General features: G+C 40.8%; 36 protein-coding genes and 1 pseudogene (1 of these 37 only partly in view). 6 read left to right on the top strand and 31 right to left on the bottom strand.

Translation table 11 applies throughout. The annotated features are described in order from the left end of the window. Positions 1-13 precede the first annotated feature (13 nt). From ACVHUV_RS00275 to ACVHUV_RS00290, 4 genes are all read left to right on the top strand, one after another. The gene (locus tag ACVHUV_RS00275) at positions 14-373 is read left to right on the top strand and encodes a hypothetical protein (RefSeq protein ID WP_462085713.1); all 360 of its coding nucleotides are present in this window, start codon (positions 14-16) and stop codon (positions 371-373) included. A 54-nt stretch (positions 374-427) separates the two neighbouring features. Continuing rightward, the gene (locus ACVHUV_RS00280; RefSeq protein ID WP_462085714.1) at positions 428-847 is read left to right on the top strand and encodes a hypothetical protein; all 420 of its coding nucleotides are present in this window, start codon (positions 428-430) and stop codon (positions 845-847) included. A gap of 455 nt (positions 848-1,302) precedes the next feature. Next, positions 1,303-2,829: a YifB family Mg chelatase-like AAA ATPase gene (locus ACVHUV_RS00285; protein WP_462086954.1), complete on the top strand. Its 1,527-nt coding sequence runs from the start codon at positions 1,303-1,305 to the stop codon at positions 2,827-2,829. Continuing rightward, complete coding sequence (locus ACVHUV_RS00290; protein ID WP_462085715.1) at positions 2,830-3,402, top strand: transposase; 573 nt, start codon at positions 2,830-2,832, stop codon at positions 3,400-3,402. A 166-nt stretch (positions 3,403-3,568) separates the two neighbouring features. Here ACVHUV_RS00290 and ACVHUV_RS00295 read toward each other — a convergent pair whose 3' ends face one another. After that, positions 3,569-7,963 (bottom strand): S8 family serine peptidase, encoded by a 4,395-nt coding sequence (locus ACVHUV_RS00295; protein ID WP_462085716.1) that lies wholly within the window; start codon positions 7,961-7,963, stop codon positions 3,569-3,571. 486 nt (positions 7,964-8,449) lie between these two features. Between ACVHUV_RS00295 and ACVHUV_RS00300 the strand changes: the two genes are divergently transcribed. Both ACVHUV_RS00300 and ACVHUV_RS00305 read left to right on the top strand, forming a co-directional pair. Further along, positions 8,450-8,809 carry a hypothetical protein gene (locus tag ACVHUV_RS00300; RefSeq protein WP_462085717.1) on the top strand — a complete coding sequence of 120 codons (360 nt, stop codon included), beginning with the start codon at positions 8,450-8,452 and terminating at the stop codon, positions 8,807-8,809. 54 nt (positions 8,810-8,863) lie between these two features. Further along, entirely contained in the window at positions 8,864-9,163 is a 300-nt protein-coding gene (locus ACVHUV_RS00305; RefSeq protein ID WP_462085718.1) for a hypothetical protein, read from the top strand. 72 nt (positions 9,164-9,235) lie between these two features. On the opposite strand, the gene ACVHUV_RS00310 is transcribed toward ACVHUV_RS00305, so the two are convergent. The 30 genes and pseudogenes from ACVHUV_RS00310 to ACVHUV_RS00455 form a co-directional block, all read right to left on the bottom strand. Next, positions 9,236-10,486: an O-antigen ligase family protein gene (locus ACVHUV_RS00310; protein WP_462085719.1), complete on the bottom strand. Its 1,251-nt coding sequence runs from the start codon at positions 10,484-10,486 to the stop codon at positions 9,236-9,238. A 944-nt stretch (positions 10,487-11,430) separates the two neighbouring features. After that, complete coding sequence (locus tag ACVHUV_RS00315; RefSeq protein ID WP_462085720.1) at positions 11,431-12,048, bottom strand: glycosyltransferase; 618 nt, start codon at positions 12,046-12,048, stop codon at positions 11,431-11,433. Next, positions 11,954-12,670, bottom strand: a complete 717-nt coding sequence (locus ACVHUV_RS00320) for a glycosyltransferase family protein (RefSeq protein ID WP_462085721.1) — start codon at positions 12,668-12,670, stop codon at positions 11,954-11,956. Before ACVHUV_RS00320 ends, ACVHUV_RS00315 begins: the two co-directional genes overlap by 95 nt. Positions 12,671-12,688: 18 nt before the next feature. Next, the gene (locus tag ACVHUV_RS00325; RefSeq protein WP_462085722.1) at positions 12,689-13,438 is read right to left on the bottom strand and encodes a GNAT family N-acetyltransferase; all 750 of its coding nucleotides are present in this window, start codon (positions 13,436-13,438) and stop codon (positions 12,689-12,691) included. 15 nt (positions 13,439-13,453) lie between these two features. Then, positions 13,454-14,053, bottom strand: a complete 600-nt coding sequence (locus ACVHUV_RS00330; protein ID WP_462085723.1) for a sugar transferase — start codon at positions 14,051-14,053, stop codon at positions 13,454-13,456. Positions 14,054-14,072: 19 nt separating this feature from the next. Continuing rightward, positions 14,073-15,263 carry a DegT/DnrJ/EryC1/StrS family aminotransferase gene (locus ACVHUV_RS00335; protein ID WP_462085724.1) on the bottom strand — a complete coding sequence of 397 codons (1,191 nt, stop codon included), beginning with the start codon at positions 15,261-15,263 and terminating at the stop codon, positions 14,073-14,075. Positions 15,264-15,295: 32 nt separating this feature from the next. Next, positions 15,296-16,003, bottom strand: a complete 708-nt coding sequence (locus ACVHUV_RS00340; RefSeq protein WP_462085725.1) for a DapH/DapD/GlmU-related protein — start codon at positions 16,001-16,003, stop codon at positions 15,296-15,298. 56 nt (positions 16,004-16,059) lie between these two features. Further along, the gene (gene wecB / locus ACVHUV_RS00345; RefSeq protein ID WP_462085726.1) at positions 16,060-17,133 is read right to left on the bottom strand and encodes a non-hydrolyzing UDP-N-acetylglucosamine 2-epimerase; all 1,074 of its coding nucleotides are present in this window, start codon (positions 17,131-17,133) and stop codon (positions 16,060-16,062) included. Next, positions 17,130-18,239, bottom strand: coding sequence for a DegT/DnrJ/EryC1/StrS family aminotransferase (locus ACVHUV_RS00350; RefSeq protein WP_462085727.1), 1,110 nt, complete (start codon positions 18,237-18,239; stop codon positions 17,130-17,132). The genes wecB and ACVHUV_RS00350 overlap by 4 nt, the downstream gene beginning before the upstream one ends. Positions 18,240-18,241: 2 nt before the next feature. Then, positions 18,242-19,354, bottom strand: coding sequence for a glycosyltransferase family 4 protein (locus ACVHUV_RS00355; protein ID WP_462085728.1), 1,113 nt, complete (start codon positions 19,352-19,354; stop codon positions 18,242-18,244). Between the two features lie 33 nt (positions 19,355-19,387). Further along, positions 19,388-20,500 carry an N-acetyl sugar amidotransferase gene (locus tag ACVHUV_RS00360; protein ID WP_462085729.1) on the bottom strand — a complete coding sequence of 371 codons (1,113 nt, stop codon included), beginning with the start codon at positions 20,498-20,500 and terminating at the stop codon, positions 19,388-19,390. A gap of 186 nt (positions 20,501-20,686) precedes the next feature. Further along, positions 20,687-21,952, bottom strand: coding sequence for a lipopolysaccharide biosynthesis protein (locus ACVHUV_RS00365; protein WP_462085730.1), 1,266 nt, complete (start codon positions 21,950-21,952; stop codon positions 20,687-20,689). A 33-nt stretch (positions 21,953-21,985) separates the two neighbouring features. Continuing rightward, entirely contained in the window at positions 21,986-23,308 is a 1,323-nt protein-coding gene (locus ACVHUV_RS00370; RefSeq protein WP_462085731.1) for a nucleotide sugar dehydrogenase, read from the bottom strand. 13 nt (positions 23,309-23,321) lie between these two features. Continuing rightward, positions 23,322-24,335 carry a Gfo/Idh/MocA family protein gene (locus ACVHUV_RS00375; RefSeq protein WP_462085732.1) on the bottom strand — a complete coding sequence of 338 codons (1,014 nt, stop codon included), beginning with the start codon at positions 24,333-24,335 and terminating at the stop codon, positions 23,322-23,324. Positions 24,336-24,361: 26 nt separating this feature from the next. Continuing rightward, positions 24,362-25,991: pseudogene (locus tag ACVHUV_RS00380) on the bottom strand (polysaccharide biosynthesis protein); the annotation flags it as partial. Positions 25,992-26,095: 104 nt separating this feature from the next. Continuing rightward, positions 26,096-27,925, bottom strand: coding sequence for a polysaccharide biosynthesis protein (locus ACVHUV_RS00385; protein WP_462086955.1), 1,830 nt, complete (start codon positions 27,923-27,925; stop codon positions 26,096-26,098). A 176-nt stretch (positions 27,926-28,101) separates the two neighbouring features. Next, positions 28,102-28,875, bottom strand: a complete 774-nt coding sequence (locus tag ACVHUV_RS00390) for a tyrosine-protein phosphatase (RefSeq protein WP_462085733.1) — start codon at positions 28,873-28,875, stop codon at positions 28,102-28,104. A 49-nt stretch (positions 28,876-28,924) separates the two neighbouring features. Continuing rightward, complete coding sequence (locus ACVHUV_RS00395) at positions 28,925-29,632, bottom strand: CpsD/CapB family tyrosine-protein kinase (protein WP_462085734.1); 708 nt, start codon at positions 29,630-29,632, stop codon at positions 28,925-28,927. Next, positions 29,622-30,365, bottom strand: coding sequence for a YveK family protein (locus ACVHUV_RS00400; RefSeq protein ID WP_462085735.1), 744 nt, complete (start codon positions 30,363-30,365; stop codon positions 29,622-29,624). The genes ACVHUV_RS00395 and ACVHUV_RS00400 overlap by 11 nt, the downstream gene beginning before the upstream one ends. A 140-nt stretch (positions 30,366-30,505) precedes the next feature. Beyond that, the gene (locus ACVHUV_RS00405; protein ID WP_462085736.1) at positions 30,506-31,279 is read right to left on the bottom strand and encodes a hypothetical protein; all 774 of its coding nucleotides are present in this window, start codon (positions 31,277-31,279) and stop codon (positions 30,506-30,508) included. A 235-nt stretch (positions 31,280-31,514) separates the two neighbouring features. After that, the gene (locus tag ACVHUV_RS00410; RefSeq protein ID WP_462085737.1) at positions 31,515-34,268 is read right to left on the bottom strand and encodes a phosphodiester glycosidase family protein; all 2,754 of its coding nucleotides are present in this window, start codon (positions 34,266-34,268) and stop codon (positions 31,515-31,517) included. Between the two features lie 903 nt (positions 34,269-35,171). Then, on the bottom strand, positions 35,172-35,810 hold the full coding sequence (locus ACVHUV_RS00415; protein ID WP_462085738.1) for an S-layer homology domain-containing protein: 639 nt from the start codon (positions 35,808-35,810) through the stop codon (positions 35,172-35,174). Between the two features lie 130 nt (positions 35,811-35,940). Then, on the bottom strand, positions 35,941-37,398 hold the full coding sequence (locus ACVHUV_RS00420) for an O-antigen ligase family protein (protein WP_462085739.1): 1,458 nt from the start codon (positions 37,396-37,398) through the stop codon (positions 35,941-35,943). Between the two features lie 600 nt (positions 37,399-37,998). Continuing rightward, positions 37,999-39,708 (bottom strand): DUF4855 domain-containing protein, encoded by a 1,710-nt coding sequence (locus tag ACVHUV_RS00425; protein ID WP_462085740.1) that lies wholly within the window; start codon positions 39,706-39,708, stop codon positions 37,999-38,001. A gap of 78 nt (positions 39,709-39,786) precedes the next feature. Beyond that, positions 39,787-41,235: an S-layer homology domain-containing protein gene (locus tag ACVHUV_RS00430; protein ID WP_462085741.1), complete on the bottom strand. Its 1,449-nt coding sequence runs from the start codon at positions 41,233-41,235 to the stop codon at positions 39,787-39,789. Positions 41,236-41,399: 164 nt separating this feature from the next. Beyond that, on the bottom strand, positions 41,400-43,259 hold the full coding sequence (locus ACVHUV_RS00435) for an S-layer homology domain-containing protein (protein ID WP_462085742.1): 1,860 nt from the start codon (positions 43,257-43,259) through the stop codon (positions 41,400-41,402). A gap of 417 nt (positions 43,260-43,676) precedes the next feature. Further along, positions 43,677-48,281 (bottom strand): S8 family serine peptidase, encoded by a 4,605-nt coding sequence (locus tag ACVHUV_RS00440; RefSeq protein WP_462085743.1) that lies wholly within the window; start codon positions 48,279-48,281, stop codon positions 43,677-43,679. A gap of 415 nt (positions 48,282-48,696) precedes the next feature. After that, entirely contained in the window at positions 48,697-53,052 is a 4,356-nt protein-coding gene (locus ACVHUV_RS00445; RefSeq protein ID WP_462085744.1) for an endonuclease, read from the bottom strand. A 60-nt stretch (positions 53,053-53,112) separates the two neighbouring features. Continuing rightward, positions 53,113-55,845 carry a 5'-nucleotidase C-terminal domain-containing protein gene (locus ACVHUV_RS00450; RefSeq protein WP_462085745.1) on the bottom strand — a complete coding sequence of 911 codons (2,733 nt, stop codon included), beginning with the start codon at positions 55,843-55,845 and terminating at the stop codon, positions 53,113-53,115. A 629-nt stretch (positions 55,846-56,474) separates the two neighbouring features. Beyond that, positions 56,475-57,671, bottom strand: the end of a protein-coding gene (locus tag ACVHUV_RS00455; RefSeq protein ID WP_462085746.1) for an S-layer homology domain-containing protein. Its footprint extends 1,647 nt past the window's final position; the window shows 1,197 of its 2,844 coding nt (coding positions 1,648-2,844); its start codon lies off the right edge, out of view; it ends in the stop codon at positions 56,475-56,477.

A 57,671-nucleotide genomic window follows, 5' to 3' on the forward strand; every position in this document is an offset into this window, starting at 1 on the left:
GGGGAAGATGAAAATGAATCAAGGTTGGATTAACATGCCGAGTTCACTGATTGACGAGCCGGTGTGGAGAGAGACAACACCCGAAGAGAAAACGACGTATATTACCTTGCTAGTGTATGTGAATGAGCGCGAAGAGGAAGGGGTTTGGAAAAATGAAACGATGACCGTTAAACCAGGACAGCTGCTCACAACTTTACGAGCATTTGCTAGACAAGTCGACTACTCAATGACGAGCCAAAAGTTGAAGCATGCTTTAGAAACACTCGCTCGCTTAGACGTTTTAAAGTATGAAATACATGGACAAGACTTGCTCATTACCGCTTTGGAGTGGAACCGGTTTGACGGAGGCGAAGCATCAAGGAGACAACGCTAAGCTTATGGTCTTCTGCAAGTACGGTGAAATATAAAAATACGAGGAGTGTGTATGATGAAAAACAAATATTATGGACATTTTAAGTTCGAGAGTCATAGGGAGTTAATGAAAGCATCCTTCCATCATAGAAATTACCACGAAGGCGTTTTGTCGAAAGAAGACCTCGACGTAATTGAATGGATTGTGATGCACAATTTAGGATACTGTGCACCAGATGTGAGGGAGCAAGCGCATACACTATTCAAGCTGCCTTTCGCCACGATCGATCGTTCACTTGAAAAACTGATCACGCTCGGCATTATTGAACGGATTGAAACAGAACGTGACGGTACATCAATCACGCTCTATCCATTGCTGCCTTTCAATCAAGAGGTTGACAATGACTGGATACCAGAAAAAGGCAAAACATATATCCTCATCGATGCGGATTCCATGCATTTGCTTAATCGGACAGAAAATCATGTAACGCAGTAAACAACTCGTAAGACAATAGGATGATAAGGTGATCCGTTCATCTTAATCAAAACGCCTGAACGTCTCACCAATGTTCAAGGCGTTTTTGTATGAAACGTTCTAGGCTTATTGATGTTCAGTAAGCGACTGACGTGATAATTCGTTCGCTTGAATCATTTTCCATGCGGTGTTATCACGCCGAGCATATTGCGGTACGTATTTATATTTTATGGATATGCAATTGTAGTGAATGAATTGATTTCAGCCATGCAAAGGCATCCATCCAACAAGCCAAAATTCAATTTTTCACCTTTTTCTCAATTACCCCCTTCATTCTTCGCTATTCCTATGCTCTATTCTCAATTAAAATCTATTAATGCAGCTTATGAAACAATTCCGTGAATTGTCAGCCTTGTGAACGAGAGCTACACTAGAAGAAAAGGATTGAGGAGGGGGTACCGATCGCTTCAGTGATTATGAGTGTCGGGTTGCAAGGGATGAAAGGCCACAAGGTGGCGGTGGAGGCAAATGTGCGAGTGGAGAAGGAACAATGTGTGATCATCGGTTTGCCGGATGCTTCCATTAAAGAGTCGAAGGAGCGCGTGCTCAGTTGCTTGCATGCGTTAAATGTAGATATTGAAATGAAGAAGATTACCATTCATTTGTCACCTGCGGATATCCGTAAAAGCGGAACAGGTTTTGACTGCGCGATGTTACTTGCTGTCATGCAAGAAGTGTTGAAGAAGCCATTGCCGATTGATGCATCTACTTGTGTCATCGCTGCACTCTCATTGAACTGTGAATTAGTCCCGTTCCACGGCATGATTCCAGCAATCCAACAAGCAATTGCGCTTGGTTTCAAACGAGTTATAGTGCCGCCAATCGATCTATCGTTCTTAAAACATCTTGATCGAGATGTAGACATCGTACCGTTACGAAACATGGATGCATTGATCGCCCACTTGAACGGGCAGCCCTCGTTTGACTTGGATCCGCAAGAAGTTGTTATCGAAACGGCTACTGCAACAACGGTAGAAACGGCGACAACGGACTTCGCTTCCATTCGTGGGCATGAACAAGCGAAACGCGCACTTGAAATTTCCGCTGCTGGCGGACATCACTTGTTACTCACTGGACCGCCTGGTTGCGGTAAAAGTATGCTATCGGATGCATTTCATACGATTTTACCGGATTTGGTACACGATGAAATAATCGAACTTTATAGCATCTATCATTTAGCGCAGGAAAACCGGGGCATGTCAGTTCGTCCACCTTACCGTCATCCTCACCACTCCGCTTCGTCGATTTCATTAATTGGTGGCGGAACATTCCCTAGACCAGGTGAAATCTCACTCGCCCATCGTGGCGTATTGTTTTTAGATGAACTCGGTGAATTCTCAAGGAAAACATTGGACATGCTTCGACAACCAATGGAAACCGGCCAAGTGACGATCAATCGCGTCAAACAATCCGTAACGTATCCGTCGAATTTCATTTTAATCGCCGCAACAAACCCTTGTCCTTGCGGCTATGCCGGCTCGAATGAACGGTACTGTACATGTTCACCGAAACAAATCATGAACTACCAGCTAAAAGCATCAGGCCCGTTACTGGACCGCCTTGACTTCGTGCTTTCGCTCCAAAGTGTCGGACTGCAAGCGACAGGCAAAGCGGAGACTTCATCAAGTATCCGAAAGCGCACAACAAAAGCACGTGAACTGCAACGCGCTCGTTACGGCAACGAGTGGCTGAATGGCTTTGTTCCGTTCCAACTGTTTGACGAAACATGCGGACTGACTACGGACCAAAAACAAACGATTCAACACATCTGTTTTGAACAAAAGTGGAGCAACCGTACACAAATGAAACTATTACGAATCGCTCGCACAATCGCAGATCTATCGGGAAGCGAACACATTTCAGAAGAAGCGTTACAGGAAGCGATTCAATGGAAAACAATCGCCTCCAATTTAAACACCTCAATGCGAATGGAGGGGCGTTAAATGACGCGAAGAAAACGCAACTGGCGCCCAAACGCCTACTACCACGTCGTCATGCGTGGTAACAACCGTGAAAAGATCTTCGCAACCGACGAGGACCAACTGAACCTGAGGCGAGCAATTGAACACACATACACCAAATACCCCTTCACCTTACTCGCCTACTGCATCATGACGAATCATTACCACCTGCTCATCCGCTCAGAAACCAACCTGAGCAAAGTGATGGCGTCCGTCAATCGCAAGTATAGCGACTACTACGCAAAACGCTACGGACATGTAGGCAGGATTTACGAAAAGCGATATTACGCATCACACGTCGACGGCCCAGAAGCCTTGCTCATCGTCAGCAGCTACATCCATCGCAACCCAATTGACACAGCCATTCCAATGGTGCAAAATCTAGCAGACTATCCATACAGCTCATTTCCCTTTTACGTGAACGAAACAAAACAACCCCCACCCTTTCTCAACACAGACCTACTCCCAACATTACTACCCAACCCGTTCGCAAAAACCAAACAAGCCTATTGCCAATGCTGTCTCATTTACAAACACGTTGTGGAGGAAGGGTGATTGTAATTTTTGTCGGTGCCTGTGCCGGAAACATTCATGTTAATTCAGCCAATTCGTATGAATATGCAACAGAAATATACAAACCCATCAACTACAACAACTCAGTTCTATGTATATGCAATTGTAGTGAATTGACTGAATTCAACCTTGCACAGGCACCTGGTTTTTAACCTATTGTCGTTAAAATAACAGTAAGTTGTTTGAAAGTACCTACTAGTAACGAAACTTTATCCGGCAACACTTTTAGCGTTTCAGTAGGTTGTGGATCGACGGAATCTGTTACAATGACATTCACATTCGCTTCCAAGCCTTCATACGTGATCTTAATAGATGTGTTCCCTTTGGCTACTGCGGTAACAAGTCCATTCACAACACTAATGACCTCATTATCAAACCCACTATACGTAGAAAGATTTGTCACATCTATTTCTGTTATTTGATCTCCTTCTCTCGTAATTTCTTTTACAGTCAGTTGGCTAGAATCCCCTTGTTTTAATTTGAGAGATGTTGTACTTAGTACGAGCTCTCTGGCTGGTTCTTCTACTGTTTTTTGCACAGTGACTGCAACTACAGCTGTATCTTCACCATACGCAATTGAAATTTCTGTTTGACCCTCTGCTATTGCAGTAACAAGCCCATCAGTAACAGCAATAACATCACTATCGTATCCACTGTATTCAGCTAAATTCGTTACATCTTCTTCAGTTACTTCTTCTCCTTGAGTCGTGATAGATTTCACTGTAAGCTGTGACGTATCACCCTCAGATAATGCAAGAGAGGTAGGTTCCACGACTAATTCAGTTGTGATTGGGATGGTCGGCTCGTCTTCTACTTCAAACGGACCAAAAGTCTCCAACTCTTCATGTCCGAGAATATCCTTCACTTTGACATGGATATAAGCACTACCGGCTTCTCGTAATGTTACCGTAAACTCTCCTCCAATTGCCTGAATACCTGTTTCTTCCCAAACTCCATCTTCGTCAGGAATCGGATTTGCTGTAACTTGATACATTACAGAATCTAATTCTTCTGTTCCGATAAATACGTCGAACTCAATATCAAAAGGAGCTGCTCCAACCATTTCATTCGTTTTCATATTCACTTCCGCCGGAACACTTTGCGCTTCTGTACCATAGTCAACAACAGCACGAATCATGTAGTTACCTAGACTTTGGTTAGCTTTAAACCAATGCCCCCCTATATAATCCCAGCTTCTTGCAGCCCAATTATTTTTATCGCCATCTGTTACGAAGCCTGGGACATACGGATAATCATCCGCTTGTGTATACACGATATAGAAATCATCGTTAACGACAACCCCTAAACTTAATAGATCAACTTCAGTCCATTTAGATAGATTTCTTTGTGCCTTTACAGTAATTGGCCCTGCCAATTTATTACCTGGTGCCCCATCCTTTCCTTTAGCATCGTAAACAGAAAGTACAATATCATCTCCGCCGGGTACCGGGACATGAGCAGCCCAAAATTGTAGTTTTGCTCCAGTTAACATTGCAAAGTCTTGCCCATCGTCTAAAGACATTTTAACTGCAAAACCATTACCTTTTTTACCAAAAGCAATATTTTTGTTATATTTTCCATTGTCATAACGAATTTCATCAGTTTGTTCACTTTCATAGTTAGCAAGCTTAACGTTATACGAAATATTTTCGCCACGTTTCACTTCAATGGTTTGTGTTTTTCCATGATATCCTTTTGCATAAACCTTTAAGGTATATGTGCCTTCATAGCCATTTAAACGATAAGAGCCATCTTCGGCAGATTTTACGGGTTGTGCCTTTCCATCTTCTAATAGAAGTATAGAAGCATCTTTCACCGGTTGACCTGCTGCATCCTTAATCTTCCCTTTGATTGTTTGTGCAGGTAATGCTTGTAAGTTTATTGATGGTGTGATTTTTCCTTGAGGCGTAAGCGTTATAGTTTGTGTTGTTGTCTCAAACCCATAAGCTGAAATTTCTAATGTGTACGTATCTGCCGGGTGATGAATTTCAAAAGCCCCATTGTGAGAATTCGTTTTAGTCGTCCACCCCGTTTCAACAACCTTCACAGTCGCTTCTACAGGTAATTCTCCTGTCGTAACTGTTATTTGATTGTGTAATTCTGTTGTAGGATAAGATTTTTCCGATAATTCTAGTTTGTGACTAGTCGAGTCATTCATCGTACTTTCTTCTTGGCTTCCTCCTGAAGTTAGCCTAACATCGTCAATATACCAGCCATCCGTTTTAGAATCATCTGTTTGGATATTAAATGCAATGAATATTTTTTTACCGTTGTATTTTGATAAATCTAACCCAATGTCATGCCAAAACTTATTAGATTGGTTGAACTGATATAGTTTTTCCCAATTCACTCCATCTTCTGATGCATAAACAGAAGCCGTATCCCATCTTGCAATACTGTACCATTGCTTAAAGTTCAATACGGTATTATCTTCTACAAGGATTGGTGGCATCATGAGCGTCATATTAGCGAACATCTCCGTTTGTCCGCGTAAATTGGTGCCATACACTTTTTCACCAGATGCTGCACCACTTGGCCCGAATGTCGGCTTACCCCACTCCCATGAATTATGAATTCCGAACGAATACCAGCCGTCTGGATAACTTTCAAAGTTTTCAATGTAGCCGTTTGTAATCCCTTGACTGATTGGAATGGCTGAATGGTCAGTTTCAATTCGATTGCCATTAAAATCTTCAATCGTCCACCAATACTCAAAGGAAGTTCCCTCAAGATCCGCACCTGGTATCATAACTGAAAATAGACCATTTTGGTAATTCCCTTTTTCTAATGATGCTTCATAGCTTTTTTCTGTCATTTCGTTCAAACGAGCATGTAATACGACTCTATTGACATTGTTGTTGTCTTTCGCTTGAATTGAAAACTGTGTATCCATTCCTTCATAGACTACTTTACGTGGTTCTTGTTCATAGGAAGGATCTTCATCGTCTTCACCATTCGTTATAACCTGTCCATGAACAGAACCTATCCCAGTTTCAACGGCCGCTACTGCAGCATCTGCATTTAACAATCCATAGCCATACCCATTATTCGGATAGTCAGGATAACCTCCATCGGTTTTATGAACTGCTGTTAATTTCAAAATATCTTCTATTTGGTTAACTGTTAATGTATCATCTACCTGCTTCATCAGTGCAATTGTCCCTGCTACTTGCGGGGCAGCCATTGATGTACCGTTCAAAGTCCCGTATGAAAACGTATTCCAAGTTTCACCTGGCAATGAGGAACGAATTCCTACACCCGGCGCAACAAGATCAGGTTTTATATCACCATTTTCAGAAGGTCCTCTTAAAGAAAAGCTTGCCAACTCATCAGTCGCAGTTGTTGCACCAACTGCAATGGATTCTGGATAATTCCCCGGAGCAGAGGCACTCCCTGGATCAGCAGGCATAAATAGACCTGCATTTCCTGTCGAAAAGATCGGTACGATACCTGCAGAACGCCAAGCTTGTACGAGCGGTCTAAACCAATCATTATTGAGCGGATTGCCACCCCACGAGTTATTGATAACATCTGGTGCTTTTTCTGGATGTGGAACACCATTACGATCAGTTGGTGCCAGCATCCACTGAGCTGAACGAATAATATAAGAGTCGTGACTTTCACCGAGCCAGAATGCTCTAGCGGCAATCCACTTTGCACCAGGTGCCACTCCGATCTGATTCGAATTGTCAGGTTCCTGTCCTACCATTGTTCCCATTGTATGTGTACCGTGACCATCGGAATCATTAGGTGCTGCGTAGCCAAATACACCGTCAAACCAGTTAAATTCGTGCGATAAGACATCAGGATTATTTGGATCATATCCACGATACTTTGTTTTTAATGCGGGATGTGTTGCGATAACTCCAGAGTCAATATTTGCAACAACGATGCCTTCGCCAGTTACTCCTCTTCCCCATGCCTCCGGGGCGCCAATCCGACTAATATTCCATTCTATTTCATCGGATGTCGTAGCTACTTTTTCATTGGTATCTGTTAGATTTTCATCTGAAATCGGTTCAATGATTTGCTTTTCATCCAAAATGATAGATTTCACTTCAGTAAAATCAGCAATTCTTTCAACTGCTTCTCTCGTGCCGGTAACAGCAAGTCCATTGAATATGAAAAAACTCTCAAACTCTTTCACTTGTCCAGATTTCTTTTCTTTAGAAAGAAAGGTAATTAAGTCCTTTTGCGAGCTCTCCGCCGTTTGCTGAAGTGCATTTACGACTGCATGTTGTTTTACCTGTTTCAGGCTCAGGCTATTTGTTGTGTTATTTTGCTTATTTGCGCTGTTTACAGCGTCTATTGCAACCTTTTCCGTATTCGTTTGTTGTTCTAATACCACAAGAACTTTGACATATTCGTCATTGTCAAACTCACTTATTACTTTTTCGTCAATAATTGATCTTTTTATCTCCTTAGAACGCACCGTATCATTCGTACTAGCAAAACTGTATTGCGGAATTAGCATGCTAAAAGCCAGTACAAAGACCAGTAAAAGAACAAATACATTAAACAAACCAAAATTTTTTTTATTCACTTTCCCACTCCACTCCTAGCTATTATATTGAATAGTTATGTGTGTAGGTTTCTTAGGTGCTAAAAAAGCTTGTAAATATCAAATTATAAGTTGTATGTGAAAACCAATCCTCCCTTCCCCAAACATGTCTATTCTATCATTTTACTTCTAACTACCATTTATTTGTATAGTCTCACATATTCATTATGTCAGAATATTCTAGTCTTTATGTAATTTGTGGGTGGTGTCAAAAGTACTATCTCTGAGCGAGATCCTTATGCGGAAACCTAGAACATTACAAACGCTATCGGCCAAGTCAAAGTTTACAGAACAACTACTTTTGGCGGTGCCTGTGCCATAGATAAACGGGAATACAATCCTACGCAGACATCCACTTTTTTAAATTTTTTAAATTAATTTCGCACTTATGTATCCTTTTCGCTAACACGCATCTATATAGAGAGTGAAAGGGCTGTTCACAATGGAAAAGTAAAGGGGAAGATGAAAATGAATCAAGGTTGGATTAAGATGCCGAGTTCACTAATTGACGAGCCGGTGTGGAGAGAGACAACTCCCGAAGAAAAAACGACGTATATTACATTGCTGGCGTGTGTGAATGATCGCGCGAAGGAAGGGGTTTGGAAAAATGAAACGGTGACCGTTCAACCGGGACAGCTGCTCACCACTTTACGAGCATTTGCAAGATGCGTCCATTATTCAATGACAATCAAAAAGGTCAAGGTTGCTTTAGAAACACTCGCTCGCTTAGAAGTGTTGAAGTATGAAATAAATGGACAAGACTTGCTCATTACAGTTTTAGAGTGGAACCGGTTTGACGGTGGGGAAGCATCGAGAAGACAATGCTAAGTTTTTGGGGCTTATGCAAGTATGGTGAAATGAAAAATACGAGGAGTGTGCATAATGAAGAACAAATATAATGGACATTTTAAGTTCGAGATTCATAGGGAGTTAATGAAAGCATCCTTCCATCATAGAAATTACCACGAAGGTGTTTTGTCAAAAGAAGACCTCGACCTAATTGGATGGATTGTAATGCATAATTTAGAATACTGTACAGCAGATGTGAGGGAGCAAGTGCACACATTATTCAAGCTGCCTTTCGCCACGATCGATCGTTCGCTTGAAAGGGGAAGGTGTCCAATTCCATATGGAAAAGGACACGACCTACTCGACCTGAATAAATTCCGAATTCCACGATAATTTGATACCCGAAAATAAATTCACTGAAATTTAGTGATTTAAATTCTTTGTCGGTGAATAAACAATTTGGTCCTATGGTGCATTAGCTAACTTCGATGCACCTATACTACCTTTTAAAGTTTTTTCGCTTTTATATCTAGTTTTATAATCGTTATGAGCAATCAATACGAAAGACATAGCCGCAAAAAGCATTCTGTTTGAATTTATATCACCGCTTACAAAGGAATTGAATAGGAAATAAACGAAAACCAGAGTCCAAACATAATAAATCGGGTCTTTGGATCTTGTTAAAGAAATGCTCTTTACCAACACAACAAATAATAACGTTAAAAACACTATTATACCAACTAAGCCTTGCTCCATCATTAGCTCTAAAATTATATTGTGCGGATAATCATAAAACTCAAATCCGTAAAAGATTAACCCGAAACTGCCAATTCCATTACCTAAAAAAGGGTAATCTTTCCAAGTCTCAAAAGCAGTCTTGAAAGCTTCGATTCTCCCATTTGCCGATACACCGCCGTTCTTTTCAGTCATTAATACCTCAAACCTGTATAAAATAGTTTCGAAATATCCATTTTGATACAAAAATACAAACGCTGGCGATGTTAGGAACAAGAGTACAAAAATCCACTTCATCTCTTTTCTATATAACAACCTTCCCCTTTTTATTTTAAAAGAGGTGAAGACGTAATAGAGTCCTGCTAATATAAAAGCGATTATAGGCATCCTACTTCCTGCGGTAAATAACACAATAATACAAAAACCTAATGATATTAAGCCGATAATTTTGGTCTTCTTGTTTCCTTTTAAATAAAAATAAAAAATAAGTAGGATACTACCAATACCCATCATCCTGCCCAGAGATTGATATTGACCTTGATCCCCAACAAACCCCACGTTACCGGCATTAGTTATAATTAAGGGGATAACTGACAAAGCGTAAAGTAAAGAAATCACCGTAATTGTTATAGCAGTTTTGCGTAACGACTCTATACCTCGGTAAGTTAGTAGTGGAACAAGAAAAGCCGTAATTGTTAAAAACGTGAATTTTATCACCTTATCTAAAGAGCTGACACTTGGACTATAATAGATACTAACTAGCAACACTAAATAAAGCGATGCAAATATAATAATTGGAACAATGTACCGTTTACTAACACTTGGTCTTTGAAGGATATTAATAATCGATAAAACTAATGTTATAAGGAGGGCAATTACAGTTAAGTCAATTCCTATATTAATGCTTTCTTTGAAGTAACCCGAAAACAAGAAGATAGAATAATAGAACTCAACAGATAACAATAGTGAAAAACGTTTCATTAAAAGAAAACACCCCTGACAAATTACTTAATATTAGTTATTATAAACTATTAGACTTCTATTTCCTATTCCGTCAGGGTATTTTCATTTCATTTAACCTAATCGCCTACATTGTTTTAGTAGAAATTATCATCTTGTCAAATCCATAACCACCATACTGACGTTCGTGGCGAGTTCGAAACATGTCGTAGGTTAATCCTTCAATCCATCCTTCCGACAATCCAATATCAATTTTTTTATAAAGTAATCCATTGCGCTTTATCATATCCGCAGGCAAACCTGTTCATGTTCTAACAACCAGCGTAGCTCATGCTGCGTCAAATTCTTCTTTTGTACAAACGTGATAAGAAGTCTTATAGTGCTCTTAACCGGTTATTTTCACCATTCCGGACACTATTAATATTAAAACACTGCCATTCGTTATTCTTAAAATATAAAAAAGTAACGATTTATGTATCTATTTCAAATTCAACGAGAAACTGATACCCGAAATCGATCTCTGCCAATACCGAATAAAAATTCCCCAAAAACGCCAGAATAAAATTCCTCATTTCATCGATTCTGGCATTGAAGGCAGAGGAAATACCCCAGCCTTCTTTTTCTCTTTCATGCGATAAGAATCGCCTTTTATGCTAAAGGTTACGGAGTGATATAAGAGGCGACCTGCTGTTGCAAATTACATCATCTCCGAAAGTTATATCCCATTCTAACTAAGGCTATCATAGCTCCTCTTCATATCGCTTGAAAACGATCTAAAAAAACACATTAGCCGTGACTTCATCAAAGTTAACAGAGAGTGTACCTTTCACTTCAAATCGAAATCCGATGGTTAAACGGGTCTTGCCAAAACCTTATCACAAGGGTAAAACCCATCTTGCCATCGGTCTTGGTATGGAGGTAATCAATGCCTGGATAAGGTTTTTTCCATCTCAATGTCTGAGCTATTATTTATCTTGTAACAATATATTTTCAAGTTTCATTGTTAATGTTTTATAATCAAGGTCATTTGCAGCATTTAATGTATTTTCGCAATACGACTCATATTTATCTTTTGTCATATCATGGAAATACAACACACCTTCAGCTAAACGTTCTGGACTAGCATCCTTTGTTGTTATTCCACAATTATATTGAGAAATAAGATTATAATTCATATCTATAGTTGAAAGAATGGGTTTTCCACTTGCGATATACTCTGCAAGTTTATTTTGACTTCCACCATATTTCCATGTATTAGATTGTTTATAATGCAATATATTTAAGTTACCTCTTGATAGAACATAAGGAATGTACTTTTTATGAATTTGGCCTTTAAATATTACATTATTGATGTTATTTTCTTTACACTTCTCCTCAAGTATTGCTCTATCCGGTCCTTCTCCGTAAATTAGAAATTTAATTTTTTCATTTCCTAGCTCTTTTATTTTTTGTGCAGCATTAACGATAGTTTCAACGTTATTAGCCAATCTAATTGAGCCTGTATAAATAACTTTGAAAGTATTTTCGTCTTCCAGATACCGAATCGGAGATTCGATATTTCTTAATGCGTTCATTAAAAACATCAAAATCTACTCCGTTTGTAATATGGTGAATTTTCGACATATCTATGTTATTATCCCAAGCTTTATCTTTTATGTAGTCTTTGCCTCCAGCCATACTAAAAATGATATGTTGAGATTTGCTGTACATCCACTTTTCAATACAATACAAAAATTTAACTACTGGGTTTCTCTTGGAGATACCTAAAAAACCAACAATTGATTCTGGCCACAAATCTCTAACCTCAAGAATAAACTTTGATTTTAACTTTCTTGAAATAAAGTAAGGGAATACTGCGAATACCACTCCTAAATCGCAAATAATTACATCTGGTTGCGCATCTATTTTTTTGTATTGAGTAAACAACCTCATTGGAAATTGAATATGATTTAGAATCCTTTTAAGACCATTCCCATTATACGATATAGTTTTAATATGGACAAAGTCTAATCCATCATAACTTTTCTCAATAATTTTCTCTTTGTAATTCTCCATCAAGTTAATATTCGTGTTATGAATTGCACTTGCAGAAATAATTTTAACATTATGCCCGCTAAGTTTTAGGTATTTCGCCATCACATTATTTCTCACTCTAACCTCAAACTCCGGTGGCATAGCATAATGATTAATAATCCATATATTCACGTTTAAGCCCCTTTTTTGTTATCTTTTGTTCCATTTATGGTAAACTGAGGTACAACTTTTATATTTATAACCTAGCTTGCTGTAGAAATTAACGGCAGTAATATTGTTCATTTGTGTCCCTACATGTATATTAGATATTTTATTTCTAAAAACATATTCTTCTAATTTAAACATTAAAGATTTTCCAACTTGGCTTCCCCTGAATTTCTCGTCAACTGCTATTAATTCAATAATAGCCGTATCTTTAATTACAGAAAATAGTAGGTATCCGGCAATTTCCATTTCTCTTTTCGTTACAATAAAGTACTTATTCTCATTTTCAAATGCCGAGTTGGTCCAATGTAGATATATTTTCCTAGCCTTTTCCTGAGGTAAATGAGGATCGTTTGTGAATCTTGAATATTCAAAAGATTTCTCAGCTATCTTTTTAACCTTAACATTTTCATTATAAAAATTATAAATTTCAGTATTTGGATGCACTTCAATTGGTTTCTGATTAATTTTTTTATCAAACTGAATATTAATATCCGCTATAAATACATCTTTTAATGTGCCAAGCCAAATATTATTTTCATTTAGATTATTAAAATTCGCTATTGTAATAAAATTAAATTCTTTCATTAACTCATTTAATTTTATTTTACTAGAATCATTAATTATCCCATTTAAGGATAACTTTGCTGATTCTATACCAAAATAATTTGTATCCCATACTAAACTTTTAAAGTCAAAATTTTCTCCTTTAAAATCCGATGAACTATTCATCATTTCGCCACCTCTTTTTTATTGGTTTTGCGAATCAATATAAACTCCTTTACTGAAAAATATTGTATATATAGTTTTAATAATTATTTTAAAGTCTAAAATAAACGAGATGTTTTCAACATAATACACATCATTTTTCAATCGATTTTTCCATTCAGTAGAGTTTCTGAAATATGCTTGGTTGTACCCACTAATACCAGGTAAAACCTCAAGCTTTTTAAAATCTTTATTCTTATAGTAGTAAACATGTTCTGGTAAGTCAGGTCTAGGACCGATAAAACTCATATCCCCTTTTAAAACATTAATAATCTGCGGGACTTCATCGATGCTCGTCCTTCTCAAAAATTCACCTATTTTTGTAACCCTTGAATCATTTTTTGAATTATACGTAGAACCATCTTCATTCCTTAAATCCGGAGAATTTACTTTCATTGTTCGGATTTTATACATTTTAAATTCTTTTTTATTTTTACCTAATCTTTTTGCCAAATAAAAAACAGGCCCTTTGTCTTCAAATTTTATTAATATTGCGCAAATAATAATTACAAATATGACGAAGGGCATTAATAATATAGAAAAAACAATGTCTATAATTCTTTTTATAATCAATTTGTACATTTTAAACCCCCTGCGTTAATTAAACCAAAGATAATAAGGATGAACTTATATGTTCTACTTCATTATCTTTCAATAAAGTATGCAATGGTAAAGTAATCTCATTTTCATACATACTAAATGCATTTGGATAGTTGCTCATATTAAATCCTAAATTCTTATAAGCGGTATGCATAGGAAGTGGTTTATAATGAACATTGGTTGGTATGCCTTTCTCCGCCATTTTATTAATAGTTTCATTTCTGAATGTTTCATTTTTACCTTCGAGTCTAACTAAATATAAATGTCCGCTTGACTCATGATCACTTGAAAAATGTTTCAAAGTACTTAATTTACTGTCTTTTAAAAGCGAGTCGTATAATTGTATTATTTCTCGTCTTCTTTCAAGAATTTTCGTATACCTATCAAGCTGAACTAGACCAAGTGAAGCCATTATATCGGTCATGTTACATTTATAGTTTGGTGCTATAATATCATATTCCCAAGAACCTAAATTAGTTTTCGAAAGTGCATCTTTGGTTTGTCCATGAAGTGATAAAAGCATATATTCGTTGTAAATATCTTCGGTATTTATCCCAGTGATATTGCGCCAGACAACAGCTCCGCCTTCAGCAGTAGTTAGATTTTTAACAGCATGCATCGAAAAACATGTAAAGTCCGCTAACTCACCACTTTTTTTATTTCTGTAAGAAGCTCCAAATGAATGAGCTGCATCTGCTATAACAGCAATTCTCCCAATTTGACTTTGTAGCTTATTAGAAGGTTTAAATAAGTCTTTACTACTGTTCACTGCTTCAAATATCTTTTCGTAATCACACATTACTCCACCAATATCAACAGAAATTATTGCTTTTGTTTTTTCAGTTATTGCTTTTTCCAGAAGAGCATAGTCTAGGTGAAAAGAGTCTTTTGCTGTGTCAACTAACACTATTTTAGCTCCTACATGATGGATAACACTTGCTGAAGCTGAATACGTGTAAGCAGATGTAATTACTTCATCGCCTTCTCCTATTCCCAGTAGTCTTAGCGTCATTTCCATGCATGATGTGGCTGAATTTAAACATACCGCCTTTGAAGTATTACAGTATTCAGCAATCCTCTTTTCAAACAATTTAGTTTTAGGTCCGGTAGTTATCCAACCAGATTTTAATGTATCTACAACCTCGTCAATTTCTCTCTGAGTAATATCAGGTGGAGAGAACTTAATTACCATTTTAGATTCCTCGTTTCTAATAATATTTCTCATTATTGATTTCTCAACAATTGTTCGTTAGGAACTTTTCTTAATTCTTTCGCTGGAGATCCTACAACTAAACTCTCCCTCTCCACGTTTCGCGAAACAATGCTTCCAGCTGCAACGGTTCCATCTTCATGAATTACTTTTCCAGGTAGGATTGTAGCATTTGCTCCAATACGACCTCCATCTTTTACCGTGACACCCTTAAACTTATCAAATCGTTCTTTGCTTCGAGCCATATAGTTATCATTTGTAGTAACGACACATGGTGCAACAAATACATAATTGCCAAGATTTGAATATGCAGTAATATAACAGTTAGTTTCTAATTTGCAACTCTTACCGACTACGCAATCATTTTCAATTGCTACTCCACGGCCAACAATTGTTTTCTCTCCGATTTTCACCCGCTCCCGGACAGTTGCCAAATCGGCTATAAATACATCTTCACCAACTTCTGCACTTGCATAAATAATAGCTGATGTACCTACTGTCACCCCAGGTCCAATTACTGTTGGCAGCAACTTCTTTACATCCGGGAGAATAGAGGCTTTTGCCCGTGTAGGTTGTTTCCCAATAACAGCATTATCCTGAATAATAACGCTATGTCCTATTCGTGTACCTTCATAGATAACAACGTTATTACCTATTTTCACATTATTTCCAAATGTTACATCTTCACCAATGACAACATTCTTCCCCATTTTAAATGACATCCAATTATTTCCACCCTTCATAAAAAGCCAGTCTTAAAAATGACCGGCTTTTTATCTTATTTGAAATATGATTGCATAATTGAAACGATTTTCTTCGCTGTTTCTCCATCTCCATATAAATCATCGATGGGTTCTCCAAGTTGGAGATTTGAGAGTTTTTCGGCCAGATTAACTTCTAATGGGTTTACTAATTGATTCCAACCAGTTTCTATTGTTTCTACCCACTCCGTCTGTTCTCGTAATGTAATACAAGGCACTTTTGCAAAATAAGCTTCCTTTTGAACACCACCAGAATCGGTAACAATTGTTTTTGCATGTTTCTCTAACAACAACATCTCTAAATAAGAAACCGGCTTTATACTACGAATATTCTCAGCCTGTTCCAATATTGAATCCAGCCCAAATGATTCGATTTTACTTTTCGTGCGTGGATGTAAAGGTAGATATACAATATCTTCGAGTTTTGAAAAAGCCTTCAATATTGCTTCTAAACGTTTTTTATTATCTGTATTATCCGCTCTATGAATTGTACCTAGTATATAATCACCACTGTTTAATTCATAATTTGCCAGTGAATATCTTTCTTCTGCTAATGCTAAATTGTAAAGCACGGCATCATACATGACGTCTCCGACTTTATAGACTCCCTCATTTATACCTTCTTTCGCCAAATTTCCAACTGCTACATCAGTAGGTGCAAATAATAAGGAGGATACATGATCCGTCATAATACGATTTATCTCTTCTGGCATTTCTTTATTATAGCTTCGAAGACCAGCTTCAATATGGATAATCGGGATATGAAGTTTACTTGCTACTATTGCACCTGCAAGAGTTGAGTTAGTATCTCCATATACAAGAATCGCATCCGGCTTTTCTTTTTCTACAACTTCTTCTACTGCAATCATCATTCGACCAGTTTGCCTGCCATGATTATCTGAACCAATACCTAGTTCATAATTTGGCTTTGGTATGTTCAGCTCATCGAAAAACACACCTGCCATATTGTAATCATAATGTTGACCTGTATTAACAAGTACCTCTTCAAATGATTCTCGTAAGACTCTTGAGACTGCGGCAATCTTCACTAGCTGAGGTCTTGTTCCTGCTATCGTTAAAATTCTCTTCATGAATAAAACTCCACAATTTTCGAGATGACATAGTCTTGCTGTTCTTGTTTGAGTTCAGGGAACATTGGCAGTGACAATGCTTCTTTCGCTGCTTTCTCTGTTTCAGGTAAGTCACCTTCCTTATAGCCAAGCTCCTTGAAAACTGGTTGTAAATGCAATGGAATCGGATAGTAAATCATCGTAGCAATACCTTGTTCCTCCAAGAATGCTTGTAACTCGTCCCGTTTTTGAGTACGTAGCGTATATTGATGGAATACATGATAATTACCTTCCACTTCAACAGGAGTTACTACATATTTTCTGACAGTCTCATTTAGCTTCTTCGAATAATATGCTGCATGGTTCCTACGATTTTCACTCCATTTGGATAAATGAGGCAACTTAACATTTAGGATGGCCGCCTGCATTTCATCTAACCGGCTATTATAACCTAAGACATGATGGTGATACTTAGGTTTGCTACCATGGACACGAATTACCCGTGCTTGTTCTGCAAGTACATCATCATTCGAAACTATCATACCACCATCTCCGTAAGCCCCTAAATTTTTGGTAGGGAAAAAACTGTATGTAGCAGCGCTACTCATTTCGCCAACTTGTTTACCTTTGTAGGATGAACCAATTGCCTGTGCTGCATCTTCAATAACATACAAATTGTATTTCTTTGCAATTTCTAGAATCGAATCCATATCTGCCATTTGACCGTATAAGTGAACAGGTATAATAGCCTTCGTTTTTTCTGTAATTGCTGCTTCAATCTTTAATGGATCAATATTGTATGTAATAGGGTCAATATCGACAAATACTGGTGTTGCATTTGCCCTTGCAACTGCTCCTGCAGTCGCGAAGAAAGTGAATGATGGAGTAATTACTTCGTCACCTGCAGAGACACCTGCAGCTTGGAGTGCAATATGTATTGCATCAGAACCGTTTGCTACTCCAATTCCATGTTTTGTTTTACTTAATACAGCTATATCAGTTTCAATCTGTTTTACATGGTTGCCGAGTATAAATTGAGAAGAGGACATCAAATCATCTAGCTTTATCATTATTTCATCTTTATGTGTAGAATATTGTTGAGATAGATCAAGCATTGGTATTTTCATATTTAAAACTCCTCATCTTTTAATGATTCATATATTTCTATTAACTTTAAACTTTCAACTTCCCAATTATATTTAGTTTCGATTAATTGTCGTCCATTCTTCCCCATCTGCTCAGCCTCCTGGGGATTTTCTAATATCCAATTAATCGCATCAGCAATATCACTAGGATTTAGCGGATCGACACAAATCCCACATTTCAATTGCTCAATTATTCCTCGCCATACTGGAAAATCTGATGCAATTACCGGGATGCCAGCCGCCATATATTCAAACATTTTAACCGGAAGTGCGTCAATGTAATTAATCGTCGGTTGCAATGTCACCAAACCAGCTTTTGATATTCTATATGTATCCCTAACTCCATCTCGGTCCAAAAAGCCAAGCTCAGTTACCTTACTCCAGCCCTTTAGCTCCACAATCACTTCTTTTTCCGAAGGTACAGTAAACTTCCCACCTAATAGCAAAGAAACATCTCTTGTAATCTCTAAAGCTTCCACCATTTCCTTTATCCCTCTGATAAAGGAAATTCCACCCAGATAACAAACAGCGTTCTCTTTTTCCGACCAGCTGATCCCTTCAACTTTCAACTCATTTAATAAAGGATAGTTGTTAATGTCTTGAGCATTACACCCAATTCTTATAAAACGGTCCCGAATAAATGGAGTCGCTGTTATAACTACATCAAATTTCTTAGCAGCTCTATCTTCGTAATTCTCCACTAGTTTAGAAACTAACATATGTGTATATTTCGGAAGCCAATTTTTTGTTAAAACTTGCCGTGGTACATCTTCATGTACATCATAGATAACTTTCTTACCAAGTTTCTTTAACTTCAATCCAATCGGGATAAGCTCTGGATCATGAAAATGGTAAACATCTGCATCTATTTCTAATCCTTTTTCATAAACATGTTTAACAGTCTTGGTCATGCGCTTTAAACGGTTTCCCGTTTCTTTTTTAACCCCGTGGATATGTACGCCATTAATCATAGAAGTGGGCGCACCTGGGACAATAAAATGCACTTCAATCCCCGCATCAACAAGAGAAGTACATTCTTTAAAAAATATTCTTGTGTCAGTATGGGTATGAACAGAAGTAAGATGGCAGATTTTCATAAATGAAACCCTTTCTTTTACCATAGTTCTAATTTATCTTTTAATTAACTCATGGACTTTAAATATTAATCTATATCTAAGTGTATTGCCCGTACAATAATAATTTGAATGACTACGATTTTCAATAGAAATAAGTGAATTCAAATCTTCTCTAGAAATTCCTAGTTTATTAGCAATCTCCTTTTTTTCATCTTCTAATGTATCTGCATCGTAAGAAACTTTTCTCAACTCTTCTAAAGCTTCTTCACGAGTAATTTGTCCTGATACAATTAAACTTGATAAATGTGCTTTTCTTTTGTCAAAGTTAAATTTTTCAGGAAGATAGTACGACTGAAAAAATTTTGTCCAAATAGATTCATAGTGTTTTCCACCGTAATATCTCCAACCCGTATTTTTCTCAAGTTCTTTCATTGCCTCTTCTTTATGATATGGAAGAAGATTCAATGGTTTAATAATTTTCATCTTCTTAATGAATGGATAATATATCTTTAATTTGTATAAGTTCATAATAGGGAAGCTCTTCAACTTCTTATTCCCATACTTATGATAAATATCTTTAATGTGTTTCCCATCCATCGCATTGTATCCCCAGGACTTCGGTAAGATATTTTCAGTCTCCCAATTAGATCCATTTAATACATATTGAATATTATTTTTTACTGCGTAAGTATATAAAGTTACAAAAAAAGCATGATCCTGAGGTATATCCTGATTCGGAACAGCCGCCTTAAGAAACGCTAACTGCATTTCTCTCATTTCATCCCAATCTATCCTCACAACTTTCAAGTCAGCTTTTGAATACTCACAAATAGTTTTAACATTTTCTTCCGCGATTTTATTATTCCACCCACCATCTACATGAAGAACCAATAAACGAAGGCCCCACTCTTTTGCTTTATAGACCAAGTAGGAACTATCAACTCCGCCGCTTAAACCGACAATCGCATCATATTGCTTTCCTTTCCCGTCAGCTTTAATTTTTTTTAATAGAATGTCCAATCTTCTCTGACCAACATTATTAGGAAACCAAATACGCTCTCCCATCAGTTTCGCATTTCTACAATGATTACAAACTCCTTCACTATCAAATATTATGTCAGGATCAGTAGTATCCATTACACAAAATGTACAGACTTGGCTTTTCATTTAAGGTTATTCCTTTCGTTAGAACCTGTTATTTAGTGTATCAATTATTACTATTAGTAAGTTTTTTTCGAAGAACTTCATCAAATTGACATTAGCAATAAACCCGTGATATTGCTAAAATTCACTAACAATTTAAATATAATCTAAAAGCAGTTTGTATAATAAAAGTAAAAAAGGCTTCTAAGATCATTCAGTTTTCCTACCCTCGACATTATTTGCCGCAAATCTATATGACAACAACATAAACAGTGAATATTTTAAAATCAAGACTCCGGAAAAAAACCTTAGTGAAATTACTGTAGAATTAAAATAGTAGTAACCTATAATAAATGACAATACCGATAAAATTAATATAATTACCTGTATAAAGAATTCTAATTTTACTTTTTTCGCTATGATAAACATATGAGAAAGCGGGCTCGCAATGAACTGAACATATAATGCTGGGATTAGTATTCTCGCATAACTTCCAGCTATTCTCCATTCCTCACCAAAGACAAATGCGAATAATCCTTCAGCGTATAAAAATAAAAATATAAATGGGACCACGGGGATAATTGCAAGTATTTTGAGCGTTTTGATATATATATCTTTGCAATTCCCATTCTCTCTATAGAGTTTGCTCGCAGTCGATAAAAACACATCCCCAACAGATCTACCTATTAGGGACATTGGTAGGTTTATCGTCCTTGTTGTTAAAGAATAATAGCCTGTATATTGGGTACCGAAGAATTTACTAAACAACAAATTCGGAATATTCGTCGAGAGAGCCTCCGTCGAATGAGTAATCATGGAGTATTTTGGAAACTCATTATATTCCTTAGAAATTGAAAGAAGATCTTTTTTATTAATATTATCTTTCTTGACTTTAGTGGTAATTTCAATTTTCTCACGTAATTTAAGTATTGAGCTAATTTGCCCAATACAATAACCGATTAATAATCCGATACTTCCGAGCTTTATAATGCCTAAAAATAGTTGCGATACCGCCATAGCAATTGACTGGTTAATTTTTGACTTAGCTAAATAACCGAAACGTCCATGTCGATTATTTAAATAAGTCAATGAATTAAAGATTCCTACCAAGAATAATCCAATAGGAAGCAGGTAAAGCCAAACTGAATCTTGAAGTGACAATAGATCCACTATTCTGTCCGCGGTAAAGAGTATAAATATTATAGCAACCAAAGTCACGCACAAATTAATAATAATTGTTAAAGTGAATAATGATAAAGCTTTTCTTTCTTCTTTTGGCAAAGCAATTGCAAGCTCATACCTTCCACTAACAATGGGGGTTAAAACTGAAATGACTGCTATATAAATTGCGAATATGCCAAATTCTTCTGGAGTATACATTCTTGTTAATATTGGTGATATTAAAACAGGCAAAAACTGTGCAATAGCGGTCCCCTTCATCAAAGTTAAAACATGTTTCATAAATGCGTTTTTCATCAGTTAAGAGAACCTCATTTCATTCCAAAAAAATTAAAGTTTGAAGTATTTTTCTTTGTTAAATTTTTGATTTGTGTTTCTTGTATCCAAAAGAGATTTTGCACAAGTATTAATTAACCTATAATCAAATTCACTATGATTGGTTGCAATTACCACAAGATCAGCTTCATTTAATATATCTTCTGTCAAGTCCAGCGTCTCAACCACTTTGCCGTTGAATATAAATTCAGGAACGTAAGGATCTACAACTTTCCAATTGGAACCGAATTTTGTTAAACGTTCAAGTATAGGTAAAACTGGTGATTCTCGGTAATCGTCAATGTCTTTCTTGTATGCCACACCAAGTACTAAAATTTTCGATCCGTTGAGTGATTTGTATTGGTCATTCAGGATTTCGGAACAACGCTGAATAACAAAATCAGGCATACTATCATTTATCTCTCCAGCAGTTTCTATCAATTTAGTATGATAATTATACTCACGCGCTTTCCAAGTCAAGTACCATGGATCTATTGGAATGCAGTGACCTCCAAGACCTGGTCCTGGATAGAACGGCATAAAGCCGTATGGTTTTGTTGCAGCAGCATCAATGACTTCCCAAACATCAATATCCATTTTATGACATAAGATTGCCATTTCATTAGCAAGAGCGATATTGATATTTCGGAACGTATTTTCCAATAACTTTTCCATCTCAGCTACCGAAGGGCTTGATACTTCATGAACATCTCCATCAAGAACAGCACGATACATGGCAGCGGCCACTTTTGTGCATTCTTCAGTCACTCCACCAACGACTTTCGGCGTGTTTTTGGTATTAAATTGCTTGTTACCTGGATCGACACGTTCAGGAGAATAGGCTAGGAATACATCTTTCCCGATAATAAGTCCAGCATCTACCAAGATTGGCTTGATGAGTTCTTCTGTAGTACCTGGATAAGTTGTACTTTCTAAAACGACTAGTGTTCCTGGGGTTACATGAGCTGCAATGGCTTTAGCGGAACTTTCAACGTATTGCATGTTTGGTTGCTTGTATATATCAAGTGGGGTAGGAACACAGATAGCAACCGCATCGACATCTCTAATGAAGGCGTAGTCTGCTGTTGCTTTTAGTTTTTCTGAGGATACTAGTGATTCTAGATCTTCTTGAACGACGTCACCTATATAGTTTTTTCCACTATTAACCATACGCACTTTTTCTTCTTGTACGTCAAATCCAATAACAGTAAATCCTGCTTTTGCTTTTTCAACGGCAAGTGGAAGGCCAACATATCCTAGTCCTACTACACCAATTGTAGCAGTTTTCGATGTTAATTTAGTAATCAGTTCTTGTGCTCTTGTTTTGGTTGTAGTCATTCAATTTATCCCCTTATTTTAGAGTAATCGGTTTGTTCTTATCAGCTGATTCATAGAAGGCTAGTACTAGTTCGAGTGCTTTTTTACCTTCTTTTCCTGAAACCGCTGGTTGTCTATTTTCTTGTATTGCCGCCATTATATCTCTGATGATTTGCTCGTGTCCTGTGGTGCCCCATGGATCGGCCTTTATTTCATTGATATACCTTTCGATTTCACTATCCTCTAAATCTTGAATATCTAATGTTTCAAAGTACAAAGCATTTGAGCCTCCTATTTTGACAGTTCCTTTCTTACAAAAAAGAGTGATAGATTCTTCATAGTTTTTCGGGTAGACATTTGTGGATGCTTGAACTGTTGCCAAAGCGCCAGATTCAAAACGAATAATACCGGTTGAAACATCTTCAGCCTCAATTTCATGGAACCTAGTAGCTTCCATGCTGAATATCTCTGTTGGGTTGCCCATGAAGGATAAAAGCAAATCCAGATTATGAATTGCCTGGTTCATCAAAACTCCCCCATCATGCTCCTTAGTGCCTCGCCAAGGGGATTGATTATAATAATCCTGACCTCGATTCCAGTTAACAATACAAAGTGCATGACTAATCGGACCTAATATGTTTTTTTTCATTATTTCATTCAGTTTAAGCACGACTGGGCGAAAACGGTTTGGGTGAACAACAGCTAATTTGACATTATTTATTTCTGCCGATGTAATGATTCTGTCCGCTTCTTCTAAAGTCATTGCTATTGGCTTTTCTACAATTATATGTTTTCCATACTGTGCAGCTAATTCTGCAATGGCAGCGTGGGATCCACTTGGTGTACAAATACTTATTACATCAATTTCAAAGTTCTTAAGCATTTCTTCGAGGTCATTATAAGGAGTTGCACCATATTCGACAATATAAGGTTCCATTAACTCTGATACTCTATCACAAACAGCAATTAGATTTGCACTTTCTATATTTCGAATCGCATTTGCATGTTTTTTCGCTATAAAGCCACAACCAACTATTGCAAAATTCATTCTTAAACCCTTCTTTTCAAATATATTTAACCTACTGGAATTTTTTGAGTACTTTCAACAACTTTCCGATTCGCGAGTCCGACAAGGGTATCCTTCAACTCTTCTACTACCTATATCAAGCAGATTGTCCAACAAATATTGCATCTCCAACTCACTAATTGGCGTAGCCTTCCCAACATAAATCTTCGGAAACACATACTCACTCTGCCGCTCATTCTCATTCAACAGCTCTTCAAATAATTTCTTTCCAGCTCTGATTCCGCTATATTCTATCTTTATCTCATTTTCGCTATAACCGAAAAGATTAATATGATGCTTCGCCAAATCTACAGTCTTCACTGGTTCACCCATATCAAGCACAAACACTTCTCCACCACGATCAAGCGTACCTGCCTGAATCACAAACCGCGAAGCTTCCGGTATTGTCATGTCACAAAATAACGCGTCATCTCTGGATCAGTAACCGTAACCGGCCATCCAGCCGCAATCTGCTTCCTAAACATAGGCACAACACTACCACGGGAGCCCAAGACATTCCCAAACCGAACCGCACTTCGTCGCTCCCATCACATTCGGAGGATTTACCGCTTTATCCGTCGGCACTAATACAAAATGCGAAACTCCAAACATATCCGCCGCTTCTTCCACATTCTTTGTACCGAAAATATTGTTTTTCACAGCTTCCATCGAATTCACTTCCATTAACGGTACATGCTTATGCGCTGCCACATGGTAAATCACATCCGGCTGATGCTCAGATACGATATCAAAAATCCGGTGTCGATCTTGAACATCCGCAATAGCCGGAACCAGTTCTGCCACAGGTAAAGCTTTTTCTCTATGCTCACGTTCTATTAAGTAAATAGAGTTTTCACCATGCCCTAACAAAATGAGTTTATTAGTGTAAACCGATTCACTTGACGACAAATTTACGATCTAATCGAGCCGCCAGCTACAGTATCAAGATCGTTTCGGCCTTCAGCTTGTTTGCAATTGCTTCCATATCAAGTTCAACTTCATCACGACCTGACAAGTCCTCGATTTTGACGTCTTACATATCAGTGACAGAGAACTTTCCCGTCATGATATCTTCAATGCGAAGGATTTTTTGTGTTTTTATTACCGTATCCATACAACGTTTCAAGAGTTCCATCTGTTCTTGTTTGCCCATTGATAGAATGGCGATAATGATTTTTTCGATATCATTGTCTTCTGCGATTGCCGGTATATGTTTCGTCCCACCTAAAACTTTGACGCCGAATATTTCAAGCCCTTGTTTCATCCGATCGTCAACAACGAAAAGCACAAGTGTCATTCCACATTCTGGATTTTGGAGAATTTGACGTACAATCATACTCCCTGTTTATCCAGCCCCGACAATCATCGTCGCTTTGCTTCTACATCATGTTCCCAGTTAACAGTGTCTCGGTATAACCACCAAGAGAGTCTCGATCCGCCAATTAACAAGATATGGAGAATCCACGGGATTCCCAATGCTCTGAATTAAATTTCTTGTGCAACAAGTAATTTAATCGCAGCAACCACAATGATAGTCCATGTAACCGCCTTGAAAATCGATTTCAACTCACCGATTTGAAGCGTACGTCCAAGCCTTTCGATACAAGCCGAAAACCAAGCAAATAAGTGATGGGCAATCTGAATTAAACGGTGTTGCCAGGTACAGCCACATTTCGAAGTGCATGAATTGTGTCTATACCAAGCATCACTCGGGATTTCACTATACCTTGAACCAATAGAACTCACACCGGCACCTTCATCTTCGTTCCAACAACCTTCCGATTCGCCAACCCTACCAACGTATCCCGCAACTCATCCGTCCCCATGTCCAACAACTTGTCCAACACAAACTGCTGCTCGGCCTCCGTAATCGGCGTCGCCTTTCCAACGTAAATCTTCGGGAACACATACTCACTTTGTCGCTCACTCTCATTCAACAGCTCTTCAAACAACTTCTCGCCAGGACGGATACCACTATATTCAATTCTAATATCATTCTCGTTATAGCCTGATAGTCTAATAAGGTTTTTCGCCAAGTCGACAATCTTAACCGGTTCACCCATGTCGAGGACGAATACTTCTCCACCATTCGCTAATGTTCCCGCTTGAATGACAAGTCGTGATGCTTCTGGAATCGTCATGAAGTAACGGGTCATTTCTGGATCGGTTACCGTCACCGGACCGCCCGCTGCGATTTGTTTCTTGAACAATGGAACGACACTGCCGCGTGATCCGAGGACGTTGCCGAATCGTACTGCTGCAAATTTCGTGTCACTTTTCTTCGCAAGATTTTGAACAATCATTTCAGCAAAACGCTTCGTTGCACCCATGACGTTCGGTGGGTTGACCGCTTTGTCGGTGGAGACGAGAACGAAATACGGGACGCCGAACATGTGCGCAGCTTCTGCGACGTTCTTTGTACCAAATATGTTGTTCTTCACAGCTTCCATCGGGTTCGCTTCCATAAGCGGTACGTGTTTATGTGCCGCTGCATGGTAAATGACATCCGGGTTATGCTCCGACACGATGTCAAAAATGCGTTGTCGGTCTTGGACGTCTGCAATGACCGGGACAAGTTCTGTAGTCGGTGCAACTTTTGCACGTAGTTCGCGTTCTATTAAGTAAATGGAGTTTTCGCCATGACCAAGCAAAATGATTTTTTTCGGTGTGAACCGATTCACCTGCCGACAAATTTCTGAACCGATCGATCCCCCTGCACCGGTGATCAAAATCGTTTTGTCGGTCAGTTTGCTTGCAATGGCCTCCATGTCCAATTTCACTTCTTCTCTTCCGAGCAAGTCTTCGATCTTCACATCTTGGATATCAGAGACGGACACTTTTCCCGTCATGAGGTCTTCAATCCGTGGAATCGTCTGCGTTCTTGTCCCTGTAGCGACGCAAATCTTCACGAGCTCCGCCATCTCTTGTTTCCCCATCGAAGGAATCGCAATAATGATTTTCTCAATAGCATTATCATGAACAAATTCGGGTATATACTTCGTACCCCCTGCGATTTTCACACCGAACAGTTCGAGGCCGTGCTTCTTTACGTCATCATCCACGAACAGAATCGGGTTCATGCCGCAATCTGGATTTTGGGAAATTTGCCGCACGATGACACTCCCTGCTTGCCCAGCCCCGACAATCATCGTTCGTTTCGCCCCACTCGTATCTTCGTTGTTCAAAAACGTATCTCTGTACAAACGCCACGATAATCTCGATCCACCAATTAGCAAAATATGAAGCATCCACGTAATCGCTAATGCCCGTACATAAATATCTTGTTTAATAGCGAGTTGGACGAGGGCTACAATAACGATCGTGAACGACACGGCTTTAAAGATGGACTTTAATTCACCAATTGATGCGTACGTCCATGCTTTACGGTACAAGCCATAACGCCAAGCGAAGAAATGATGCGCTAGTTGGATCGTTAGTGCACTCACTAATAACATCTTGCTGTAAATTAACGTCGGTGTCGGTGACAACATGAAATAACCAATATAAATGGAAAATAAGACGATAAAAGAATCAACAAAAACCAACATCGTCAATCTTTTCTTGATCGTTATAGTACTCACGTCCTTTATATGAAAAAATTCCTGCTTTTTTTCTACTTTTCCTGCAACTAAATACTAGTATAGCAGTCAATTTCGACAAAGACCACAACGATTTTCATATTTTCACTTTGTTCAAATTATTTTTTACCGTGAAAAACTTACTATTTTTATCACAACTTCGTAGACTTTTAACTTTTAATCCCAATCTTCCACCACTGCTTCTTACGTACTTCGTCCATTTCTAAATGAATGAGTTGTCGATCGTCAAGAATCCGTTCATTATTTTCAAGTAGAATCTCGATTATTTCAGAATGCCTTTTCTTTTCCAACACGGTTAACCCTTCTGCAAAGGCAAGCGGTCGTGTGTCCGTGTTATGAACATCAGATCCATACGTATGGATGCAATTCGCCTCGATCAACCGCAACGCTAAGTCTTGAACGCCTTTTCCGAAATGACCGGATACACTTCCAGCCGTTACTTGGGCAAAAGCGCCATGCCGGATGAGCCGCTGTAACCGCTCCGGTTTTTCCGCAATGGCCCGATTGCGTTCCGGATGTGCAATAATCGGTACATATCCTTCCGCTACAAGTTGCTCAATGACCTTAACTGTATAGATTGGAACGGTCTGAGACGGTAACTCTAGTAATACATACCTAGAGTTGGCGAGCGTCAGTAATTTACGTACTTTTAAATTATCCACGAGATTTTCGTGTAAGCGCACTTCTTGGCCTGCATGGATGGCTAATGGAATGCCTTGTTCATACAAAATTGTCGACAATGCCGCCACTTGTTCAATTACCGTTGCCATCGGTACATCATATTGCGGGCTGGAAGCATGGGGCGTCGCAATCATTTCTGTAATCCCCTCTTTAACTGCCGCTTCCACAATAGCCAATGTCCCATCTAGATTTACAGGACCATCATCTACGTTGTATAAAATATGAGAATGCATATCAATCATTGGAAATTCCCCTTCTAAATGTAAAAAGAGCAAAAGAGGTGATCCCCTTTTACTCATTTACGCCATAATAATTGTAATAGTAATGTTCTTTCGTTAGCTCAAAGCTGTTCAAAACAACGCCGAAAATATTCGCTTTTGAAAGTAAAAGCGCTTCCTTCGTTTTAACGATATTCTCCTTCTCCGTTACACCTGAGCGGACAACAACGACGACGCCGTCACATTTATTCGCCAAAACAAGCCCATCCGTCACAGAAAGGATTGGGGGTGTATCAAATACAACGAGGTCGTATTGCTCTTTGACACTCTCCATAAACGTCTCCATCGATTTCGATCCAAGCAACTCAGCCGGATTCGGTGGAAGCGGTCCACACGTCAAGACATGTAAATTGTCGATATCTGTCGTTTTTACAGCTTCTTGAACAGTTGCATTTTTCGCAAGTACGTCCGTTAAGCCAACATTATTCGTTAAATCGAATGTGTAATGGACTGATGGCTTTCGCATGTCCGCATCGACGAGCAACACACGTTTGCCGTTTTGCGCAAAAACAATCGACGTATTCGCAGAAACAGTCGACTTCCCTTCACTCGGTGTAGAAGAGGTAACTAACAGCGTTTCCAATTCCTTGTCCGGCAACGAAAAGTCGATACCTGTCCGAATCGTTCGAAATTGTTCCGAAACGATCGACTTCGGATCATCATGTGCAACTAAACTTCTTGCAGAGGTCCGGATTTTCTTTTGTTTACGTCTATTGAACATACGCTTTCTCCTTACTCCGTTGTGTCCTTCTCGATGAAGCAGCCGCTCGGAAATGTTCGTCCGGCAATTTACTCACAATACCCAGCAACGGTAACCCGACAAATTCCTCGATATCTTGTTCAGTCTTCACTGTCGTATCCAAATACTCAAGTAGGAACGCTAGGCCGACGCCAAGCATAAGTCCAACGATTGCTGCAATTGCAATGTTCAACAATTTTCGTGGCTTCACCGGTGACGGATTGTCACTCGGAATTGCCGGCGACAAAATATTGACATTATCGACATTCATCAACGTCTTGATCTCCGCTTGGAACACTTCTGCTGTCGTATTCGCGATATCGACTGACCGGTATGGATTCTCGTCTTGTACCGTCAAGCTTACGACTTGCGAGTTTTGTGCACTGTTCACTGTCAATTGACCATTTAGCTCAGCAGGCGTCGTCTCCAAGTCTAGTTGCTCAATGACTTTTGAAAGAATCGCGGGACTTTTTATAATGACATTGTACGTATTAATCAACTGCAAATTCGTTTGAATCGCTTGCTGGTTGAATTGGTTCGTCTCATCCGCTTTTTGATTGACTAATATTTGTGTGGAAGATTGGTAGATTGGCGTCATGAAAAAATAACTTACGACAGCTGCAACCCCCATTGCTAAGATCGTAATCATGAAAATGAGGCCGATCCGCTTTTTAAGCGTCCGGAACAAGTCTTGTAAACTAATCGTTTCCTCCATTATGTATGTTCTCCTTTTCGTAAACTCGTACAAAGCCAAACTTATACGAACAGTATAACATAATCATCATCTAATTTATCTGATTCGTACAAAAAACGTCAAGAACGCTCTGCAAATGCTAAAGTTTGTCGAATTTCACCTTACAATCCGATGACTTTATTCATCAAGCTCTCTTTTCGGCTTTTTTTAGATGCATTGTATTCGTCTAGGAAGCTTTGTGCATACGATTTGTCATATCCATTTTTCTCTAAATCTTTCTGTACCGCTTTTAATACACCATTGAATACACTGTCCGTGCGGCCTTCCAGTTCAGCAGCTGCACTCGTATATTTATTGTAGAAATAGCCGTAATCAATCTTTTCGCCGTTCTCTTTTTTCCCTATGTATTCGACTTTCGCTCGTCCGACAAGCGCATTCAGTTTGCTTTCTGCTTGGGCTTCTAATGCTTGGAATGCAGGTCGGTATTTATCCTTAATGGCTGCCACGGTCGGTTTTTGTGCTGGTTTGCCCGCTTCTGTAGATCCACTGCTTTCAGGTTTTGTTGCCGGTTTGTTGTCTTTTCCTGTGCTTGTCCCAGTAGATCCGGAAGTCGTTCCTGTCCCCTTTGATGGTGCCGTCGTGCCAGTCGTGACAGTCGCCGTTCCTTCCACATCTTCCGTAGCATCGTCCGTCTCAGCAGCTTGCTCGCCGTCTGTCACTTCGCCGCTTGTATCCTCTGCCACTTCTCCATCATCGTCCAACGTAATGATTGTCCCGTCAGGCAGTTCAATCGTATATTGTTCTTTCACAATTTCCGTCACTTCTTCATCCGCCACATCGTATTGTTTGAACTTCACAATATATAAGATATAGCCTGCTGCACATAAGACGAGTGCAAGGAGTACAGATAAGCCGATCTTCAGCTTCTTTTTCATGTTCGTCACCTCTGCATGTTTCTCATTTGTTTGTAAGTTTACCATCATTGTTTGTTGAAATGAACTCAAATTTTCAGTCAGCTAATTTTGACAAAAAAAATCTGCGAAGAAGATTCTCCGCAGACTTTCCCGCTCCATCAACCAAGGCCACTTAAAAATTTTTTCTATAAGGTAAAAGGAAAAACTCTACACGACCATTGTACCACAATTTTCTGCAATCTCAAAGCTTTAAATTCTACTTTTTTATTAATAGTGTCCGATGTAAGAACACTGAGAAATCAGCTCTGCTAATATTTTGTGCCGGTCCGAATTTCCCATTACCGATACCTTGTGTAATGTTATTATACGCAAGTGAATTGATCGCATCTTTCGCAAAACTGCCGCCACTATCCGTGAAATGATTTTTATCACTTAATGGTAGTTTGAAACCGCGTTGCAAGATTGCCGCCATTTCAGCACGTGTCAGTTTGCCATTTGGATCAAAGCGTGTCCCTTTGTCTTTCCCTTGGATGATGCCTGCATTTGCGACAGCTGCTACTTCTTTGTAGAACGTCATCGTCGGCGCCATGTCTTTAAAGCCAGGATCTGTGACATTATCAAGTGGCAAATCAAGCGCACGTGCAAGTAATATCGCTGCTTGCTGTCTCGTCAACTCTTGATACGGCCCGAATGAACCGTCTGCATAGCCTGCGATGACACCATCATTGACGAGTGCCGTAATTTCTTTTTCCGCACGGAATGTAAGTCCCGTATCTTTGAACAATGCTTCTTTGTAATCTGCATTGAAAATTGCTTTTACATCGTCAATCATAATGCTGCCTGCTGTTTTTAAGCTTTCCGTCGGTTGAGCGATATAAATTTGTTTTAATGACAACTCACCAGTCGTTCCCGCTGGCATTCTTGCCGTCACATAGTTCCATCCACGCCATTTCAAGCCGTTTTCCGGCGTGAAGTCAATTGTGAATTCTTTACCCGTCGCGTCTTGAATACGGCCACGGAGCCATGTGTTGCCTGCGTCCCCATACACACGTGCAGACAGTTTCGTCGGTGATCCTGCTAGTTTAATAGGGTTCTTCGCTACGACGTACGCCGCAGATGTACCCGTTGTACCCGTAAAATCATAAGACAACTTCACTGCACCGCTTCCTTCAAATGCTGGCTCTTTCTTGCCGTTCATTGAAAGGGATGCGGATGCGTTCGTATAGTCGACGGACAAATTATCAAGTGAATCCATATTGGCCGCACGGAAATATTCCCCTGTAATCGTCACAGGGATTGACACCTTTTTACCACCGAGTGTCGCGGTAATTGTGCCCGTTCCGTCTTTCGTTGCCGCAGTGAAAACACCTGCTGCGGAAATTGTTCCAATGTTTGCGGACGCACTCCATGTCACTAATGATGGGTCAAATATGACTTCGCGATTTTTACTATCAAATGCTTTGACAGTCATCGTCTTCTTTTCACCCGCACGCACTTCAACGGTTGCGCTTGATGGTTTCACCGTATGGATCGATTCAACGACTTCAAACGGGATCGTTGACGTCGCTGTCTTATAGTGGACGTTTATCGCCCCTGTTCCTGCTTTTTGTGCTGTAAAGCTTAGTCCGTTCGGTGTGACGAGCCCTTGTGGTGAGCTGATCGTAATGTCTTTATTCGTAAAGGTGACTGGATTGTAGTAGTTGTCCATCACGTAATCTACGACAATTGAACCTTTCGTGCCTTTTAAATAGACACCAGGTTTCGCAATCGTTGCGCCGACAGTTGTCGGTGTGCCTGCTGGTGCTGTTGAAACGGCGAATAAGGATGTGGAGACAATCCTTTCAATGCCGTCAGACGGCTTGTTATACAAGGAGACATTGTAGTCGCCCGGTTTACGGACAGCCATCGTCGTAGATCCACCACCGTCTAAGTTCAATGCTTGGTGCGCACCAAGAGAGACGAGGTGTTCCGCGAACTCTTGTAAGTTCATTCCTTTACTGTAGCCGGCTTGACGGCCATCGACTGTGACCATGAATACTTTTGAACCGGTTTTGTCGATCGCGATTGCTGTACGCGGTGCACGCTCTTTCGCACGGCTACTGTTCGGATCGATGCCAAGATCGACACGGCCATTTTTAACGAGTTCAGGTCCAGAAGTCAGCATGAATGACGCGCCTTTCCATTGCTCGTCGATGTCCGTTTTAATGGAGATCGTTTCACCGATTCCGATGTCTTTGATGAGTTGCATCGCTTCACCATGGGCAGAAAGGACGAATCCATCTTTCGGGATTGTTGACGCTTGCGCATCGTTGCGCTCACGAATTTTCGTGACAGTACCTGTGACGGTTTCACCAAAGTTGAGGGCTGTGCCGCCTGTGACATTTTCAATGACGAGTTCCATACCAAGGGCATTTGTTTCAGTTGTCGTTTTAGGGAACAGCGGAGTGTACAGAATCAAGTTGTCATTGGAACGGTGCTTGTCCGTCGATGTGATCGGATAGTCTACGCCTTTATGATTGAATGATAGATGTAAATTATACGGTTCAATTTTCCCTTTGCCGTTTTTGTCGATACCGAATGCGATCGGTTTGTTGACGTATTGGTCAGCGCCTGATGCGATAATACCGGCATTCATGAGCCGGTCACGGTATGCGATCAAGTACATCGGCAAGTAGTGTTGGTCGCTTGACCAGAAGAAGGAGCCGTTGATTGCACCTGCGACTTGTTTGCCGGGTCCTGTGTAGGCGTTCGCTTGGACAGTTGTGCGTGATAGTTTGTTGAGTGGCGTTGGGTAGCCGACGTCAACGGTTGTGTACGGGTTGTTCAAGTCTACGACGAGGTTACGTAGTGCTTGAGGGTACCCGGATATGGTTTTGTTTGTATATTCATATTGTACGCCTTCGGATATTTTTGTTTTTTCGTCCGTGGCTGCTTGTGTGACGGTTGGAATGGATAGAAAGATCACGAGTAGTAGGATGCTAAGTTTCGACAGGTATGTACGTTTTTGCAATGCTTCATTCCCCTTTGCTGTAATATGTTGTAAGTCCATTATAATCTGAAACTCTATGATTGCTAGAGTTGTTGGGGATTTTCGTTCTATTTGACTAGGGGGTCCCGGAAGGGACGGGAGAGTATGAGAGCGTGTTATGGTAGAGGTTTCTGTAACGGATTTGCGCTGCAGGCGGACGCGTTCCGCGGGCACGGCTTCAGCCAAGCGAACTGCGAAGAGTGAGCTTTGCCGTATTTATGCGCTTTGTGCAGAAATTAAGGCATCCTAGTGGAACCGTTGCTCCTAACGCTGCGCTTTTACTCGCAAAAGCTGTTCTGCGTGACAGCTTTCGCCGCCTTCCACTCCAATCCTAGTTGTCGTTGTAAGAAATAGGAAGAAAAGATCATTAAAATTCCTCTACGTTCAAAAGAAAAAAAGAAAAATAGTAGCTTATCAATCACACTTAGCTAGCAAGCAACAGAAAAAATTCTGTGAACAATACACGGCCATTAAAATGCATACTACTTTACCGCGAGGAGATGAGAGTCATAGGAAGTTCTTTTCGCGCCTCATGCACTTTACAGAATAAGATCATTAGGTTTAGTTGAGGGAACGATCTGATTATTCTAATTGACCGAAAGTGACTCAGAGTAGAGGGTGCGGGCAATTAAATAGGTTCTATTTGACCTTGAGTGGTGAAATTCAAGGGAATCGGGCAATTAGACGAGTTCTATTTAACCGTGAGTAGGGAAATTCAAGGGAATCGGTCAATTAGATGTGTTCTATTTGACCGTGAGGGGTGATATTCAAGAGAAACGGGCAGTTAGATAGGTTTTAGTAGTAAAATCACCTATACTTTACTTCTACTAAAAAAGCATCACAATTAGGTGGAATTCCAACCTAGTTGTGACGCCATTTTGATTTTTATTCAAATGATGAGTTGTCGAAGACTTTTAGCATGTTGTAGATGATGCGGGCGGTTTCTGCTCGGGTGCCTGGTGTGTTGCCTTCAAAGTTTGTGCCGGTGTAGGCGCCCATGACTTCGTAGTAGTAGAGTCGTTGGATGGCTGTTTTTGCGTACGCTCCGATTGTGTGACTGTCTGTGAAGTCTAGTTCTTTTGTGAAAATATAGGGAGCTCTTAGCTGCATGGCGCGGTCAATCATGACGGCCATGTCTTCTCTCGTGACGAGCTCATTCGGTTTAAACGTTCCATCTGCGAATCCTCTGGCAATTGACGCGTTGTATGCTCGCGATACGCCGTCATACAGTGCGGAGCTTTTGCTGACGTCTTTGAAGTTGCTGTCAGCTGGAGGCCAATCAATCGCTCTTGCTAAAATGGTAGCAAATTCAGCCCGTGTTACTTGTTTTTCAGGTTTAAATGTATCGTTGGTAAACCCTTCAATGATGCCTCGATCGACCAAGTTTGTAATTTCTTTATGCGCATAATAGTTATCAGGTACATCTTTGAAAGTTTGCCCCACTGCATCTGCCTGGACGGGAGCAACGACAGCAGGCACAATCGTCGTTGCTGCCACTGTCGCTACAAATAATCTGTTACGCATACGCCTCTCCTCCTATGTAGTAGAATCTCGAACTGTCACTCTATTCAACTCTACCACTCAGAAAAAGATTCAAACTTCGCCAAAACTAAAAAAACGCCCCATTCTGCTTTACACAGAACAGAGCGATGAATTATTTCAAAACTGCCGCTTTTTTGCTTGTCACTGCCAGGAATGCACCTGTCAGGATGAAGAAATAAAGCGTGAACGTCTTGTCTTCCCAGATGTTGTAGATAAACCCGCACCAGTACACCGCAATAAGCATTGCGAGTAACGGGATCGCTTTATCCGTTTGCTTACGTCGTTTCCAGAAAAGGACGAGCATTCCTAGTAGGAACACTGCAAACAAGATGACACCGATGACACCGGTTTGCGTAATGACTTGGATGTATTGATTGTCGGAATAAATATTGAACTGGACATCATAATGGCTGTAGTACGGTGATGAGTAGACTTTTGAAGCTGAATCACCGAAAGTACCAAAACCGGTACCGATGACCGGGTAATCCTCAAAAATCTCAAAGCCCTTATAGACGATGAATAGACGGCCGGTCGTTTTACTCTTTTCAAATGTGTCTGTGTTGAACGTTTCTTTAATGCGTGTCGATTCAACAGCAAAGCTTTCGCCCGGTTCAGCAGGGCCTGTCCGCTCGACATCCCCAACGTCTGTGTTGGAGCTGATCCAATGTGCTGTTTTTGTCACTGGGAACGTTATTAGGATAAATCCGAGTCCTAGAACAACTGCTGTTTTTAAGACAAACTTCCAATTTCTCGTAAAGAGGAAATAAATCGCAAGTCCGATCGCAAAGGCGATCCACGTACCACGGCTGTATGTTAGGATCCATGTTCCTGCTAGGACGACAAGGATGACGTTAAGCACCCATTGCCATTTGGATTTCGGCAGCATTGTTTTTAAGTAGTAGATGAGTACACCCGTAAACGCAAAATAGACGGCGAGTACGTTCGGATTGTTGACGAGTCCGTAAATCCGGCTCCGGTTGTTCGCCGAGAGTTGGCGATTGACCCAGCTTTCAGGCATGAGTGCTGTTCGTAAGCTCATTTTCTCGACTAAGCCTTGAACGATGAGTACGACGGTAACAAATAGCGTGACATACAGGAAGTTGTAGATGTCCTGTTTTGTGATATCGAGTCGTTTGACGATATATAATAGTAGAAACATGATGACGAACGCACGGATTTGGAAAATGATTGCTGTTGTCATGACGTCCGATAAAAATGCTGAGACGACGCCTAATACAATAAATGCGATAAATGCCCATTCGAATAGTTCGAAACGGAAGATGGATTTCCAGTCTTTGCGTGCATCCCAGACGACGCGTAGGAATGCGAAGACGATGATGAGGTCACCGATTAGTTTGAGTGCTGGATTCACTTCGATTAGGAATGAACGTAATGGGAAATAGATTAGTAAGAACAAGATGGCTTGTTTGGGTTTGATAAGTGCTGTGCATGCTAGTAAGAGTGTGATTGCATAGGTGACTAGCGTATTTGGGATGACGAGTGCCACTGCGAGCAGCAGGATACCGAGTAGGGGCACGGCCATTTCTTTTAGGCGTAAGTTGAAGTTCATGGAATAACCCTTTCTATAGTTCTTTCACGTTTCGATTATAACACAGTGGTTGGTTTTGTCGGGAGTTTATTTTCCAGATGGTGAATTAGTGATTGGAAAACCGTAGACTTACGTTTCGGCGCACGCTTTCCGCGGGGCACGGGTGAGCCTCCTCGTCCGCTTCGCTCCCTCCGGGGTCTCACCATTCGTGCTATTCCCCCGCAGGAGTCGGCGCCTACACTTCAGTCAACTGGAGATGCTAGGTATCTAGAAGCATTTCTTATGGTTCAAAACACACCATTATACTCTACTTTTGCTAGTATTCACTTAGATGATCGAAGTGCAAGGCGGCGATTCCTTGGGGATTGTGTGACAGGTAAGACCTCGCCTTAATGCTTTAATACTGCACAAATCGCAAAAATTAAGGCAAATCGAACCCTTCACCGTTCGCTCGACTTACCGTACGCCCCTCCAAAGGAAAGCGTTAGCCTAGAATATAAATAATCAATATAAATCATCTAATTATAAGAAAATGTATCAGTACATACTACTCCCTATGTATAGACGTATTAAATTGGCAAAGGATTCATTAAAAAGAGGAGCGGGTTGCCCGCTCCTCTTTTAATCTGCCTTTGTGTCATTTATAAAAAATGTTTCCGTTAATTGCTCGTACCAGCGTTTGTATACGGGGTGGTCGAAGGTGGCCATGCGTTCGACCATGTTGGTGCCTTGGTAGAACATCATGCCTTTTTCGTCGAGGCCGTAGCGTTTGGACATGTCCATGTAGAGGTCGAATGCTTCTACGCCTTGTTCGGCTTTGTCCATGTGGTAGGAGTCGATTTCAATTGTTATGCCTGTGCCGTAAATTTGTGCGTTTAAGAAGGCGCGATGGAGGCGTTCTTCTTTATTTGGCGTTGTGGCTCTGAAGGCGTTCGGTTGCAGGAATGCTGCGTCGAAGCCGTAGTCTTGCCATTTGTAGAAGTTTGTTGATGTTGCGTGTGGCGAATAGATAAAGAATTTATCGTGTTTATTCAATAGACTAGAGATGGACGAGATGATTACTTCGTCATCGACGGTCCGAACTGTTTCGCTTAGCCAGTAAAAGCCTTTGAAATTGATGTTGTCGTATTGTCCACGTTCGAATTCTTTCAAAACTTCTTTAACGTACCAGTTGGCCAAATCATAACGTGCGTATACGCCGCTTCCGACGTCTTCCCCGTTTAGGTTAATAATTGATTCATTTCTTTTTGGATATGGAATTGCTACGTACACATCGACTTTGCGGTTGGCCCATCTAGCGGCTGTGTTTAAGTTTTGAATGGCTCCGTCTGCATGGAACGTGCGGTCGATGTAGGTTTTCCAGTCTTCATAATTTGCATGGTTGGATGGTCCATCTACGAATTGGTCGCTTTGTTCGTTGTACCGTAAGCCAAGAATGACGAACGTTTCGAACATGTTTTGTTGAATGCCGTTAACGGGTTTCGTTTTTAAGTAATGGCTGAAAAATTGTGGGGTGAATTTTTCGATTTCTTTGAAGCCGTTGTAAATGAGCGCCCCACTTTTCAAGTTGGTTTTGTCGGCTGTCGCAATTGTTTGCGCGTAGTCGACGAATTTATTGCTTTGCGGATGAATTGTCCCTTTTGGATAATACGCTACGAGTTCAAGTGCATCGTCTACGGATGGGACGACGTCGATTAATTCTCCATCATTGCGTACTTCGTAGGCGATTGGTTGCTGATACACCCTTGAAAGGAATGCGCTAAATTGTGCACGTGTGACGGTCTCTTTCGGTCGGAAAGACCCGTCGTTGTAGCCTGTTGTTACGCCTTGGAAGGCGATTGCATCAATATAGGCGTAGTACGCGTCTTCAATGGGAACGTCTGTAAATATACTTTGTCCTTTTCCTTCATAGCCATAAGCCGTTGCAAGCATTTTGGACATTTCGTCACGCGTTAGAGGAGCGTCCGGGTTAAAGTTCCCTTTATCGAGCGTTAACCAGTAGTTTTCAAGCGCGATCATGATTTCTTTGTAGCCCGGTGATGTAGGTCGTAAATCCTCAACGGGTAGCGGTGGTTCATTCAACGTATAGAGATCGAGTGCTCTTGTCATCATGACTGCTGCATCTTTTCGTGTAATGTTGTAACCGGGTCTGAAGTTACCGTCTGCAAATCCTCGGATGACATTGTTTTCTGCGACAAATTGAATATCTTTGTAAGCCCAATACTTGTAGGACACATCTTTAAATGTAGAGGCTTGTGCAGTCATTGTAGTCAGTACGAATAGGCATGCCATGGCGATGAGGACGCTAAGTTGCTTGTAATACTTTTTCATTCCACTTCTCCTTCTGTCTGTACAAGACGAAGAGGCACGCTCGTTGTGCCTCTTGTAATAGTCACATGGCTGGTAGGATTAGCGGATATACGGTGCTGCAATAAATCCTGTGATTGTTTTGCCATTGTGTAATGTTTTTACGGGATACCAGACAAACTGGTTGTTCGATTCTTTGTTTTCATCGTAGACGGGTCCGCCGAGTAGGGTGAATGCATCACCTGTTGGAATCGTTACGATGGAGTCTGTTGCTGTACTTGGTTTGGAGCGCAAACCTTTACCGACGTATTTGACGACCTCTCCGTGTGTAAGCAATTCTACTGATTTCGTCGTGTCGCCCTTTAAAGTAAATGCTTTCTTATTGAATCGGATGTTAGCAGTTGACGAGCCGTCATATGTGAAGTCTTCACTTTTCATGTCAATTCCAGTAATGTTCGTCAACACGAGTCCGTTGCTTATGTGACGGTACACTTTTTCTTGGTAAGCGTTCGGATTTCTGTTGCCTGTTGCACTATAGAACGGGCTATTGACCGGTTTTGTACCGTTATAGGCCATGACTGCGAAATACCAATGTTCGAGTATTGCACGATCTTTCGTTCCGATACTCGGAAGGTCGGATCGTTTGAAGTTTTCAGCGAGCAGTTGAACACCTGCTTCGATGTTATACGCAATGTCAAACTTCAATTTCTCGATGTCTAACCCAGGTCGGTTCGTAATTTGCATGAGGCCAATCCCGCCATCTTCACTAATGAGCGGTTCGCCGTTGCTAAGGAAATGTGTCCAATCACTTTCGACCGTGACGACTGCTTTTGCAATTTCAGGTGGAACGTTCGCATTACGTGCCGCTTTCGTGACGAGGCAGTTGAGCGTCTGCTTGTCCGGATTGACTGTTGAAGTTGCATCGTAGCCACATGCCTGCACCGTCAAACGGAGTGCATCGTTTGTTGCGCGGGCAAGGAATGCCGAGAATTGGGCACGTGTGACGGGTTCGTTTGGACGGAATTCCGTTTCCGAATAGCCTTGTGTAACCCCTGCCGCGATCACTTTCGCGATGTACGCATACCCTGCAGAGCTGATGGATACGTCTTTAAAAGGCATCGGTTCTTCGTCCGTCATGTCAAACGCACGTGCTAAGAAAATTGCCATTTCACCGCGTGTAACAATTTTGTCAGGACCGAATGAGCCGTCCGTGTAGCCTTGGATGATACCGGCATCGTTTGCGGATTGGATGGCACCCGACGCAAAGCTTTGTGCGCTGACGTCCTTAAAGATCGTCTGCTTCTTTTCCGTTGGTAAGCCAAGTGCACGCGCAATCATAACTGCCGCTGCTGCACGAGTCACTTGTTCTGTAGGCCCAAAACGGTTGCCTTCGTATCCTTTAATGACGCCTCGTTCCGTCAAATAATGGATGTGTTCGTAGAACGGATAAGAAGGACTGACATCTGTAAATGAGCTTTGTGCTTTTGCTGGATTCATGAACATCATGAAGAATAGCGTGGTAATAATCATGTAAGATAGGTATTTTTTCATCTTAAATCCCTCCTTGCTACTAGATTACTATAGTTGGATATGTTTTGAAAGATGTATTTTGGAAATTAGTTGGAATGATTTATTTCTAGTATTCTCGTAGTGTTAATTCCCACAAAAAACCTCCCCAAGGTTAGACGCTTGGGAAGGCTGATTCGTTTCATGATTTAGTTAATAAACTCAATTTCTGCCAAGAAGTTATAGATGATTTTTGCCATTTGAGCACGGTTTGCATCCGCTGTTGGACGGAATGTGTCATCCATGTAGCCATCTAGTAAACCAGCTTGGTAAACGCGCTCTACGTGTTTACGTGAAGCAGCACCGATTTGTTTGTTGTCTTTGAATGCAGTCAATGCTTTCTTTTTGTCGAAAGTCACTTTGTCTGCACCGACATAGTCGATTGCACGGCTGATCATGATTGCTGCTTGATCACGTGTGATCTCTTCATACGGACGGAATGTGTCGTGTGAATAACCAGAGACGATTCCCGCTTCTACGACCGCAGCAATTTCACCGTTTTGGTTGAATGCTTGTTTAGGCGAAACATCTTTGAAAGATGAAGCTTCAGGGTCCATTGCAACGATTCCCAATCCACGAGAAAGGATTGCTGCGAACTCACCACGTGTAATTTTAAGTGTCGGTGCGAATGTTGTGTCTGTTTTTCCATTGACAACCATACGAGAAGCAAGTTTGTCAACGTACTCTTCAGCCCAGCTTGTACCACCTGTTAGGTCTGTGAATGACTTAGAGTACTCGATCAACGTGTATACAGAGTTCGTTGAGCGGTAAAGGTTTGCTGATTTGTCAGCAGATACGTATGTCGGAACAGCAGTTACTTTACCACTTGCATCTACTGTTACCCCTACAGTTGTAAGTGGGTTCAATTTAGCTGTTGCTGGCAAAGTACGTTTGATTGGTGTCGGGAATACGCTCAACGTGACGGATTTGTTGTTTGGTGCAACAAGTTTCACTTCAAAGTCGATCGCATCCGCAAGTACTTTGTAAGCTGCTTTGTCTTTAAGTGGGTTGTCCACTTTTGTAACTGATACAACAAGGTTCAATTCAGCTGAAGCAACGTCAAGGTCTGTTGCTGCTGCAGAAAGGTCAAATGCATTCACTGGTAATTCGTAAGCAACTTCACCGAATTGAAGCGCTACAACTGCTTCGCTGTTTTTGTTGTCGAGTGCGTTTAAGATCGTTGCTGGAACTTTTACATCTGTAGCGCCAGCTGGAACTTTAACAGTAAGTTCTTTCACTGCAGCAGCGTTGTTGATCGAATCGATGACAGCTTGCGGATTGCTTGAAATTGTTGAACCGTCTACTTCTACAGAGCCTTCACCTGTAACTGGTGGTGTTGTTGGTGGGATGATACCGCCTCCGCCGCCTCCGCCGCCACCACCGTTGTCGAGGGAAGCTAAATATGCATTGAATTTCGGTTGAATACCAGTAAGAATATTACTAGTAGGAACTTTTATTACAGGCTTTAGGCTTTTGGGAACGGTATGTGCTTTATAAATAGCTTCAAACTCTCCATAAAGACCTGAGCCAAATAAATCGTTGTATTTATCACTGCTTAACTTATCTACAGCTAAGATAAGGTCGTTAATGACGGCTGTGTAATAATTAACTAATTCTTCAGCAGTTACATCTTCTTTCACACCACGCACAGCTGTTTTAAAAGCTATGTATCTTGTTTCCATTTTTGAAGTTGTTATTACTTCCTCTCTTGTAGTCGTTAACAAGTTTGAGTAAGGTGTTTTTAGTTTCTCTAGATATTCTGCTTCAAAAGACTCTTCTGGTTTTGCTGCCAATTCATTCATTACAATACGAACAAGTTCTTGTTTTTTGCTATCCAGTTTATTAAATTCTGTTACAAAACTTTCGATGGCCCCCTTCTCTTTTACGCTTAAATCTACTGCAGCACTAGCTTCATTTGCACCAATTCCCGTTGCCAACACAGGCGTCAAAGCGATTGTTCCAACCATAAGTGACTTTAATACTTTGCTGTTTTTGCTATTATTCGTCATTTTCTCACCTCTATAATTATTTACACTTCTTACTAGTTTAATATAACTAGTTTGGAAACACAACAGAACTAGTAAATTATGTAGATAGATTACCAATATTTTCAGCCACTCTCTTACCAAATATAAATGAACCATTTAAAAGTAGCCGGTTTTGACAATAAAAAAACACCCTAACGAATTATCGTTTAGAAGTGGTAAATACGTTGTATAATTGGGACTCCGAACGATGAGTTTCCGCTCACCGTTCGGCTCTTTTACTGTGTTTACAGAAAAGATCTTACTAGTACTATACCAACTTTGAAAATAGCTGTCAATTAAATTTTAAAAATATTTTAACTGATGAAATAATACACTCAACTGTGTTGGTCTATTAATCTTCGCATAGAAAAAAGGAGCCGCAGGGGCTCCTTTTTCTACTCAGTCAATCAGTTTAAGTTTGTTCAGTGCACGGTACAACATGACTGCCGCTTCTGCACGTGTTGCGTTGTTTTTCGGATTGAAGCTTCCTGTTTCAGATCCTTTTACAACGCCAAGTGCGTTTGCTTTGTACACGGAGTCGATGGCAAATGAACCGATGGATCCGTGGTCTTTGAAGTTTGCAGGCGTATCGAGTCCTTTGAGCACTTCTTTGTCTTTGTACTCGATTGCACGAATGACCATTGCCGCAATCTCTTCACGCTTGATCGGCGCGTCTGGATTGAATTTGCCGTCAGCTGTGCCGTTAATGATACCCGCACGCGCTGCTGCTTCCACTCCAGCGAATGCCCATTTCTTGCTTGCATTCACGTCACCGAATGTTCCTTCGTAGTCTTTCAATTCAAGTTCAAGTGCTCTTGCAAGCAATACCGCAAACTCTGCACGTGAGATTTGTGCGTTCGGCGCAAAGTTTGTTTCTGTTTTACCTTGAATGATTCCTTTCGCTGCTAGTTTGTTAATTTCGTTTGCTGCGAAAGTGTTGGTAATGTCTGTGAAAACAGGTGGTGTCGGTTTTTCAGGATCTGGTTTTGGTTCCGGCTTTTCTTCCGGTTTTGGATCAACTGGTGGTGTTGGATCCGGGTAAACAATCACTGGATCTGAAACTACTACGTTCACCGTCATTTCCGCGCTTCCATCGTACGTTACCGTAATGGTCGCCTTTCCAGATCTGATTGTTTTAATTAACCCTTTGTCGACAGTGAGTATTTTTTCATCTGACGAAACATAAAGTGCGTCGGCAGTGACGTCTTTTGTATCTATTGTCTTACCGTCAGGTTGTAAGATTGACTGTGTAAGCTTCAATTGTTTCGTGCTACCCGTTAGGAGTAGAATATCCGTTTGGCTTAGCTCATACTCTGGTGCTCCCCACACTTTAACAACTACTGTCTCTGTGAAGTCACCATAAGTGACCGTAATTTCTGTTGTTCCTGCGTTAACTGCTGTGACTTTGCCTCCCTCGACAGTTACGACTGTGTCGTCTGCTACTGTGAAGGTTGCTTCCGCCGTTACATCCACTTCATCAGCATCGCCAGTTGGCAAGATTGTTGTTTGCGTCACAACAATTTGGTGGTTTCCACCCGCTACGAGTGAAAGTTCCGTGCTGTCTACCGCATATGTCGGTAAGCCAGTTACTTCTACAACTACAGTCTCCGTAAAGTCACCATATGTGACCGTGATTTCTGTTGTACCCGCTTTAACTGCTGTGATAGTACCTGCCTCGACAGTTGCAATGGTTGCGTCAGCTGTTGAGAAGGTTGCATCAGCTGTGACGTCGCGTTCAGTTGATGTGCCATCTTGTATTGTTGTCGTCTCCGTTAATACTAAATCTGCTGTTTCACCTTTTTGCAAGGCGAGCAACTGATCATTTAGCGTATACTCAACATCGCGGATGACTGCTTCAGCTTGATTGCCAGCTGCGTCTTCGTACTTGACGATGACGGTGTGATTGGCTTTTTCCAGATTCGGCAGTTCGAATGTGTATGTGCCGTCTTGAGCCAATGTTATTGGACCAGATGCTACGACTTCTTCCTTACTTTTCACTTCGTACGAAGCGTGTAGTTTCGTGTTAATGTCGTAGCCCAATCCGTAGTTGACGAGTTCTTGTTGATAGATGATGTAGGCGTCATCGATTGCGCCAGTTGCTGTTGTGCCTTCGATTGTTCCTGTGACGGTACCTGCTGTCGATTTGACGACGACTGGTCCGACGTAGTCACCGATGACAGGCGGGTTGCCGGATACGGTTTCGCCAGAGAAATCAATTGTGTACAAGCCGTCCGGAATTGTTGTTGGACCTGATCCACCCCATGGTCTGTATTGGCCACGGATTGGAAGCTGGTAGGAACCTGCACTTAAGCTTGTGCCTGCATGCAAGTAGCCGATGTAACCGTCTTTATACGCGCCACCATCCGGGTTCATGATGTCCCACAGTTCAACGAAGTTAAATCCAACGTCACCAGTGATGGTGAAATAAAGCATTGCTTCGTCTTTCACGCCGTCTCCGTTGAAGCTAAGGTCTGTTTCCGTAATGGACATGTCTTTTACTTCAGCTGCTGCTTCCCCGCCGAAATCAGCTGCGAATGGCAACGATACATCGGTTCTGCCTCCTGTGATGTGGATATAACCAAGGATTTCATCACCTGGTTTCGTGTCCGTGTTGGCAGATGCCGTGAGCGTGACGTTGAGCAGTTGTTCGTCTGTTAATGTGAACGTCGGGTTGTCGATGGTGACGGTTGCGTCCCCGAATCCTTTTGTCACTTCGACGGTCGCGTTGTATGTGCCGCCATTGCCGTACTCGTTTTTGACGAGAATCTGCTTGTTGACCGACAGATCTTCTTCAAGTGATTGAGGGCCGAACGTTACTGTTCCTTTTAAGTTTTCTACTATTTCACCGTCATTATTTGCTGTGTCAATCGCATACGCAAGGATTTCCGGGTGTGCAGCTTGGTAGGCTTGTACGCGGCCGGCTCCTTGTGCGAATACGTCGTACTTGCTAGTGTCCAAGACTTTTGCTGTGTTGGACAGGGCAACTTTGACGTCAAATGCGTTCCATGTCGGATTCGCTTGCTTAACTAGTGCCGCGATCCCCGCAATGTGTGGTGTCGCCATGGAAGTACCTGTTTTGCGCGTGTAAGCGTGTTCGTAGGTTGCTTCCGGGAAGTCGGCTTTGTACATTGGGATTGCCGACATGATGTTGGTGCCGGGTGCTGTGACGTCGGGTTTGATGTCGAAGTTCGGTTTGGATGGACCACGGGAACTTGAGTTGTTGACGTCGTCGCCGGTTGTTAATGTGTTGTCAAAGTTGCTGAATGTGATGGTGCCTTCTGCTTGCGCAAGTGCTGCCCGGATCGCTTCTCCGTCGGTCACAGACATGTCGAATGTCGGGATGAATTCGAATGCGTCGCCGAGGAATACGCCGGATGGATTTGGTGCGTTTGAGCCGCCTGCAAAGTTGTGGACGATGACTGCGACTGCGCCGTTATCTTTTGCAGCTGCAATCTTGTCAACAAACGCAATTTCCCCGCGTGAGACGAGTGCGACTTTGCCAGTGACGTCGAGTCCTGCGTAGTCGGTTACTTTTCCGACACCTGGGACTGCGATGAGGTCAAACTCTCCAGCAAGTTGTTGTGTAAGATTAGCACCGAAAGTTGTGCCCATGAGTTGAAGATTTTGTGCATACGTAAAATCTCCTGCTGTTACACTTACATCCCCATTAAAATGTGCTTCCGGGTTTGTTGTGTTACCAACTGCGATGCCGAGGCGGGATGTGGCAGGTGTGCCCATTGTGCCGCGGTTCGGACCGGAGTTTCCTGTGGCACTAACTGCAATTGTACCCGCGAGCATAGCGTTGTTCAGCGCGAATGATGCGCCGTCCGTTTCAGAGTTTGCGCCACCGCCGAGTGATAAGTTAATGACGTCCATGCCCTCGATGACAGCTGTGTCGATTGCTTTAATGATGCCGGATGTGGAGCCGCTGCCATATGCGCCGAGAACGCGGTAAGCGTATAGATCGACTTTTGGTGCGATTCCTTTAATACCGTATTCGTTGCTGCCGATTGCAGCGATCGTTCCTGCTACGTGTGTGCCGTGTGATGTGTAGAAGGAACTGCCGTTTGCGTTGAATTCAGGACGGTGGTCCGGTCGATCGAGTGGCGATGTTTCGGATGCATCGTCATCTGCTCGTGGGCGGGCGTAGTCCGTTCCTGTGTGTGGAACGAAGTTTTTGCCGCCTTTGTAGATGCCTTGGAATTCAGGGTGGTCGGCGTCGATGCCTGTGTCGAGGACGGCGACTTTGATGCCTTGTCCTTCAAAGCCTTCTGCCCATAGTGCTTCAATCCCTAGAAAGTCGATGCTCGTGCTCATCGTTATATCCAATGTTGGATCTGATTCGTCGATTACTGGCTCTACTTCTTCTTGAGTAACGTCCTCTTCATTCGTACTTTCCTCTTCTTCATCTTGAACACTATCAATCTGTTCTTCTGAACCTTCTTCATCAGTTGGCGCTTCTTCACCTTCATACGCATAAACTGTTGCGTCAGGCTCGACGAGTGTCACCCCGTCAACTAGTAAAAGCTTCTCTACATCATCCGCTTTTACAGAGGTAGCGAATCCATTTAATACTGTATTATATGAAACCCCTACTTCATGAGAAATGTTTAAACTTGCCATTTGCTTTTGAACAAAATGTTGTTGCTTAACGACTTTTTGTTTTACTTCATTTGCATCCTTTGTAGAGAATTTCTTCCCTGCAAGTTCAGCAATCCCCTTTGTTAAAGCAACAGGATTTTCAGATAAGTGAACGATTACATTCACTCGTTCATCTCCAGATAAGCCTTGTAAGTCCTTATGAAGCTTTGGTCCCCCCTCTGCCAAGTTTAATTGCTCAGCAATTGCAGCTTTCAGTTGCAATGTGCTTTCACTTTGGCTACCCGGTTTGAACGGACGCTCTTGTTCTGTATTAGCGCTTGCCGTATAAGGCATGACCAATGATAGAACGAGAATGAAAGCAATCATGCTCCGAAAAACTTTAAGAAATCTACTAGTCTTCAATCCTCATTTCCCCTTTCCCTTTTTTCACGCTTGTCCAACTAGCGCGTCAATATTAATATATCACATTAAAGTAAAAATCTTCATATCCATTTTTAAACGTTTCTTATAATACTGTTAAAATACTACTATTATGGTAGTTGTTATTTTAGAATATTTGACTGTTCAATGCCTTCAAACGCTTATAAAATCAACACTTTAATTCAAAATACCTATTATTAATAATCAGAATAATTTAAACCTATCGTGACTTTACAATCATTTTACAATTCTTCAACTCTCTCTCCTCCTTATCACTTAAATCGTATTACCAATTCACAAACAAACTACCAGACAAGTGTATGTTTACTATGTTGCGTATATTCATCTTGTCGAAAAGTAGGTAAAGAAAAAGCCGACTTCGTCGACTTTTCTTGGTTTATGAAGCAAGTTGCTCAAATGAAGTTTGTTGTTGTCCCCAAATTTTTGTGACCCATTCCGGATGGTCAATAAAAGGATTGCGGTTGCCTTGCCATCTGTAAATTGTATTGTTGCGTTTCATTTCAAACTCATCGACTGGGTCTTGTAGGTGCCATTGAAGAAGAACTGATAGTTTTCCGTGATACGGAGCGCTACCGTTGTTCAGTTTTTCATTTAACTCCAAATCTACTTTGTCGCCTTTTTCATAACGAGTTGCCATGTAAAATAGCATTCTAGCGACATCACCTTTTACATGGTCTGGTGCTTCCCATGAATTCGACGTGCGTTTGCAACCGTCGCAATTGTTTACAGGGCTTCCGCCGTTATCAAAATCAAGGTTTCCTCTTGCGCTATTCACTTGGACATCTGTCGGTCGTAGGTGATGAATGTCTGTTCCTGGACCCTGCGACGTGCCAAAATCTCCATGCGACTTCGCCCAGACGTGTTCTCGGTTCCAGTCACCTACATTACCGCCATTTTTGTTTTTAGATCTTGAATGACCGGAATAAAAGAGAATGACATTATTTGCGTTATTCGGGTCTTCGTCTGTTTCACGTAGCGCTTCCCACACTTGGCTATATGATAGTTGTGTATGTCCGCTAATAATTTCATGAAGTGCATCTTTCAATGCTTGCCCTTCTTTCCCGCGAGCGTTTTTGTAGTAGTCGTCGCCAGGCACAGCTTCAGCATTTACCGTTACAGTGAAGCTTGCTGTCGCTGTCTTCTCCCCATCCGTTGCTGTTACACCAACAATATGGGAACCTTCTTCTAACGTAAGTGTCAGCGTATTCCCGTTGACAGTTCCTTTCGTTGCTGTGAAAGAAAGTTCATCTCCGTCAGGATCGGTGAAATGTTCCTTAAGCTCGATTGTAACTGTTTCACCGACAGTTACAGTTTTATTTGCAATCGGCTGTGTAATGATTGGCGCATTGTTCTCAGGAGAGAAAGGAGGAACCCCAATGGGCTCCCCTTTCGAGTTGTAGAACTTAATGTTTTCTGGATTTGCTCCATTTGTGAATTCTACTTCTTGAATGTACTCAGCGCCGCGCACTTCGGATACATTCGTGCCGTCAATGATTAATTTCAACGCTTCATTTCCTTTAAAATCGACAATTCCTCCAGCTTCAGTAGGCTTCACAGTAACAGGTGTTGTCGCGAACCCTGCACCGTGGAATTCCGCGTATGCACCTGTGAAGAGGACGCCTTCCGTAATAACGGATGTCTCATCTAGTGACACCGCTACACTCGGCTTTCCAATCTTCAAAAGTTTCGTTTTGAGGTTTGTGAAGTTGTACGTCACTTCCGCCTTAGTTGGCGTAGGTGTTTCTTCTTTGTTAAAGTCTACTTGAACTAACACTGGATCGTGGTCACTCGCTCGGCCAGCCATGTCAGTAAAGTCTGCGTTAATGTGTAAAATATCAACTTCTGTTTTTGCTGCGAGTTCATTGGAAATGAGAATATGATCGAGTACTTGTGAGTTTCCTTGATAGACATACGTATAACGGTCGGACGTCTCAACTTTGTGAATCATATTCGTCATGTATTCACCTTCGTGAATTTTCAACGCTTCTGCAAATTGGAAATCGTTGAAGTCTCCTAGTGATACAATGTTCGCTTCTGGATTTTTCGTTTTCACATCAGCCACGAAATCGTAGACGATTTGAGCGATTTTCTTACGTTGTACTTCACTACCGTAAACAGGAGGTTGCTTTGAACCGAATAGCGGTGTATCTCCTGATTTGGAGTTCCAGTGGTTGGCGATAACGATGACGTTTTCACCTTGGAAGTCAAATTGAGCTGCCAATGGCTTACGGCTACGATTGAATGCCGCGTTCGTCGGGTCGATTCTTCCTGGGTTGTGCGTCAGTTTACCGTTTTCGTAACCGACAGCAGTTGTTGCATCACCTTGAGGACTGCCTTCTGTCAATGAAACACGTGCAGGGTTGTATAAGAAACCAACACGGATGTTTGCATTAGGTTGACCGCCGTCTTCGTTGTATACAGGGTCAATGTTGACGTATTCATATTGCACGCCGCCAGCTTTAACAATCTCAGCGATTAATCGCTCATAGCTTTGATTTGCTTGAGGTCCTCCCGCATCAGGGCCGTTATTGTCTTGAACTTCTGTAACACCGATAATGTCAGGATTTTGCATGTCTATAGCAAATGCTCTTGCCAGTTTTTGTGCTTTTTCCACTGTAGTTGTTTTCGTATTATTCGAGAAGTTTTCTAGGTTATAAGATGCAATTGTCAATTTATCGTCCGCTTTAACAATTGTTGTCTGTTCAGGTGTCGCTTCTCCTTTTACATGCGCAGCTTGCATATCCGTTAACGTCGTGTAAATTTTGTAGTTTTGGAATGAATAGCCGACGACACCTGTTAAAGGTCCCTCGAATTTATCACCCGTGGCGACTTCAAAATCTCTCGCGTCTCCATTCGGCTCCAATCGGAACTGAATACGGTTTGCGTTCGCATTCTCTTTTTCTAGTAAAACGCCACCGTGCAACGTGTTCGTTGGTGCACTTTCCAACACCGTAACGATATCTCCATGTTGTTGTGGAGCGACCGCTTTCACATTCCCCACTTCAACGCGCATCCCTTCAATACTTTCCCAGAAGTCCAATGCGTCTACTTCCGGATTGAAGATTGCTAGGTTATCGCTGTCGATAAACTCTGTTGGTAAGTTTGTTTCATCGATAATGATTGGAGCAGGTAATGGAACGTTCTTTTGAAGTACCGTTACATTTCCACCTTGGTCGTCACGTACATTGATTTGCGTAACTTTCATATCCGTTTGTTGACGATCTGAGAACCCATCGATTGCGTATTCGCTCACTTTACCCTTAACGGAGACTAGATCTCCCACAGTAATCGGCCAAGAAGTTTTTCCACTGTACAGTATTATCGCTTCCGAAGTGTTCGGATTATCATCAGCTTCAGCATCTGGCGTTTGGATATGGTAGTAATGTGAACCACTTAGCGTAAAGTGGTAAGTGACGATACCTTCGATCCCTTCAACGTTTTGACCGTCAAATGGAGACGTATGGCTTTCACCTTGAATATCGTGAATGCGAATGGCATCGGTAATGTTGTAATCGTATGTGACGACATCACTATAACGACCCTCTGTTGTTTTGACGACCGCTTTTAAGGTTGTACTTTCGGTAATGTCAATTGGTTCTGCATACGTTGCACCATTTTCGATTGGATTTGTTGTATCCAACGTATAAAGGATTTCGGCATCCTTTGTACTCGTTGTCAACGTAACCGTCGTGCCGCCAACGAACGTCCCACTACCTGGATTAGCGACAACCGGTTGGACTACTGAACTGTCTAGAATTATATCTTGGACAGAACGTGGAATGACTTGATACGTATTATCGAATTGTTGAACAATACCTGTTACTGAGTCATATAGGCTTCCAACTTCTAAACCAAGCGAATTGGACTCATCCCGTACAATGAATTCAGAAGTTCCATCGGTAGCTGTATAATTTGCCCATCCAGTTCCATCTTGGACAGACAGAATTTCAATATTTTCTGTTTTGACAAGAAGGGATTCATTGTCTTCATTTACTTCAGCACCCGTAATGACTTTTGGTGCTGGCTCTCCGACTACTGTTGGTTCGCCAACGATTGTAGCACCATCTAATTGTAAAAGCCCTCGGTAATCAGCTATCTTTCCAGTAAGCGTTACTTCATCGCCGATATTGATGTTTAAACTCGTTGGGCGAACTGCAATGCCGCCTGTTGCATCTTGAACGGAGATTGTGTTCTTTAATTTTGCTGCTACTATCCCCTTAATCGTTACAGACGAGTCGATACTTTTTGTACGAGCTTCAGCAATAGGTATGACTGTAGGATTTTCAGGCTCGGGATTAGGATTGTCATCTGCTGCAAACTTAATTGCTGTAGGACTTTTTAGGCCCGGACCACTAAAATACTTTTCCAAGCTTCCAGACACATCTACTTTTTTATCAAGTAATCCGGGATTAGATTTCAAGCCCCAATCTCCACGATAGGCAGTAGTTAGTTGGACAAACAACATTTTAGTAGTGTCGGTTTCACCAGGTGTATCTGCTAGGGCAAAGTTGTTGTCATCAGGAAATCCTGTTCTAATTACACTAGTATTACTTTTAGTGTAACCAACTATATACCCTCGGACAGTAGCTTTACCTGTGTTGTTTGCTATCGCCTCAGCAACACTTATAAAATCATTTGCTTTAACAATAGGGACATTCGGTAAGAATAAACTCAGTATGAGTATAAATACTAAACCAATGTTTAGTATTCTTTTGGGCTTCTTAGTCTTCATTTCTTCTACTCCAATCGATACTTGTATTTTTATTCTAAAATGCAATCCACTCGATTAGTATTATTCAATTATTATTTCGCCATCAACTTCAATTCCGTTAAAATTGAAAATTGATCCTTCAAGATTTGTTAAGATTAGGTTGCCTGTTACTTTGATATTTGAAAAAGAGATTGTTTCTGCGGCTGTTCCGTTGAATGTCAAATTACCTCGGACGACAGCATTGCCTAATGTCAACATTTCCGTAATATTGACCGTAACATTACCGTTATATACTTTTGGTTCATCCACTGTGCCTGAGAAGTCATCCCCATTATAATCCCCGCCAGGATATTCAACTGGATTTTCTTCTGCAATGTCGACAATTCGACCTTCAATTTTGGGATCTACATTTCCTAATGAAACGAGGTGGTCTCGGAAATTCACCCAATCAGATTGCCCAAGATCTGTTACTCTTCCTTCGTTATATGCTTTCTTAAAGACGTCAAAACCGTCTCCACCTTTAGCTGTGAAAGCATTTGTAGCGATTGTGTACATTACATCATCTGCAATTTCAATGAATAAATCGTTTCCAGCATCGTATTCAACAGAAACAACTCGCTCACCGACTGGCTTTGAAGAGTCAAACTTCACTCGTGCACCCGATACATGCAGGAAACCACCATTTTCTTTAGGATAGTTTCGTAAGCTCGTCTCAAATGCTTGTTTAATTTCACTACCTGATAGTCTCATAGTCGCTAGCGTGTTTCCAAACGGTAAAACGGTAATCACTTCACCTACTGTAATAGGACCTTGGTTAATACCTGCACGAATTCCCCCACCGTTTTGCATTGCCATAATGACACGTGTATCGTATAGCTTTGCTTTCGCTAGCATACCGTCCGTAATTACGTTTCCAAGCGGTGTTTCGTTTCTCCGAACGCTGTTTTCTTTCCCTCTTGGATTTTCCAAAGCTTTTACTGCCACAGCACCTGTCTCTTCATTTTTAATCGCATCAATTTTATCAGAGTACTTCTTTAGTAAATTTACAGCTTCTGGATCATTGGCTTTATCACCAATTTTTATTAATTCACCATTATGTTCAATGACAACTCCGTTTTTATCAAATGCAACATCCAATGTCCCTAAGCTATCACCATATTGACCTGCTTGTACAATGATCGTCGGTTGTTGCTTGTCATTAATGAGGACTGGGTCTTTAAGTGCCGTATGGCTATGTCCACCAACAATTACATCAATGCCTTCAACCGCTTTTGCTAATTCAAGATCATTGTCAATTGCTGGATTATCATCGTAGCCGATGTGTGTAATTGCCACAATCTTATTGACACCCAATTTTTCAAATTCCGCTACCATCTTTTGAGCTTCATCGATATAATCCGAGAATGTAATTGCCCCCGGGTTGGAAATATCGGCTGTGTCCGCAGTCGTTAAACCAAATATACCTACTTTTTCGCCGTTCACTTCTTTAACGATACCTGTATAAATATTGCCGTTTAGTTTGTCTTTATCGTCTGCAATTCTTGTATTGAATAAGCTTGTAAACAACTCGTCTTTTGAGAAATCTACGTTAGATGATACAAATGGGAAATGAGCACCTTTGATAAAGTCTGCTAATGCTTTGTGTCCTTCAGGTGAGGCACCTAAATCGAACTCATGATTTCCAAATGTCATTGCATCTACTTTCATTAGATTCATGAATTCCAAGTCAGCTTGACCTAAAAACTCATTGAAGTATAATGTTCCGGAAAATACATCACCAGCGTCAAGTAATAACGCATCAGGCTTTTGGGTACGCACTTCTTTAACTGCTGTTACCCTCTTTGCCACATTATCTAAATGTGCATGAGTGTCATTAAAATGCATTAATGATAAGACAAAGTTTTCATCTTTTACAGGTGGTAATGGATTTTCCGCATAAAAATCTACAATAACAGTAATGACAAGTTCTTTTGCCATGTTGCCTGCTTTGTCTTTCGCTCTATACGTAAGAGTATACGTATCGGTTTTCAAAGTGTTCACTCGGTCAACAACTTTGTTAGCGCTGTCACGAATGATAACATCAACTTTCACATCACCGTCTTTATCGTCTGTTGCTGTTACCGTTGGAAGAGTGAAATGCGCACCGAAAATTAAGCTGAAATTCGTTGCTCCATCGTAATGTAAAACAGGTGCAACCGTGTCTGCTACCTCATTAGAAAGATAGTCTTTTCCACGATAAATAAATAATGCAAACTCTCCTCGAGTCACCGACTGCGTTGCACCAAACATTGTTGCACTTTTCCCTTTCGTCAAGCCGTGTTTTACTAGTGCATTGACATAGGGTGCCCAATTTGCATTGACATCTTTAAATTTTGTCGTCGTTCCAACTTCTGTCTCTAATTTAAGAGCTTTAGATAAAATCTTTGCCATTTCTGTCCTTGTAATCTCATCATTCGGTGCAAATGTCGTTTTACTTTTCCCCGAAAGAACACCAGCTTGATAGAGTGCGTTCACAGCACCTAGCTGCCGATCATTTACATCCGTAAAAAATGAACTTTGTGCATTGCTCGTATTTAGACCAAGTGCTTTTGCCATCAATACCGCTGCATCACCACGTGTTAATGTATCAGAAATACCAAAATACCCATTCCCCGTACCTTTCGCAATCCCCTTTGCCGCTAAGTAGGACAGAGCATCCGAATAAAGATTTGTTAAGTCCTTATAATCCGCTGCTGCAGGCGCGGCTGCCGACGCTACTAATGCCGCAGTAGCTGACATCGCAATAAAACTACGATACTTCTTTGTCTTCGACATGATTCCTTGAGCCCCCATCATTAGTATTGAACACCAATGTTTCCGATGATTCCCATTGATTGTATCAAACTTTAGTAGGATTATCTACACAACAATTTAAATTATTCGTAAATTTAAAGTAAAACTTTTGTCGCATAATGTCGAATTGCTATCTATATTTGGTTTTGGAGTAATTCAATAGACTTACTGATTTTATGTTAATCAAGGTAGCTAATATTTTCAAACACGAAAGCCCTACCTAAAAATCACATTAGGTAGGGTTAATTATAACAATGCATTGGCAAGAAATTTTTTGTTCTTATCGACTAGAATAATATGAGATACGTAAATCACATTTTTTTTGGGTAGGTTCCTTCTCCTATAAATATTCCATGCCAAAAAAGCTTTGTTATCGCATGTTGTGAATAGCCAGTACTCCTCCAGTCTTTATGGAATGTTTTAGTAGACTACCATAATACAAGAATTGAGGGGACCTTTCTTTATGGTACCTACAATTCCTTATGAGACAAGGGCTTAGAATTATAAAATTCATTCAAGTCAAAAAAATCCTCTAACCAATTTACAGTTAGAGGATTTCTAATAATAGTTGACGAAAATAGTGTTATATTACTTATATTTTTCTACAACAATTATGGTGCAGTTGGTGCAGTAACTTTGAATTTAACAGATACTGACTTACCATCTAATAGGTATGAAGCAGTAAATGTATCGCCTTCACCAGCATTCTGAATATCTACTGTTGTAGTACCATTGTTCGTTACAGAAATAGCTTGAGCATTATCACTGTTGTCTTTAAGGTTTGTGATTGTAATTTTTGGATCGATTGAAGTCAAACTAACTCCGTATTGATCAGTTACTTTAAGAACTGCTTTTAATTTCGCAGCATCCCCTGCTCCAGCCAAGTCGGTAGTAGCAACAGTTGCAGTACCATTTTTAACAGCTGAAGTAAATTCGATTATATCTGCTTTAGGTGAAATTGCAGAAATTGCAACTTCTTTAGTAAGTGTTGTTGGTGCATCAGCGCCATCAACTACAACTGAAACTTTAGAAGTGATTTCCGGAACATCGAAAGTATTCTTAATATCAGCTTCAGAATAAACAGCATTTAGTTTCCCGTTGGAATAAGTAACAGCTTTTGTATCCGTAATTACAGTATAATCACTTGCTGGTAGGATTACTTTAGTTCCATCAGCTTTAACTCCATAAACATTTAGCGCTCTTGTATGAGTAGTCTCTGTTCCGTCAGCATACAATGTTGCAACGTCAGCTAACTCATAAGAAGTATAAGCTGATTTTTCAACAGTAGTAAATGTAACTTTCAAAGGACTAGTTACTACATCTTCAAACGCCGGTGTTGTAGCACCATTTGATTTTTGAAGTGTGAATGTAACTTCTTCTGTTCCTTTTGTTAGACCCGTAATAGTAATTTGCGCATCATTTCCGTCAATGTTACCAGCTACTTCTACAGCACCTTCAGCAGTATCTTCTGCAACGATGCGGTATTTACCAGCTGCAGCCGTGCTAGAAAGTTTGTCTTTAAGATTTACAGTACGACCATACTCGTCTTTTACAACGATATCAGCAAGACCAATTTTCACTACACCATTTTTAGCAACAGTTGTAGTTACGTCTTTTAAGCTTTCAATTGTTACAGGGTTAGCTGCTTCAACTACATTCAAGTTCAATTGAGATACTTTGCCATTGAATGAAGCAATGATGACTTTAGTACCCTTTGAATCTGGAGTGTATTCGATGTATGCATCGCCTTTATCATCAGCTTTGATAACCGGTGCATTAGCACCGTAAGTTCCAGAGAAAGTTACTAC

The organism is Sporosarcina saromensis (assembly GCF_054901285.1).

Coding starts and splice junctions, on each gene's coding strand:
- ACVHUV_RS00275 (WP_462085713.1), top strand. CDS start 14: ATGAATCAAGGTTGGATTAACATGCCGAGTTCACTGATTGACGAGCCG.
- ACVHUV_RS00280 (WP_462085714.1), top strand. CDS start 428: ATGAAAAACAAATATTATGGACATTTTAAGTTCGAGAGTCATAGGGAG.
- ACVHUV_RS00285 (WP_462086954.1), top strand. CDS start 1,303: ATGAGTGTCGGGTTGCAAGGGATGAAAGGCCACAAGGTGGCGGTGGAG.
- ACVHUV_RS00290 (WP_462085715.1), top strand. CDS start 2,830: ATGACGCGAAGAAAACGCAACTGGCGCCCAAACGCCTACTACCACGTC.
- ACVHUV_RS00300 (WP_462085717.1), top strand. CDS start 8,450: ATGAATCAAGGTTGGATTAAGATGCCGAGTTCACTAATTGACGAGCCG.
- ACVHUV_RS00305 (WP_462085718.1), top strand. CDS start 8,864: ATGAAGAACAAATATAATGGACATTTTAAGTTCGAGATTCATAGGGAG.
- ACVHUV_RS00310 (WP_462085719.1), bottom strand. CDS start 10,486: ATGAAACGTTTTTCACTATTGTTATCTGTTGAGTTCTATTATTCTATC.
- ACVHUV_RS00315 (WP_462085720.1), bottom strand. CDS start 12,048: ATGTTTTTAATGAACGCATTAAGAAATATCGAATCTCCGATTCGGTAT.
- ACVHUV_RS00325 (WP_462085722.1), bottom strand. CDS start 13,438: ATGATGAATAGTTCATCGGATTTTAAAGGAGAAAATTTTGACTTTAAA.
- ACVHUV_RS00330 (WP_462085723.1), bottom strand. CDS start 14,053: ATGTACAAATTGATTATAAAAAGAATTATAGACATTGTTTTTTCTATA.
- ACVHUV_RS00335 (WP_462085724.1), bottom strand. CDS start 15,263: ATGGTAATTAAGTTCTCTCCACCTGATATTACTCAGAGAGAAATTGAC.
- ACVHUV_RS00340 (WP_462085725.1), bottom strand. CDS start 16,003: ATGTCATTTAAAATGGGGAAGAATGTTGTCATTGGTGAAGATGTAACA.
- wecB (WP_462085726.1), bottom strand. CDS start 17,133: ATGAAGAGAATTTTAACGATAGCAGGAACAAGACCTCAGCTAGTGAAG.
- ACVHUV_RS00350 (WP_462085727.1), bottom strand. CDS start 18,239: ATGAAAATACCAATGCTTGATCTATCTCAACAATATTCTACACATAAA.
- ACVHUV_RS00355 (WP_462085728.1), bottom strand. CDS start 19,354: ATGAAAATCTGCCATCTTACTTCTGTTCATACCCATACTGACACAAGA.
- ACVHUV_RS00360 (WP_462085729.1), bottom strand. CDS start 20,500: ATGAAAAGCCAAGTCTGTACATTTTGTGTAATGGATACTACTGATCCT.
- ACVHUV_RS00365 (WP_462085730.1), bottom strand. CDS start 21,952: ATGAAAAACGCATTTATGAAACATGTTTTAACTTTGATGAAGGGGACC.
- ACVHUV_RS00370 (WP_462085731.1), bottom strand. CDS start 23,308: ATGACTACAACCAAAACAAGAGCACAAGAACTGATTACTAAATTAACA.
- ACVHUV_RS00375 (WP_462085732.1), bottom strand. CDS start 24,335: ATGAATTTTGCAATAGTTGGTTGTGGCTTTATAGCGAAAAAACATGCA.
- ACVHUV_RS00390 (WP_462085733.1), bottom strand. CDS start 28,875: ATGATTGATATGCATTCTCATATTTTATACAACGTAGATGATGGTCCT.
- ACVHUV_RS00395 (WP_462085734.1), bottom strand. CDS start 29,632: ATGTTCAATAGACGTAAACAAAAGAAAATCCGGACCTCTGCAAGAAGT.
- ACVHUV_RS00400 (WP_462085735.1), bottom strand. CDS start 30,365: ATGGAGGAAACGATTAGTTTACAAGACTTGTTCCGGACGCTTAAAAAG.
- ACVHUV_RS00405 (WP_462085736.1), bottom strand. CDS start 31,279: ATGAAAAAGAAGCTGAAGATCGGCTTATCTGTACTCCTTGCACTCGTC.
- ACVHUV_RS00415 (WP_462085738.1), bottom strand. CDS start 35,810: ATGCGTAACAGATTATTTGTAGCGACAGTGGCAGCAACGACGATTGTG.
- ACVHUV_RS00420 (WP_462085739.1), bottom strand. CDS start 37,398: ATGAACTTCAACTTACGCCTAAAAGAAATGGCCGTGCCCCTACTCGGT.
- ACVHUV_RS00425 (WP_462085740.1), bottom strand. CDS start 39,708: ATGAAAAAGTATTACAAGCAACTTAGCGTCCTCATCGCCATGGCATGC.
- ACVHUV_RS00430 (WP_462085741.1), bottom strand. CDS start 41,235: ATGAAAAAATACCTATCTTACATGATTATTACCACGCTATTCTTCATG.
- ACVHUV_RS00435 (WP_462085742.1), bottom strand. CDS start 43,259: ATGACGAATAATAGCAAAAACAGCAAAGTATTAAAGTCACTTATGGTT.
- ACVHUV_RS00445 (WP_462085744.1), bottom strand. CDS start 53,052: ATGAAGACTAAGAAGCCCAAAAGAATACTAAACATTGGTTTAGTATTT.
- ACVHUV_RS00450 (WP_462085745.1), bottom strand. CDS start 55,845: ATGTCGAAGACAAAGAAGTATCGTAGTTTTATTGCGATGTCAGCTACT.